The sequence below is a fragment of the Phyllobacterium sp. OV277 genome (genome assembly GCF_900104355.1).
GTDB lineage: Bacteria > Pseudomonadota > Alphaproteobacteria > Rhizobiales > Rhizobiaceae > Phyllobacterium.
On sequence record NZ_FNIY01000001.1, the window covers coordinates 1 to 55,739 of the forward strand.

The window sequence follows — 55,739 nt, forward strand, 5'->3', positions numbered from 1 at the left end:
AAATCCGCATCCCATATCTCGTTGCACTCAACAAGAAGGTGACACAGCGACGTTTCTACTTTGCAGAAACAGGACACTTTAACTTTGCGGCTACATACAAAGATCGCATAAGATAGATTATGGAACTAAGCCATAGGCCAAAAACAATCTAAATGGTCACCACAGGTCTATTTTAAGCTCGATACGAAATTTGCTGGCATCATGGAATGACGCAGGCTTAAACGGAAATTCCAATTTGGGCGCCGGCTGTGGTTTGTTATCTGGCAGCCAGACAACCGAGATCTTGACCTCTTTGGTAGCTTGGAAACCAAGACCCAATTCACGCGTGGTTTCCTTGCCGTTTGTCTTCACACTTGCCGACCCCGAATAGCGATTGTGTGTAGCAGAAAGTTGCAGTGAGCTATTGGTGGCACGAAGTTTGTTGTCGAAATCCGTGCTGGCAATCGCCTTGAAACCGCGTGCGGCAGCCTCGACGTCAAGTGAGCCTCCGGCAAATTTCAGATCTTTATCAACCGTCAGACTCGTGTGGGCCTTGATATCCGGATCAGCCAAACTCGCATTGATATGGAAATTGAGTTCCTTTTTCAGAGCGTTGAAATAGACACTGGCGTTGGGATTGGCGCCGTTCATTTTGAGGCCGATGGAACCGGGTTTGGCGTCCCATACCATGAGGTTATCGGCATTGGGCAAACGCGTTTTCAGCAGGGTCTGTTGGGCCAATGTTGGGACAATGGGCTCGCCCATGGGGTCGTAACCGCCCATCGCCGTGCAACACCGACCGCCGATCTGGCAATTCACAGCAAAAAGCACACAGCCATCACTCGTCAGTCCGGCAACACTGTGGTGCTGCGTGTTTCTAAGGGTGTACTTCCCACAGCATGATAGAGAATTGTCTATAACCGCGTCGAGAGAATGACCACCAAAAACGATGCCTGACTGCAAGCCTTCACCAAAAAGCGGACGGCTTGAAAGCGGTATCAGACGAAAATCATCGCCTAATGTTGTTGTTTTCGGGCCTGTCGGTTGCGTGCGCGGTACTAATCCCATGTTCTACCTGCCATATTAGGTCGTTTGCTCGGCAAATTCGCGAGGCAATAACACCGTGAAGTCTGGCGGCAAGTAATACATCGCTGTCCCGGTATTTCAATCTATCAAAGGTCAGAACGTGAAACTAAAATGCACTATCCGATATTGGATGACACAGAAAAAATAGCGAATTAACTAGTAATATCAGCGACTTCTGCTTTTGCCGCCTTCATCAATGCCCGTGGTTCTGCCGGAAAAACGAAGTTTGTCCCGCCTGCTGCAGCCCACACAACATCAAACTGCATCAGCGTTTCGTCCGCAAAAGCCTTGATATCGACCAGGTGGCCCAACGGCGATACGCCGCCAATGGCAAAGCCGGTTTCCTTGCGGATGTGTTTTGGATCGGCTCGATGCAATGTTTCGCCGGTCAATTTTGCTGCTTTGGCAAGATCAAGCTGTCGTGGCCCGGAAACCAGAAACAAATAAAGCTGCTGCGTATCAGTACCTTGAAAGATCAGCGATTTAACAATCTGCGCAACCGTCACACCGCATTGGATTGCCGCATCTTCGGCCGTATGGGTTGAATCGGCCATCTGGCGGATTTCGATCTCAAGACCCGCTTCGTGGGCCGCCTGACGGACGCGCTCAACACTTTTGCTCATGCCTCAACCTCAAATGACAGGCCATCAAAGGCCGGTTCCACATTATCAGGCGTGCCCTGCATGACTGTTTCATAATCCAGCGGTACGTGCATATGCGTAAGGATTGCTCGACGCGGCTTTAGCTTATCGATCCATTCCATTGATTCATCGAGAGAAAAATGGCTTGGATGTGTGCGGTATTGAAGGGCATCAATGATCAGAATATCAAGGCCATCCAGTTGCGCTGCTGTCGTCTCCGGAAAGGCGCTGACGTCGGAACAATAGGCCACATCACCAATCCGGAAAGCCAGGGACAGGATATCGCCATGCACCTGCGGTAGTGGCAGAAAACGGATGGAACCGCCCGCTCCTTCAATTTCAAAAGCTTCGTGATGCACGATCTCGTGTGGCTGAAGGATCGGTGGGTAGCTGGAACCTTCAGGCGTCTTGAAGCAGTAGCCAAACCCCTCAACGAGGCGGCGCTGCGTTGCCAGATCGGCATAGATATCCATCAGGCTGCGCCGGTCGATGACAAAGGTCCTGAGATCATCAAGTCCGTGAATATGGTCCGCATGCGCATGGGTATAGACAACCGCATCGAGCCGTCCGGAGCCGAAATCGATCATCTGCGAACGGAAGTCCGGCCCCGTGTCGATAATCACAGTGGTAACGCCACCATTATCGGCAATACGCTCCACCAGCATGGACGCACGGCGGCGACGGTTTTTGGGATTGTCAGGATCGCAATTGCCCCAGTCACCATTAATGCGCGGCACGCCCGGAGACGAACCGCAGCCGAGAATGGTAAAGCGCAAGCGATCAGGCATGAGCGGGCCTTGGCATCTTGGTGAACAAGCGGAACACATTGTCAGTGGTCAGCCTGCCAATTTCCTCCACGCTGACGCCGATGGTCTCCGCCAGAACAGCAGCGGTATGCGTGACAAAGCTCGGCTCGTTGCGCCTGCCACGATGTGGCATGGGCGCAAGATAAGGCGCGTCCGTTTCCACCAGCAACCGGTCACGCGGTACATTTCTGGCGATTTCGCGAATGTCCGGTGAATTCTTGAATGTCAGAATACCGGAGAAGGAGACATAACCGCCAAGCTCGACGCCGACGCGCGCCAATTCGGCACCGGAGGAAAAGCAGTGCAGAATGAAAGGGAAGGCCCCCTTCCCTGATTCTTCACGCAAGATCGAAATCATGTCCTCATCGGCGCTGCGGGCATGAATAACGAGCGGCAAGCCCGTTGCGCGTGCGGCAGCAATATGTGTGCGAAGCCCGTGCGCCTGCGCTTCCGGCGGTGCATAATCATAATGATAATCAAGCCCCGCCTCACCGATCGCCACGACTTTCGGGTGCTCGGCAAGTTTGATCAGGTCATCGGCAGTAATGTCGAGTTCCTCATGCGCATTGTTTGGGTGCGTACCAACCGAAGCATAGACACTGTCATATTGCTCGGCGATTTTGATGATGCCGTCAAACTTGCGAACGCGCGTACAGATGGTCACGAGCCGCACAACGCCAAGATCCAGCGCCCGCTGGACAATGGCATCGCGTTCCTCGGCAAAATCCGGGAAATCCAGATGGCAATGGCTGTCGACAAGCATGAAAGATCCGGTTCCTGATCAGGCTTCTTTGTCAGTCTCGACGTAACGCGGGAAAATCGGCTGCGGCGCAGGCAAATCCGCACCGGGCACAAGTTCGCTGCCACCAAGCAGATCGCTGAAGTTACGTTTGGCTTCAGGCACCGCCAGAACATCAAGCAGCTTCGCCGCTGAGCCCGGAATAAACGGCTGACACAGGATACCCACGCGCCGGATCACTTCCGCCGTCACATAGAGAACAGTTTCCATCCGCGCCGGATCGGTCTTTTTCAGCGCCCAAGGCTCTTGCGAAGCGAAATACCTGTTGGCTTCGGCCACAACGGCAAAGATCGCTCCAAGCGCCAGATGCATGGCTTGACTTCCAACAGCCTTGCGCGCGGTTTCCAGCGCCGCCACGGCCTGATCGAGGATAGCCTTGTCGACATCCGTCAATGCGCCGGGCTGCGGAACCTTGGCTTCACAGTTCTTGTTAATCATCGACAGCGAGCGCTGCGCCAGATTACCCAGATCATTGGCAAGATCGGCATTGGTGCGATTGACAATGGCTTCATGGCTGTAATTGCCGTCCTGACCGAAAGGCACTTCACGCAAAAGGAAATAGCGCACCTGATCAAGGCCGTAATGCTCAACCAATGTGAAGGGATCGATGACATTGCCGACCGACTTTGACATTTTCTCGCCGCGGTTGAATACAAAACCATGGCCGAAAACGCGCTTTGGCAGCTCAATGCCTGCGGACAACAGGAATGCAGGCCAATAGACCGCATGGAAGCGAATAATGTCCTTGCCGATAATGTGTACATCGGCTGGCCAGTAACGCCACTTTTCAGCAGTCTCGTCGGGATAGCCTATGGCGGTAAGATAGTTGGTCAGCGCATCGACCCAGACATACATGACATGCTTTTCATCGCCGGGAACAGGAATGCCCCAGTCGAATGTCGTGCGCGATATGGACAGGTCTTTGAGACCTGATTTGACGAAGGACACAACTTCGTTGCGCCGCTCATCTGGCCCGATAAAGCTTGGCTTATCCGCATAAAGCTTGAGCAGGCGATCTTGATAGGCAGAAAGGCGGAAGAAATAGCTTTCCTCTTCCAGCCATTCGACCGGTGAGCCCTGCGGACCATAGCGCACGCCATCGGCGCGCACTTCCGTTTCATCTTCCTGATAATAGGCTTCATCGCGCACGGAATACCAACCGGCATAGGAATCCTTGTAGATATCCCCCGCTTCCACCATTTTCTGCCAAATCGCCTGCGATGACTTGTAATGCCGCTCCTCTGTGGTGCGGATGAAATCATCATAGGACGCATTCAAAGCATAGCCCATGTCACGGAAAAGCTTGGCATTTCTGTCAGCCAGCTCTCGCGGCGTGATGCCTTCCTTGCGTGCCGTCTGATGCATCTTGATGCCATGTTCGTCAGTGCCACTGAGGAAGAACACATCCTTACCGTCATGACGGTTGAAACGAGCAATCGCATCCGTCGCGATCAGCTCGTAAGCGTGACCGATATGCGGACTGCCGTTCGGATAGGAAATGGCTGTTGTGATGTAAAATGTTTCGCGGCTCATACGTAACCTGATTTGCTTCGGAATTGGCATCTTGGGAAGGCGTCAGGCTGACATAACCCATGTCTGGCCTGATTGCTATACCGGTCATAAACTCATGATCTGATTGAAATAATATTCCGCTTCTATCCGTTCAGGCGATCAACCGGCAAGCAGTGCGCGGTGCATCCTGTCTAGAAAGATAAGAACAGACTGCTTGCGATCAAGATTGAAAGCATCGGCTTCCCGTGCTTCGCTCTGCATCTCCTGCCAGAGTGTCGACCATTGATTGGCCTCGGCGACAGCGCCTTTTGCGGCGGCCGCCCTCGCCTTTGCCGCCAAACGCGAGAATATGTCTTCAAGAAAGAGATCAAACTGGATCTCGGAATCACGGCCTGACAAGGCCGTTCCTAGCGCCTGAGCCTTCGGCACATCAAAGACCGGCTTGGTCAGGATGGATTCAATGGTCTGCGATATTTCAAGGCCGCCAAACGCCACCAGCAGCGCTGCCTTGCGCACACTGCCATCCGCATGGGCGACAAGCGCTTCAGTGTCAGGCACCTGATCTGCTCCAAGACCGATTGTTTCAAGTGCCGACAACAGGTCCTGCCGGTCCAGTCCTTCAAAGCGAATGGATTGGCAGCGCGACCGGATTGTCGGCAGCAAACGCCCGGAGGAATGTGAGATCAAAATGAACAACGTACGCTGTGGTGGCTCTTCAAGAGTCTTCAGCAAAGCATTGGCAGCATTGCGATTCATGTCATCTGCCGGATCGACAATCACGATGCGCCACGCACCATCATGCGCTGTGCGATTGAGAAAGTGCGTGACACGGCGGATCTCGTCGACGGTGATCCCGGTCTTGAATTTTCCGGTTTTCGCATCGAGTGGGCGACTGATGTGCAGGATGGCCAGATGCGTGCCCGTGGCAATCTGCCGGTATGGCGCAACAGAATAGTCGGGGGTGGCCAGTTCCAGCGGCGCATCATGCTGGATCGGATGTTTGAGCATATGGCCGGCAAGATGGAACGCCAGTGTGGTCTTACCTACACCCTGTGGCCCTTCGAGCAGCAATGCATGGTGCATATGGCCGGATTGATAGGCCTGTGCCAGAAACGAGCGCACAGCCATATGGCCGAACAAGGCGGGATTGGCCGAAGGCGCCGGAATGCCATCAATGGAATCATGCGTGGCTGGAACATCAAGAACAGCATCGCTCATTGTGCCGCCCCCGCCTTGGGCTTGGCCTTGATGGACCGACTTGCCTTCAACCGGTCGACAAGTTCGGCAATATCGGCAGCAATGTCGTCAACCGGTCTATCGGCCGCAACAACCTTGCATCTGCCCGGTTCCGCCTCGGCGATGGCCAGATAGGCGTCCCGCCGCTTGCGATGCATTTCGATTGTCTCTTTCTCAAAACGATCAGCAGTCTCTGCGCCGCGCCGTGCATTTGCGCGTTGCAATCCGGTTTCCGCGGGCAGATCGAGAATAATAGTCAGATCGGGCATCAATCCATTGATTGCTGCACGTTCAATTGCACGCATGAGACCAGCATCCAGATCGCCGGTGACACCCTGATAGACACGGCTGGAATCGATATACCGGTCGCAGAGCACCATGCTGCCGGTATTCAGTGCCCGGCGCATCACCTGCTCGACGTGATCGTTGCGCGCGGCGGCAAACAGCATGGCTTCCATGGCTGGACCAAATGGCTCGGCCGCTCCGCTCAAGATGACGTGGCGCACGGCCTCTGCACCCGGCGAGCCGCCCGGTTCGCGTGTCACCAATACATCGTCACCGCCCGCGCGCATGTGTTCTGCCAGACGGGTGATCTGGGTAGATTTGCCCGCGCCCTCGCCGCCTTCAAAGGTAATGAATAGTCCCTGTTGCACGCCGTCAGCCGTCTTTCGCTAAAGAGTCACTCTTTACAGCTGGTTCTAATGCCCGAGGAAGAAAAGGTCGAGCGGTGAAAGCACTAAAGCTTAAGGTGGCGTGTCCAGCCTGTGGTCAGTTCCAGCACGGCATCCATTGTTCGCTTCTGCAAATCGCCTGTTTCAACGGCTTCTCCCGTATAAACAGGTGTTTCCTGAGCTAAGGCATCGCCAATCCAGATTCGCAGCACGCCAACCTGTTCATCCGCCTTCACTGGTGCAATGAGCGGCCCCTTATACTCCACATGGGCCCTGAGACGGTCCTTATTGGCGGTTGGAATCAAAAGGCTGATCTTTTCATGCGCTTTCAGGGGAACGCTCGACTTCACACCGCCAAACACGCTGGCCTCGCCCACAGTCTCGCCTTCGGTAAAAATGCTTATCTCTTCAAAAGCGTTGTAAGCCCATTCAAACACCTTCTTGGCCTCTTCCGCCCGTTCCTTGTCTGAAGCCAGACCACTCAGAGCAACAATATAACGGCGCCCATTATGTTCGGCAGAACCAACAAGACCATAGCCCGACTGTTCCGTATAGCCTGTCCCCATGCCATCGGCGCCGATATCCAGCCGCAATAGCGGATTGCGATTGCGCTGGAAAATATTGTTCCAGGTAAAGCTCTCCTGCGTATAGGTGCGGTAATACTCAGGATATTCGTGTTTGATGTAGCGAGCCAGTGTAACGAGATCGGTCAGGGATACTTTTTGCTGCGGATCGGGTAAGCCGGTCGAATTACGGAATGTCGAGTTCTTCAGGCCAATTTCCTTCGCCCGTTCATTCATCATCTCGGCAAATTTCTGCTCAGAACCCGCAATGCCTTCCGCCAGAATGATGCAGCCATCATTGGCCGACTGCACAATGACACCCTGAATGAGATCGCCGACGCTGATCGATGATTTGAGCTTGGCAAACATGGTCGAACCGCCAGAGGGCGCCCCACCTGTCCGCCAGGCATTTTCACTGACCGTATATTGTGTATCGATCTTGATGTTACCGGTTTTAAGCTCATGAAAAACCAGTTCCATGGTCATCAGCTTGGCCAGCGCCGCCGGTTCAATCAGTGTGTCCGGGGCTTTGGCATAAAGGATGGTGCCGGTCTGGTCTTCCAGCATCAAAGCCTGCTTGGCCTTGGTATCGAACAGCGCCTCTTGCGCTTGGGCTGAGCCATAGCCTGACAGTGCCACAAGAAGGCCAGCGGCAAGCATGCGGAATGGCTGTTTCAGGGATATTTTACGGTGTGGGAGATCAGTTTCCATCATCGCGTACGACAAACGCGTCGCCTGCCCCGGCCTTCCATGCGGCCTGCAGCAAGGCATCGGTGTTTTTCCCGGCATTGGCGCGCGCCACCAAGGCAATGCGCGGACCATCGGGGCTGGCGACCTCGGACAGATCGACCTTACCCAGCGGCGAAAGCGCTCGCATGACACGGCCAGCAGCGGCCTTGTCAGCAAAAAGACCGATATCCACATATTCGCCCGTAGGCGCAGCGACATCATCCAGCTTGTTCTGGTTTTTCCAAGCGCCGGAAATAGCCTGCGGCGAAATAAGGCTGTTCATCGCCACGGCTGTACCATTGGCACTCGCCACGCGCTCGCTGGCATAGGAGCTGACGAACGGTGATGGCCGCTTGGAGCCGCCCTTGAGCGACCCCAGCAGCACAGCAGGCTTGTCATCGATATAGGGCCCGATCAACGGCAGAACGGGTTGAATATCATAACCGAAAGGCATAGTGCCTCCAGACATTGCGGCCATATCCGCCGTCTGCGGCTGCATTGGCGCACCAAGATTAGCAGCCTGATCATTAAACGATACCGGCTGCATGCTAAGGCTTGCGACCTGAACGCCTGCGGGACGCGATGGCTGCATCCCCGGAATTTCAACCGTATTGCGCCGCGTGGGTGTCGAACCATTCATGGCGATCATCGTGCCTGAATCTGGCTGACCCAATGGATTGCGCACGCCTGGACCACGATAGGAAGCCATAAGGAACCCATCATCACGCCCTTCAAGCGGCGCACGTCCGACATATTCAACCTTCACATCAGCCGTACCCGTATGCTGATAGTCCAGCATGGTTGCTGCCTTTTGCGATAGGTCAATGACGCGATTGCTATGATAGGGTCCACGATCATTGACGCGCACGATTACCGAACTGCCATTGGCAAGATTGGTGACACGCGCATAACTGGGCAAAGGCATGGTGGGATGCGCCGCAGACAGATGGTTCATATCGTAGACTTCACCATTGGCAGTCAGACGACCATGAAATGCCGAGCCGTACCATGAGGCAAGACCCTGGCGTTTATAACCGGGTTCTTCCTTGGGGTAATACCACTTGCCACGAACCTGATAGGGCCGTCCGAGCTGATCGCGACCACCGCCGCGGGGCATGTTACGAAAATCCGTAACCACGCGTGGGCTGGCTTTGACGCCATATTCGGATTCTGCGAAATATTCCTTACCGTGGGTACGCTTGCCGACTTTCACCTTAGGTGACGATGCACAGGCAGCCATCAAGGCGCCCATCGCAACAACTCCAGCAATTCGAAAAGCTTTGGCTTTTGACAATGCAAACCACCGGCTGGACGCCGTCCCCACACTTTTTACGCATCGATAAACAGACAAGAATGTCAGCGCAACCCCAGAACCCATCATGGACGATTGCACCAAGTCTATAACTCGCACCGATAGGTTGACAGCACCTTAACAGAATAGGTTGATATCGCTGACATCAGGTGACTTTGGTTAACGGGCAATGATCTGGCGATCACTTTTTATGTGTCGTCGATTCAATGGCTCTATTCAGGTGGATTGCGCGCTCCGCCCATCTCATCTCTGAACTTCCCGTTCTATGCTTTTACCTGTGATGGCTGAACGGGCTAAAAACAGGCGCATTCGGTTTGCAGATATCATCCTGCCAGGAAATACGTAAGAAGAGCAGCCACAATCACGCCGCAGATAAATATAATCAGATACCAACCATAGGAATTATGGGTCGGCCAGGCATCTTCATCATCGTCGTCAAAATCGTCAATCATTGCACTGCCCTTTTGGGTGGGCCCGGCCAATCGGAAGCTACACGCTTCTTGTCGACCGGGCCCTGCCAACGGGGTTTCGCCAGCTTTCTTGAACCCCGGCCAGCGAAGAAAGTTCCAATTGGAGGGAAGAACCAATCTGGAAACGCCGCCATAGAACGTTTATAGGCATCCCATGATCGATTTGTCTGGCCATATCCTGATTCTAACCGGTCCTCCGGGTTCTGGAAAAAGCACAACTGCTGCATCTCTGGTTGCGAATTCAGAGGTCCCCGCAGTGCATCTGCATTCAGACGATTTTTGGCATTATATCAAGAATGGCCTGATTCAACCCTACCTGCCGGAAGCTCATGCGCAGAACAAGACTGTCATCGATGTTCTGGCCGGTGCCGCAGAACGATATGCCAAGGGTAATTTTTTTGTCGTGGTGGACGGCATCATTGGTCCCTGGTTTCTCGATCCTTTCCGCTCCCTTTCTCTGCCACTCCATTACATCATATTGCGGCCAATACTCAGCGAGGCCATTGCAAGGTGCCAACGTCGTGGCGGCAATACGCTCAGCGATCAGGGACCTATCAGCGAGTTGCACCGGCAATTTTCCGCGCTTGACGGGCTTAAGCGCCATGTCATTGAAACGGCAGGACAAAGCCGTGAGGAAACCCTCGAAGCTGTTCAGACTGTATTGGCTGACGGCACGCACCGCCTGAACCCTGTTGATTAAATGCCTCCCGCTTCCGTCCTTTGCCATCGCATGCTTTAATGCTGGCGGAACATAAAACGACATCGGGAGGAAAATGAATGTCACTATCTGGGATCACCCGGCGCGCTAGTCTCGCCCTCGGCCTTTCAATTCTATCAGCAGTAACGTTTGGCGGGCTGGCACAAGCCCAAACCTTTCCGGACCGCGTTGTGACGATGGTCGTGCCTTTTGCCGCCGGTGGATCAACCGACGTTGTGGCGCGCGTGATCGCCAACAAAATGTCTGATCTGCTCGGCCAGCAGGTGATTGTCCAGAATATTGGCGGCGGGGGTGGCAGCCTTGGTGCAGGCAATGTGGTACGGGCCGATCCTGATGGTTACACGATCCTCATGGGCACGGTGGCAACGCACGCGCTTAACCCGCTTATCCTGAAATCCAAACCATATGATGCTGAAAAGGATTTCGCGCCGATTTCATTGCTCGTGATCGTTCCCAATGTCCTGGTGGTCAATCCGGAACTGCCGGCAAAGAATGTCAAGGAACTGGTCGATTTGCTGAAGGCCAATCCGGAGAAGTACAGTTACGCATCTTCGGGCAATGGCACGCCGCTGCATCTCTCCGGCGAGTTGTTCAAGAAGATGGCTGGCGTCTCGATGCAGCACATTCCATATAAGGGCGCAGGCCCTGCGCTGAATGATGTCATCGGCAATCAGGTGCCGATCATGTTCGACAACCTCCCCTCATCATCGTCGCATATGAAGGGCGGCACATTACGGGCACTTGGCGTGACCACCAAGGAAAGGGCCGCGTCCTTCCCTGACGTGCCCACAATTGGCGAAACAATCCCCGGTTATGAAACCTATACCTGGAACGCGCTGTTCGCACCGGCAGGTACACCGCCTGAGGTTATCGCCAAGCTGAATGAAGCTGCCAACAAGGCGATGAAAGATCCCGCGGTAATCGAACGCATGAAAGAATTCAGCGCCACCATCGTCGGCTCTACGCCTGAAGAACTCGCTGCGCATGTGAAGGCGGAAATCGCCAAGTGGACACCTGTCGTCAAGGACGCCAACGTCCAGATGGATTAATCCAGACGACACAACAGGCGGGCGCGGATTGGCGCCCGTCTTCCGTCAATCCTAAAGACTATCCCCACATTCCTCTCATTCGCCCGGCGATGTCGACACGGACATTGCGCGCTTCCGCCTGCCTTGGAGATTCCTGCCGAATTTTTGGCCAAGTGGTGCATTCGAAATACTGCAGAAGCGTTGCCGGAACGAACCGCGTGCGCGAAGCATAGACATGCCTGTCACCTTGCGCGTTCTGGCCATACGTGAAAAAGCGTTGCGGAACGACCAGATGCAAATCATCTTTTGCCCGGGTCATGGCGACATAGAGCAGCCGCCTTTCCTCCTCAATTTCGGGTTTTGACCCTACCCCAAGATCAGACGGCATACAGCCATCAACAACATTCAATACATAGACTGACTTCCATTCCTGCCCCTTGGCGGAGTGGATTGTGGAGAGGATCAGATAATCTTCATCCAGCAGAGGAACGCCAGACTGGTCGCTCGTTGCATCGGGTGGATCAAGGGTAAGCTCGGTCAGAAACCGTTCACGCGATGGATAGCCGCTGGCGATTTGCTGAAGTTGCAGAAGATCAGCCTGCCGCATGGATGCATCATCGTGAAGCCGCTCCAGATGCGGCTCATACCAGGCGCGAATGTTCTCCAGATCGCCTGGCCACTCGCTCTTGCGGCCATGCACGCCTTGAAGCATTTCAACAAATGTCGCCCAGTCCTCGCCTGCCCGCGGCGGTGCGGGAATCTCGGACAGCGCCGCAACCGGGTCTGCATGCAGGGCCATCTTGTCGAGGACATTTTGAGCAGAGGCCGGGCCTACACCGGGCAAAAGCTGCATAAGGCGAAAACCCGCCACACGGTCCCGGGGATTCTGGATGAAACGCAAAGTTGCCAGCAAATCCTTGACATGGCTACTGTCCAGAAACTTCAGGCCGCCAAATTTGACAAACGGAATGTTTCGCCGCGTCAACTCGACTTCCAGCGCACCACTATGACTAGATGTCCGGAAAAGCACGGCCTGCTGTTTTAGCAAGGCGCCGTTTTCCCGCCTGTCGAGAACCTGTTCGACGATATAGCGCGCCTGTTCACTTTCATCGCGCACAGTGACCAGTTGCGGTCTGTCGGCAGATTGCCGTTCTGTCCAGAGGTTCTTGGTAAAACGCTCGGATGCCAAATCGATAACGGCGTTGGCAGCGGTGAGGATTGGCTGTGTGGAACGGTAATTTCGGTCCAGCGTGATGACATCAGCCGCTGGCGTAAAGGATGCCGGAAAGTCGAGAATGTTGCGGACGGTCGCCGACCTGAAAGAATAGATTGATTGCGCATCGTCACCGACGACAGTCAACCCCGTACCCATGGGTTTCAGCGCCAAAAGGATCGAGGATTGTAGCCGGTTGGTGTCCTGATACTCGTCGACCATAACGTGATCAAACCGCGACCCGATATCCTCAGCCAAAAGTGGGTCCGTTACCGTCTGGCACCAATAAAGCAGCAGGTCGTCGTAATCGAGAATGTTCTGGGATTGCTTGGCTTCCACATATCCCGCAAACAATTGGCGCAATTGCGCACCCCACGCGGCACACCATGGAAAATGCTCCTTCAGAACGTCTTCAAGCGGGCGTTCGGAATTGATTGTCCGCGAATAAATGGCAAGGCATGTGCCCTTGGTCGGAAACCTGTTCTCCATCTTGGAGAAGCCAAGTTCATGGCGGACGAGGTTCATCAAATCCGCCGAGTCCTCCCGGTCGTGGATCGTGAAATTCCTGTCGAGTGATATCTGGTCGCAATATTCGCGCAGAAGGCGTGCGCCTATGCCGTGAAATGTGCCAGACCATTCAAGGGCATTGCTGTAGGCAGCGCCATTCGCACCGAGAACCTGATTGCAGATGCGCTCCACGCGCCGAGCCATTTCAGCGGCTGCCCGCCGGGAAAACGTCATCAGAAGAATACGCCGGGGGTCCGTACCATTGACAATCAGATGAGCGACGCGATGGGCAAGCGTGTTGGTCTTGCCCGAGCCCGCACCGGCAATAATGAGCAACGGTCCCGCACTGCCCCCGGTGCCAACTCCATATTCAACAGCGCGCCGCTGTGCATCATTCAGTTTTTCGAGATAGGCAGCCATAGACTCTCCGAACGCGCGAATCCAGAAAAGAATCGCTTGGAACAGAGAGAGAACGTACTACCAACGCCCTACCGATGGAAAGCGCACAATTTTCGGCTGTAAAAATGTCTGATTACCAACCCATCAAAGCAGACGATCCCGATCGGCAGCCTCCGGAAGCCAGCATGTCTCATAGCGTCCAAAAAGAAAGTTTCTGTGGCGCGCAATGAAGCGGTAGATTGGATCACGGATAAAACGCGGCACAGCTTTAAAAAGGCTGGCAATCCGCCATGGCCATCCAAGACCGGCATAGATCGCCAGAACTGCATCCGAATTCCTGAAAACGCCCTGCTGTTCAACGACGATCATTGTTTCCGGGTCAGCGGGATCAATGCCATTGAGCCGGTAGAGCGCCATCCCAACAGGTTCCTGCATGGATGCGAGGCGAAAGCGATGTTGATGATCATGACGAAGGACGAACTGGGCATTGGCAGAGCACATCACACAAAGCGCATCAAACACAATGATTGGGCCCTTTGAGATTATATCCTCAAGCTCAGCCGAGGAAGGAGTGGTGCCGGGGTTTTTCGCGTCCATAGTCAATCACATAGTTAAGAAACGTCCGATAGCAATGGTCTCTCCAGGACCAATCAATGCTTTCGCACTGGATAGACCTGTGTCTAAAATTGCAAAAGCGACAACCAACAGCTGTGAAGGTCATCATGCTTATTATTATGAGTGGCTTGCCCGGAACTGGTAAGACCACAATCGCTCGTGAGCTTGCTCGCCCTCTAAAGGCAATGCATTTGCGGGTCGACACAATCGCGCAGGCGTTAATTTCATCCGAAATGTTGAGGGATGAGGTGGGTCCGGCAGACTATATCGTTGCCTATGCTCTGGCGGAAGAAAACTTGCGAAACGGAGGAACAGTTATCGCCGACTCCGTTAATGCCATCACGATCACGCGCCAAGCATGGCGCAACGTGGCGTCTCGAGCCAATGTCGAAGCATTCGAAATTCACGTTACGTGTTCGGATGCCGAAGAACACAGGCGCCGCGTCGAAACAAGAGTCTCCGACATCGAAGACATGATACTGCCCACATGGAAAGAAGTCGCAGAGAGAGTCTACGAGAAATGGGACAGAGATACGACGGTCATTGATACCTTCACAACCGGTCCAGATGAAGCTGTCAGGCTCATCTTGAGCAAGATCGAAAAAAGATCCCGAAATCGTTGACAGCACAAACCGCAGACATCAGAAAATCGATTGGTGCCCCGCAATGGCTACCGCCTTTTGAGGAACGCAAACTTCGCATTAAGCTGGCCGGTAGCAATGAGCCTGTTGAGGTCGGTCTGATCGATGCGCCCACTTGCAACACCATCTGCCAATCGACTGCAAAGCGTGTCTGAAAGGTGCTCACGCGATACGCCTATATAGGTCATGGCGTGCTGCTTGAATTCAGGTCTCGACATTTCAACCTGCCGTACACAGCTTGCAATCGTTGCTGTCCGATTGTTCTTCACATCGTCTTGAATTGTGGAACAACCCGCTAGCGCGACCAATATTGCAGGCAATACAATGTGCGTAATGTTCATGTGACCCCCGTCCCCATTTTTAGCCAAGGCTAGGGTAAGATATATATTCTTGCAATGGCCCAACTCCTCATCGAAAAGATGTGGAAGCATCCTCTCATTTCATTCCTGATCGTAAAGTCATTCAGTAATGTGGTTATGACGGGGTCACTGGGCTACCGCAGGTGTCACACGCCAAATCGTATTTCCCACGTCATCAGCAACCAGCAACGCACCTGACTTGTCGATTGCAACACCCACTGGACGGCCAAGGGCTTTATCCTGATCATTGATGAAGCCGGTCAGTATATCCTTCGGCGGACCGCTGGGCTTACCGTTTTCAAAGGGAACGAAAATAACTTTGTAGCCGCTGCGCGGTTTGCGGTTCCATGATCCATGCTGGCCGACGAATGCACCATTTTGATAGTCGGCGCCCAAAAGCGTTCCGGTGTTGAACGTAAGGCCGAGCGATGCTGTATGCGGTCCAAGCGCGTAATCTGGCTTAATCGCCTTCGCCACAAGCTCAGGATTTTGCGGTTTGACACGCACATCAACATTCTGGCCGTAATAGCTGTAAGGCCATCCATAGAATGCACCATCCTTGACCGAAGTCATATAATCCGGAACGAGATCGCTGCCGATTTCATCGCGCTCATTCACGGCAACCCACAATTCACCGCTATCTGGATTCCACGAAAGCCCGTTGGGATTGCGAAGGCCGGATGCGAACACGCGCTCCTGTCCCGTTGCCAGATCGATCTCAAGAACGGCTGCTCTGTTCTTCTCGGCATCAAGGCCATTTTCTCCGACATTGCTGTTGGAGCCCACGGTCGCAAAGAGCTTCTTGCCATCCGGGCTTGCTATAACATCCTTCGTCCAGTGATGGTTGATAGGACCGCCCGGCAGGTCGGCGATCTTCTCGGGCGCTGTGGTGATCTTGGCGTCACCATCCTTATAGGGAAACGCGACAATGCCGTCGGTGTTGGCAACGTAAAGTTTCCCATTGGCCAGTGTCATGCCAAAAGGCGAATTCAGACCTTCGATGAACGGCTCCTTTACTTCGGCCACGCCATCCTTGTCCGCATCCCTCAGCAGTGTAATACGGTTGGCATTGACAGCTTTGGCGCCAGCCCGGTTCATCAGGACACCCATAACCCAGCCTCGAATACTGAAACCGGTTTGCTCCTCTGCAGGACCATTGGTTTCCGCAACAAGAATGTCCCCGTTTGGGAGGACATGCAGCCAGCGCGGGTGTGCCAAATCCTTCGCATAAACATTGACCTTCAGCCCTGAAGCCACAACGGGGGTTACACCATCAGGCCATTTGGTGGCTTGTGCGACATTCACGGTTGGAATCGGTCGAGGGTTGGGCGCCGGCAAAGTGGGATTAGGTCCATACCCTTCGCTGACAGGCACTGTCGCTGACTCTTGCGAATAGAAGTAGACGCCACCTGCCCCCAGGCAAGCGAGGATGATCAAACCCAAGATACCAAAGGTCAGTTTTTTCATGGCGAATATCCCCGTTGAAGAATTTCTGAGGCTGACACGGTGATCGCGTCAGTTTGCGACACGTTCGGGCGAAACGCAGACGGGCGCAAATAGTTCCATACTATTCGCTCAAATTCTCATCAGGGAATCAGGCAGATCCTTGAGGCGTGGAGAATGGGAGAGATTTGCAAAATTTTAAAATGAATATCGAACAACCAGAATAAATGAGACGAGGTATTATTCGTCACTTGGTTGAAGCGGCGACCATTTCCATTCCCAATATTCCATCAGCTCATCTTCAAATTTATCGTTCTGTGCGTGATAGTAGTGTGAGTGCGGCACGGGAATGCTAACCGAATCTTCTTTGAATCCAATCTGCTTTAAAAATTCAATATATCTGGCTGTATCGCCATAGGCATAGATAACGTTGTGCTGATCATAAACCAAAGTACCATTACCATTGGCAGAACCAATCCAGAAATGATGCCGCCCATCGGTTTCAAGAAACGGTTTGAAAGCAGTGCAAAAGTCCTCTGCCTCCTTGAAAGATAAAGGCCCAGAACTTTGATATCTGCCTTGCTCGCGCTTAGAAAGGCGAGGAACCAGCAGTATATATAAAAGGAAATAACCTTCGTCCCACAACCCGGCGAGCAATAAGAGAATATCAATCTGGTTCTCATTAGGTGCGATTACCAAACGGTCAGGCCCGGTCGTTTTCTCTATCTGAAAAATATTGCCGTAAGAGAAGCGTTTTACCGCCTCATAAGCGCCTTGACCAAACTTCGTTAGCGGTCCGAACATTTTATTGCCTATAGATCAATAAGTTGTTTTCGGAGAATGGCGGAGGGGGTGGGATTCGAACCCACGGTAGGCTCTCACCTACGCCGGTTTTCAAGACCGGTGCCTTAAACCGCTCGGCCACCCCTCCATCCTGCACGGATATTCATCATGGCGGATCGGTTATTCCGCCACATCTATCCGAGCTGATCGGAGGCCTTTATATCTATTCGCATTGCTGCGTCAACCGGCTCCGCAGCACTGATGCACATTCTATGTACGATAATGACACCTTGCGCATTTCCGCGCGAACAACACGGTTGAATGCCATTCCAAAAGGCCGTCGGTGGCGCTGGATGAAGGTCAGCGCCACCGACGAAGCAAGCCCTGGTCAGGAGCCCGCTTTTGGGAATTCATTTTTCCAATTTCCAAGGATGGCCGTTAACAGCCTGATTCATCGACAAAAGATCGAAGAACTTGCTCTCCAGCAACGCTCCACAAGCGCCCGTTTGAACCGGACTTGGCGTCGAACAGCACGTATTGCCCGTTACGGCTATCGGATTTCTGTTCTGAAATGCGCCACGACGTTTCTGACTATTGGGCCTGGCAGCGTTTGAAATCCACCCAGTTAATTCATCTCCACCATTTCACACCGACTCCTGCGGCATTTCAGGCAGAGTTACCCAATATTTACAGTGTGTCAGCCCCGTCTGCTCAGGTGCGAGCTTTAACTGTCGCAGTTTTGCGACAAACCATGGCAAAAAAATCAAAATCGCTCAGGAAAGGCCAAGACGCTTCAATTTGCGGTGCAATGTGGCGCGGCTGATACCCATATCGGCGGCTGCAGCAGACACATTGCCGCCGCTTCGCGCCAGTGCCCGTTGAATAGCACCGCGTTCAGCGGTGGCAAAATCACGCGACGTTGGTTGATGCTGCCCCAGAAGATCGGCAGCCGGCAATGGAGCACTAAGCACCTCATCGGTCAGACCGAGCATTTGGCGTGCGGATCGCGAAGCGCCAACCACCAGATCATCCTCATCAACAGCAATGAGTGCGTTCAACGCCCGCTCGCTCATCACATTATCGCCGGGAGGAGCCAGAAGAATTCGTGCCTTGGGAAACGCAAGACGGAAGTTTTCCGCTTCTACACGCCGCGCAGCATCAGCCACGGCAATGGAAATCAGCTTGACGAAATCATCGGTCAGATCGTGTCGTGCCGAGGACACGTCAATGACAGCAGCCAGACGGCCACGATGATCAAAAATTGGTGCAACAGTGCATGATAATGCCGTGTTTTTACTGCGAAAATGCTGATCACGATGAATGGTTAGCGCGCGTTGCTCAACAATAGCGGTACCAATTCCATTCGTTCCCTCGGTTTCCTCGCTCCATACGGCGCCTGTCCAAAGACCCATTCTGTAGAAGGTTTCGTCGTCGCCGATATAGCCCCGCCGGTCCACCGGAACGCTGTCTTTGTCCGCGAGCAGGATGCAGCAACCTGCCCCGCCCACCGCCGCATAAAGCCGGTCCAGACTGGTTTGAGCGGTGAGTATCAACGAGCCCATGCGCTCGCGTGCCTGATTGAGTTCATATTCTGTCAGAATGTTTGGTCCGCGGCCTTCAATTGGATTGAGGCCATAGAGACGCATCGACCGCCGCCAGGAAGCAATCAGAGCCGATTGCGCAGCAGCATTGCCCGACGAGAGCGCTGATTCAATGTATTCAGCGTGCAAACCGCTTTGCAGCGTTACCATGGTCCCCTCCGAGGCCGCGTAGTGAAACCAGACTATGGTTGAGTGATCACCACGGTCAAGCCCACACTTTACGCTATATTAAGGAGTCCATTCGGGCGATGACGGGCAGAAAGCGACACCGTAAACGACAATAAATAGTCATATCAGGTCAAAATCAAACATCAGACCTGCTGGGTGCTAGGCATTGGCCGCGTGCAGAACCTTGGGTCTGCTCTGTTCGTGTTCGCCAATATAGGTTCGCGTCAAAGGGATAACGTTGTTTCTTTTTGCAATCTGGAACTGGAAAACCACGAGATCCTCGTACCGAAATGCAGACTCGGCAGCGGCGAGATAGAATTCCCACATCCGGCAGAAACGTTCATCATAGAGCGCCGCTGCGTCCTGCCACCGCGCCATGAAGCGTTCGCGCCAAGCGGATAAGGTCGACGCATAATGGAGACGCAGAATTTCCACATCAGTGACCATCAATCCGGCTTTCTCGATTTCCGGAATGATTTCCGACATGGACGGGATATAGCCACCCGGAAAAATATACTTGTCGAGCCACGGTGTGGTGAAGCCCGGCACTGCCGAACAACCGATCGTATGCAGGACCATCACGCCATCCTCGTCGAGCAGTTCCGCGCACTTCCTGAAAAACTGTCCATAGGATGCAGCGCCGACATGCTCGAACATGCCGACCGAAACGATACGGTCAAATGTTCCATTCAGGCTGCGATAATCCTGCAGGGCAAAGTTCACACGGTTGGAGTGGCTTTTCGTCCCCGGTCTGTTTCTGGCAAACTCAAGCTGTTCTTCTGATAGGGTAACCCCAAGCACCTCACCCGACGGTGCCTCATCAGCCAGATGCAGCGCCAAGCCGCCCCACCCGCAGCCAATATCGAGGACCCGGCTATCCGGTTGCACCAGAAGCTTGGCAGCCAGATGCCTTTTCTTGGCAAGTTGTGCCTCTTCCAGGCTCTGTTCGGGATGTTCGAAATAGGCGCAGGAATATTGCCGGTCTGTATCGAGAAACAGACCATATAGCCTGCCGTCCAGATCATAATGATGGGCGACGTTGCGCTTCGAGCGTGCTGGCAGATTGCGCTGGCGAAAGCCTCTGAAACGAGCCCGCAAACTGTCGATCAGGCGGGCGGGAAGCGGGTGTGTTTCGTTCTGCGCCTCACGCAACACCAGACAGAGAAAATCATAGATCGTACCCTGCTCGACGATGAAACGCTCGTCCATGAACAACTCACCGAGTTGCATGTCGGCATCCATGAGAAACAGCAGTTGCGCCGACCGGTCGGCAAAACGCACGACTACCGGATCGCCGGTTTCATCGCCAAAAACAAGGCGGACACCGCTTGCCGTTAGGACAGTCAGCGAGCCTTTGGTCACAATGCGGGAAAAAGCGAAACGAAGAATCCGGTCCACGAACGAAAGAGGCATGCAGACACTCCTGAGGCGATACGTGTCAGGCTCCTATCATGCGGCGATGATCACAAGATTACGCGAACCTGATGCCAAAATGAAATGATCGCTGCTTATATCGTCAGAACATGGCGGAGCCGGTCGCCCATAGCCTTTATATCGCCAAGCGATTCGTGGCCGATCAGCATGAAGGCATGGGTGTCGCTGGACCAATATATGACATTCATGCCATGACGCCGTTCGCTATCAGGAGCTTTTGCGCCCTTGGAGGACTGAACGATACAAAGAGCCATTGGTGCCTGCGCCGCATCCAGATAGGTAATCTGTCCGAGCGCCTTGCCATCATAGGTGAGCATCTGGGCACGTTTCAACGTGGTTCCCGGCAACTGCACCAACTCAGGTGTGAGATTGAGACCAAGTTTGACGCCAACACCACGCAATTGTTCGGTTTGCACTGCCACGTCAGCGGGAGCGTTACCCAATGTGTCGCTGGTATAGAGCGACATATATTGCGCGACGACCGAGCGCCAGTCACTGCCATCCTGATCGCCGTGAAGGCTTGATTGAACACCAAGGAAAGTCCGGTCCACTGCAATACCAATAGCGATGAAACCAATTGCAGCGGCCAGAAAACCGCGACGATTCCAGCCATTTGCCTGTTTCCTGACCTGCTCTGGCGGCAAAATCTCAGCAAGCATCGCATCGAGCTTGGCCTTTGGTGCACTGTCGAGCAACGGAATAAAGGCATCGCGGAACGGCAAGTTGCTGGAAGACAGGAAACGCAGCCGATCAGCAACGGCTTCGTCTCGTTCGAGCAGGTTTTCGACTTGCTTGCGTGTATCTGGATCGAGTTCTCCGTCCAGAAACGCCACCAGCATCTCATCGCTTCCGATTGTCTCTCGGTTGGGATCGGTCATGGCGCGCTCCCTTCCATTCTGTCTGATCCGGCGGAGGCCAGCTTCGCACGTGCCGCAGCAAGCCGGCTCATGACAGTGCCAATGGGTATTTCAAGCAGATCGGCAACCTCGCGATAGGAAAGCTCTTCGACATAGGCAAGGAAAACCACAGTTCTCTGCGCTTCAGGCAACGCCTGAACCTGCCGGAGCACCTGATTGGCAAAAATGTGAGTCTCGGTATCGCGTGCCCCATCAAAAACAAGGGTCTCATCGGCATCAACGAAGCCCTGCCCCATGCGCACGCGCCGGGAGCGGACCTCGTTGAGCCAGATGGAATACAGGATTGAAAACAACCATCGGTCGAGCCGGGTGCCGGGAGTAAACTGGCCTGCCCGCTCCAATGCACGCACACAGGTTGCCTGCACCAGATCATCGGCAACGTCACGCTGATGCGATAACACCACAGCGTAACGCCAGAGCCTCGTAAGGTGTTGGGAAAGTCCCGCCCTGATTTCCTGCTCGTTTGCGATGGTCGCCTCCGCATCGGACCGGGAAACACGGTCCGATGACTCTCTGCTACGCTTTGCCTGACTATAAGCAGGAACCGCTGGATATGCGACAGACATGATGCATCCGGTTTGAATTGTCATGGTCATCCGCCGATCTCGCTTCAATCAGGCGCTTCCTTCCTCACATCTTTGTCGGGTTTTCGATCGCTTCGGCCAAATCGCGATATTCCTCGCAGTCTGTGCCGCAAATACCCCTGATCTTGGCGAGTTGATCCTTGGCAAGGTCGAGATGACCTTTGATGACATAGGCCTCCCCAAGATATTCACGCACCTTGGCATATTGCGGATCAAGCTGAACCGATTTCATATAATAGCCGATGCCCTCGTCGGTGCGCCCAAGCTTGCGCGTCGCATAGCCGCGATAATTGAGGGCAATAGCGGTATTCGGATTCTTCAGCGTATCAAGGATAGCCAGCGCTTCTTCGTAACGCCCGGCTTCTGCAAGCGCATAAGCGTAGGTTGTCAGGTCAGAATCGGGAAGCAAGCTGCCTTCCTGCTTGACACATTTCTTGGTTTTTGGGTTCCAGACCTCCCCTTTCGGACAGGTTGGGGTCGCGCTGTTATCCTCGCCCGCCGCATAGACCGGGCTCGATAATGCAGCAACCGCAAGGCATGCGCCAAACAGGGCTGCGGTAACGGATAGTGAATTGGCTTTGTTCATGATGACGTTCTCTCCTGCATCAAAACGACTGCAATGAGAGAACACGCCAACTATTCATTTTATTCGGCCTGTCCGCAGAATTTTGATCAGGACGGGAACAAAATTTCCGCAAAGCAAAAAATCCCACCAAAATTGTCCATCACATTGGTGTCAGGACTTAAAATTGCCCGCCACGCTCTCTATATGCATCTCGCGTGCTCAAATTGGCCGGGTGCGTAACAGGAGAAACTTATGTCTGGCACTGCTTCCCGCATTATTCGCATCGCTGTGTTGCTCGTTCTGGCCCTGGCGGTGACGCTGAGCGCTTTTGATATCGCCGACGCGCGGCGGGCAGGTGGCGGATTTGGCAGTCGTGGTACACGCACTTTCGATGCGCCCGCAACCACACGGACCGCGCCCTCTCCTGCTGCCCCAATTGAACGCTCTATGACGCCGCGCCCGCAGACAAACCAGCCTTCTGCCATGCAGCCGCAGATGAACACACAACGTCCGGGCTTCTTTGGCGGTTTCGGCCGTTCCATGATCGGTGGCTTGCTGGTTGGCGGCCTGATCGGCACGTTGCTCGGCCACGGTTTTGGTGGCGGCTTCGGCTTCCTCGGCATGCTCTTGCAGATCGGCCTTGTTATCGGCGCGGTCATGCTGGCCATGCGCTTCTTTGCCCAGCGCCGGCAATCATCTGCAACGGCATCAGGTCCCTCGTTCAATCAGGCATTCGGCCGCCCGGCTGATCCGTCTGCATCGCCTTCGTTCCGTATTCCAAGCATTGGTGCGGCGATGGGTTCGGGCTCTGCGGCTCCAAAGCCAGCACCGGCCCAGTCTTCGCAGGCATCGGATGAGCTTGGCATTTCGCAGCAGGATCTGGACAAGTTTGAACAGCTTCTGACCGAAGTGCAGACAGCTTACGGCACGGAAAATTATGCGGTTCTGCGGACGCTGACCACACCAGAGGCCATGTCCTACCTTGCCGAAGAACTCGGTGAGAACGCAACGAAGGGCGTGCGCAACAGCGTTTCCGACGTCAAACTGCTTCAGGGTGACATCGCTGAGTCTTGGCGCGAGGACAATGCCGAATACGCAACACTGGCAATGCGCTATTCAAGCGTTGATGCGATGCTCGACCGCACAACAGGCAAGCTTGTTGATGGTGATAACACGAGGGCAAGTGAAAGCACTGAGGTCTGGACATTTGTCCGCAAAAATGGCGACGACTGGAAGCTGTCAGCTATTCAGGCCGCATAAGCTCAATCTAGCCGGCCCATACTTATAATTCCGGCGCAGGAGCCTTGCTTCTGCGCCGGATTGATTCTGCGGGATTGGTTTGCAGTTATTTCACAACGTGCCAGACACCACCGACGCCATCACCCGTTGTCTCGCCTTCTTTTGTGTCCTTGGCAAAGGTGTAAAGCGGCTTGCCATCATAGGCCCACATATCTTTGCCATCAGAAGCTTTGACAAGGGACCATTTGCCTTCGGCCTTCGCCTTGGCATCCGCATGGAAGGCCGGCCACTTCTTCAGGCAATCCGCATCGCAATTGGATTTGCCTTTTGCATCCTTGTCGAACGTATAGAGCGTCAGGCCCTTTTCCGTGGCAAGCACCTTACCGAGTTTGGTTTCCACCGTCTTTGCTGGCTCTGCAGCATAGGCGGACAGGGTCGTGGCGGCCAGAAGACTCATTGCAATCACAAGTGTTTTCATTGTTTTCACTCCCTTATCGGTTTGACCGGTGAGACACCGGCATTGCCGTTTTACGCGAACGACGTTCGCTATTCATGACGATGCGACCCATTCTGATCCGAATTGAGGCACGGTTGAGCAAAAAACAAACAACTATTGAGACGATTGGTAACAAGACGAAAACAGCGTATTGGTTACTGCAATCAGTTGTGAGCTGAAGATGGACTGCCCGCAAAAAACCGAGATTTGATCTTATCTGCCCCGCCATACCGCACCGCATTGTGATGCGGCGTCTCGAACATTCAAAGTAATGATCTGAAAAATGCGACTGCTGCTGGTTGAAGATGACATGATGCTTGGCTCTTCGTTAAAGAAGGCGCTGGAGAAGCATGCCTATGGTGTGGACTGGATGCAGGACGGTGAATCCGGACTGGCCGCAATACAGGATTCCAGTTTTGCCGTTGTTATTCTCGACGTCAATCTCCCCAAGATGAGCGGACTTGAAGTACTCCGGGCGGCGCGCCGTGACAAAAACCTCGTTCCCATTCTCCTTTTGACTGCACGCGATACCCCGCTTCATAAGGTTGAAGGCCTCGACAACGGGGCGGATGATTATCTGGTCAAGCCGTTTGATCTTGATGAACTGCTGGCGCGATTGCGCGCGCTCGTGCGTCGCAGTGAAGGTCGGGTCGATACTGTTCTGCGATGCGCTGATGTGGAAGTGGACCCAGCTGCCAAGGTAGTGCGCAAAGCATCCACGCAGGTCATGATGACCGCCAAGGAGTTTCAACTCCTGAAGCTCCTGATGGAGCGATCCGGCAAATACGTCACAAAAAGCGATATTGAATATGCACTCTACAGCGCGGAAAGTGCCGTCGAGAGCAATACGACCGAGGTGACAATCTATAATCTGCGCAAAAAGCTGGGCAGCGATTTCATCAAATCCATCCGCGGTGTGGGCTATATGGTGGATGCATGAGCCGTCCCACCCTCACCCGGAAGCTCTTTTTCCGGATTACGCCGACGATTCTCATCACCATGGCAATCATCGGCGGATTTGCCTTCAACAGCGCCACCCGCGAAATCAACAATGTCTATGACGCCCAGCTGATCAACGACGCCAATGTGTTGTGGATGCTGCTGCACAATCAATTTGACGAAGAACCCGGAGACGCTCCACCGAAGCAGATCGCCGACATCGATTTCAACATGGGCAACCAGCTCGCGCTGAATGAAGATGCGGATGATTATGCCGATGCGCATATGTTCCGCGCATGGAAGGAGAATAAGATCGTTCTCTTTTCGGGCTCAACCTTTCCGGCGGAAATTTCGATGCAACGGGCGGGTTTTACCAATGTTCGTTATGATAGCGAGCAATGGCGGATTTACTCGCTACCCATCCCCGAAACAAAGGTCGTGATCGAGGTGGCTGAAAAGATCGCCATGCGCCAGACGCTGGTGTCAAACATTCTGCTCAACCTCATTTTCCCGCTGCTCATTCTCATCCCGCTGATTGCTATGCTGATCTGGTTTGGCATCAATAGCGGCCTTAGCACCATCCGTATGCTGGTGCAGCAAATCCGAAGTCGCTCACCGGATGACTTGTCAGCAATTCCAGTTGATACGCTGCCAAGGGATCTTTCACCGCTTGGCCGGTCGATCAATCAGCTTCTTGAGGATCTGGACGATTCGCTGAAAGCCGAACGGCGTTTTGCCGATCATGCGGCGCACCAGCTGCGCACACCACAGGCGGCGCTGAAATTGTTGCTACAGATGTTATCGCAGGCAGACAGCGAGAAAGAACGTCAGTCGATTCTTGCCGACCTCGTCATCAGCAATGAAAAAGCCACCTATCTCATCGAGCAATTGCTGCGCGCTGCGCGTGTTGGCCATCAACCGATCCAACTTCAGCCTGTCGCACTTTACAGCACCGTGGCATCAATCGTCGCTGAAATGGGAAATTTGATAACGGCCAAAACATTGGACATGTCGCTCGACGGTGACGAAAAAGCATTGGTCAGGGCAGATGATCCTCTGTTGCGACTGATGGTCAGCAACCTGATTGAGAACGCCGTGAAATATACGCCTGCAGGTGGCCGCATTCGCGTGGGCGTTACGCTTGCCAACAATTTCTGGCGTCTGTCCATTTCCGACAGTGGTCCCGGTATCGCCGAGCACCACCGGGAAGCCGTTTTCCAGCGATTCTATCGCATCGATACACCGCAGATCGAAGGAACCGGTCTCGGATTGACGATTGTTGCTGATATTATCAAGCGGTTGTCAGGCACGATCGCTTTGAAGTCTCCGGCCTCGGGCAAGGGTCTGCTCGTGGAAGTGCTTCTACCAAAAGCTTAATTTTGCTGTTTCCAAGTAAGCATGAAGGCCTTTGCTGATTTCAGTTTGGCATCATCTTGGCATAATTTAGCAATCAGTCCTGAATGCTAGAAGCTCCTCACATTGCACGAGGAGTGTCTGCATGCATGTATTTTGTGATTTCGACGGGACCATTTCCCTCGAAGACGCCACAGATTTCATTCTGGAACGATTGGCCAGCCCGAAATGGGAGGAAATCGAACAGGAATGGAAGCAGGGTCTTATTGGTTCCGCGGAATGCATGGCACGTCAAATCGCTCTGATCCAGGCTACGAATCAGGAGCTGGACCGCGCACTTGACGACATTGCCATTGATCCCACCTTCCCCGCTTTCGTCGATTTTTGCTGGGCACAGGCCATCCCTGTCACCATCATCAGCGATGGCGTTGACTATTTCATCAAACGCATTCTTGCCCGCTACAATCTCGATTACCTGCCTGTTATCGCCAACAAACTGACGATATCGGGCATCAACGGCCACACGCGCTATCAGTTGAGCTCGCCTTACAGCGATGCCGATTGTTCATCGGCTGCCGGCGTCTGCAAATGCCGCTCGGTCGAAGCTTTCGATACACGCGTCTATATCGGTGACGGCCGTTCCGATTTCTGCGTCTCTGACAAGCCGGAACTGGTGTTTGCCAAAGACAAACTTGCCGAATTTTGCACCGAAAGGGCCATTCCTTTCGTTGGCTATCAGAATTTTTCCGACCTTACCCAGAGCCTGAAGAATGCACTCCCCGGCTTTACCAGCCGTCCAGTGAGCGTCCCACGTTACGCCACGGCGTAAATCTACAACAGAAGAGAATCTTCATGAACATCAACCTTGCTATCAAGCAGACTGACAATGCTGCGTCGCAGCAGACATCCGAAGCTGAACTTCGTGCCCTCGAACAGGAATATTGCTCCCATGGTGATACGGTCCATTACACCGACCACCCCATGTTCTTCGAACGCTGCGAAGGCTCATATGTCTACGATGCGACGGACACGCCGTTCCTTGATCTGCAGATGTGGTATTCGGCTGTCAATTTCGGCTACCGCAATCCGCGTTTGAACGCCGCTGCACACCGCCAATTGGATACACTGCCCCAGGTTGCGTCGCAGTATCTACATCGCGAAAAGGTTGAGCTGGCCGCCATGATCGCCAAGGATGCCGAGCGTAAGTTCGGCGCCAAGGGTCGTGTCCACTTCAACGTCGGCGGCTCGCAGGCCGTTGAAGATTCACTTAAGCTGGTGCGCAACTATACCGGCGGCAAAAGCCTGATGTTCGCCTTTGAAGGCGGCTATCATGGCCGAACCCTCGGTGCATCGGCGATTACCTCAAGCTATCGCTATCGCCGCCGTTATGGCCATTTCGGTGACCGCGCTCAGTTTATCGAATTCCCCTACCACTTCCGTGGCCCGAAAGGCATGACCAAAGAAGAGTACGGCCATTACTGCGTGCAGAAATTCGCGCGCCTGTTTGAAACTGAATATAATGGCGTATGGGACCCGAAGACCGGCAAGGCAGAATACGCTGCATTCTATGTCGAACCAATTCAGGGCACGGGCGGCTATGTCATCCCGCCAATGAATTTCTTCAAGGAACTGAAGAAGGTTCTTGATGATCACGGCATCCTGCTTGTCGTCGACGAAATCCAGATGGGCGTCTACCGGACCGGCAAATTGTGGTCGATCGAACATTTCGGCGTAACACCCGATGCGCTCGTATTCGGCAAAGCAATCACCAATGGCCTGAACCCGCTTTCCGGTGTCTGGGCCAAGGAAGAAATGATCAATCCAGGCATTTTCCCGCCCGGCTCGACCCATTCGACCTTCGCCAGCAATCCGATGGGCACTGCCATTGCCCTCGAAACCATGAAAATGCTCGAAGAAGAAGATTTTGGCGCGGCGATCATGGAAAAGGGTGCCTATTTCCTTGATGGCCTCAAGGAGTTGCAGAAGCGTCATCCGACCATCGGCGACGTTGACGGGCTTGGCCTCGCGCTGCGCGTCGAGATTTGCAAGGAAGACGGCTTTACGCCTGACAAGGCAACCCTCGACTGGATGTCCGATGAAGGCATGAAAGGCGATCTGCTTGTCGGCGGCAAGAAGTACGGTCTCGTGCTGGATGTCGGCGGTTACTACAAGAACGTTATCACGCTGGCGCCAAACCTTCTGATCACACGCGAAGAAATCGATCTGGCTCTGAACCTGCTTGATCAGCTTTTCGTGCGCGCCGCCAAGAGATAATCGCATGCAACTCCTCCTTCTTCACCTCGATGATGCGCTGGAGTTGCAACCAGACTTCGTGCGCGCCTGTATGCGAACAGGCGCGCGCCAGATACATGCGGAAGATCATGGCCGCGTGGTTCGTCTGTGGGGGCATCAGCCCGCAATAGACGCCCTCAGCGGCAACATCTCCCGCTACATCGTTGGTGATCAGAAGAAACCGCATCTCTGCTTCATGGGTTCGGGTGACTTCCATCACGTCACCGCGCTTCTCGTTGCCGCGGCACTTGAAAACAACCCCGGCCCGGCAACGCTCATCCATTTCGATAACCACCCCGACTGGGTGCACTTCGGCAATGGCATGCATTGCGGATCATGGATCAATCGTGCCCTGCAGCATCCTGATCTCGAAAAAATCGTGACCGTCGGCGTCTGCAGCGATGATCTGACAAGCCCTGAGCGTAAAGGGGCAAACCTGTCATTGCTCGCGCAGGGACAGCTGGAATTATACCCCTATAGCCATGCGCCAAGCCGCGTCCGTAAGGACTATGGCAGCGGTGCGAGCTATGAGCAGAAGAATGGCGTTTTGAGTTGGAAAACCATCGCGGAGATCGGCGAAGAAAACTTCATTGATCAGTTGCTGTCGCGCATCAAAACCGAGGCTGTGTATTTTACGATCGACAAGGATGTTCTTGTCCGTGACGATGCGATCACCAACTGGGATCAGGGGCGAATGCGCCTGCCCTACGTCCTGTCACTGATCACGGAAATCAGCAGGCATCACCGGATCGTTGGTGCCGATGTGACCGGTGACTATTCGACACCATCCTATTCCGGCAATCTGTGGACCCAGTTTACAAAACGTGCCGAGATTTTCATCGATCAGCCGCACGCAACGCCGGACCCTACGATAACAACAAACATCAACAGTGCCGCCAATCATGCATTGCTCGAAGTCCTGTCGGAGGCGATGGGATGACCGGCACGCTTACACTTCATATGCTGGCTTTGATCGCTTTCTGCGTTCTCACGGAAACCGCGCGGGAAGTCTGCTTCAAATATTCAGCCGATAACGAAGCGTTGGCTGCTGCACTGGTCAAACCTGTGACCTGGCTCGGCGTGATCTTCTGGGCGCTGGAACTCGTTGGCTGGACCATCGTGCTGGAGCATGTGCCGCTGTCGATCGCCTTCCCGCTCATGGCTCTCAGCTATGTCATCATCGTGCTCGCAGGAGCATGGATATTCAAAGAACAAATCAACCTTCGCCACGCAGCCGGTGTGCTGTTCATCACAGCCGGTGTGGCATGTGTAGGAGCAACAGGATTATGAAACTCTTCGCTCATACAAGGTGGGATATCGCGCCCATACTCGCAGCTATTGCTCACCTTCTCTTCAATATCTATCTGGTCGTCGGCTTCGAAAGCCGACCTTTGTGGCTCTCGCTTGTGCTTGGTGGGCTCTACGCGGTCTCGATCTCGTGGAACATCAACAGCATTTCGCATAACTTCATCCACACCCCCTACTTCAAGTCCCGTGCGATGAACTACGCATTCAGCCTGCTGGAATCAGTGACAATCGGGTTCTCCCAGACCTATTACCAATGGATTCATATGCGCCATCACTCGGGCAACAGCGACCGCCCGAACGAGAAGGGCGAAACCATCGACTGGTTGTCGATCTATCGCCACGGCAAGAATGGTGAGCCTGAGAATGTCTGGAGCTATACGTTTCTAAGCTTCTTCCGCGATAGCCTCGGCGATATTCACAAGGCCATCTCGAAGAACCGGCCATTTGATGCCAAATGGGGTCGCTTCGAGCTTTATGCGTTTCTGGGTCTGGCTGCGATCGGTTTTCTTTGGGACTGGAAGGCGATGCTCTTCTTCGCGCCCTTCTATTATCTGGGAAACTGCCTCTCTTCGCTCAACGGCTATTATGAGCACCTGCACGGCGATCCGGATGAGCCTATCGCATGGGGCGTGAGCAGCCATAACACCTTCTATAATTGGTTATGGTTCGGCAACGGTTACCATGCCGAACATCACTATCGCCCGAAGACCCATTGGACTGAACTGCGCAACTTCCACGAGAAAATCAAGGAAGAGCAGGACAAGGCCGGTGTACACGTCATCAGCACCTGCCACGCACTTGGGTTCATGGCCCCGGAAAACAGAAACCCGGATATGATCGATGCAGATGTCTGATGGATTGAGCTATTTCCTTGAAGGCTCGAATGGCAAAGGCGTGTTGCTCGTTCATGGTTTGACGGGCGCGCCTGCGGAAATGAAAATGCTGGCCCGGCAGCTGAACCGGAAAGGCTACAGCGTCTACGCCCCGCTTCTGGCGGGGCATGGCGTTGACATGGCAACATTGACGCGATCACGCTGGCAGGACTGGCTGGAAAGCGTGCATGAGGCGACGGAGAAATTTGCCCCCTATACCGATGAAACATTTGCGGCTGGCATCTGTATCGGTGGCAAATTGTCGATGATGGCTGCCCATCAAAGGCCGAACAGCATCAAGGCCGTGGCGATCTATTCGCCCTGCTTCCATTATGATGGCTGGAATGTTCCACACCATTACTGGCTGCTTTCTCCGTTTATCGAGCTGTTGTCGCATATTCCGTCTATCGCCAAGCTGAATTTCAGCGAGACATCCGCACTTGGTATCAAGGATGAGCGGATCAGGCGTATGATGGTAAGCATGGAAGCAGAGGGCGTTATCGACAAATTCCCGGGAAAGGGCATCGCCGAGATGTATCGCCTTGGCAAGGAGTTGAAGCGAAACTTGCCACAAATGCGCACGCCGACACTCATCCTGCATGCCAAGGAAGATGATCTGAGCAGCCCAAAACACGCCCGTTATATCAGCCGCCACATTGGTGGACCGCATCAACTGACGTGGATCGAAGACAGCTACCATATGATCCATGTCGACCGGCAGCGCCAGAAAGTTGGCGACTACACAGCGGCATTCTTCGAGGCCAATAATGCCCCAGCCTATGCATGATCATGTTTTACAGCACGCGCCCGTTTCAGCGAAGATCGCTGTGGTGGCACAAACACGCATATTTGAATCGATCCGCGATATCGGCCGGGACGCATGGGACAAGTGTTTTGCCGACGAAGTAGAGAACTACGGTTGCCTGCTTGCCATTGAGGAAGCTGGAATTGCCGGCTTTGCCTTCCGCTATGTCACTGTCATCGAAAATGGCCAATTGCTCGCTGCCATGCCTGCATTCCTGACAGATTACCAGTTGGATACAACGCTCGAAGAAGGCCGGTTGCGTCAAATTCTGCGCCGCATAAGGCAGACGTTTTCACGTTTTCTGACGCTCAAGCTGGCTTGCCTCGGTTCGCCATGCACTGAAAATGGCATTGTTGGGTTTCATCCTGATGTACTTGAGCGGCGCAAGGCCGATCTGTACTCACAATTGCTATCGGGCTTTGAACATTATGCCAAGGCAAACGGCTGCTCGCTCATCGGTATCAAGGATGTGCCGGAGCCAGCGACAAATGCCTTTGCGGCGGTGTTTTCGGGTCATGAATTTGCAGGTATCCCCGGTCTGCCAACGGCTTGGCTCGATATCGATTTTGACTCCATCGAAACCTATATGCTCAGGCTTTCATCCGGAACGCGCAAAGACATGCGCCGGAAAATGAAATCGTTCGACAAAATCAGAGTGGAAAAACGCACTGATTTCGCGAACCTGCTACCGCAGGTCATGGCGCTTTATCACGACACGCGCAACCGCAGCGAATGGCAGTTTGAAGAACTGACGTCTGACTATTTCAGCGGCATTCTCAACCAGATGCAGGGACGTTCGTTCTGCACCTTTTACTATGCAGGTGACCAGTTACTGGCTGCCAATCTAATGGTTCACAATGGTAATACGCTGATCGACAAGTTCTTCTGCATGAACAGCGCCGAAGGCCGTGCCTATAATCTGTACTATCTGAGCTGGTTCACCAATCTGCGCCATTGTCTTGATCATGGCATGAAGCGCTATCAGAGCGGACAAGCCTACTACGAAAACAAGATACGCCTTGGCAGTCAGCTGACGCGCAACACCATGTATTTCAAACACCGCAATCCAGTCATTCAATGGGCATTGCGCCTCGCCTCCCCGCTGTTTGCGGCAGACGAAACATTGAAGGATGGCGCATGAAGCCGATTAATCTCGTCTGGTTTGCCATTCCAGTTCTCAACACGCTGTTTCAGGTCTTCATCAAGCTCGCCGCCGAACAGATGACCGGACTTGGCTTCGATATGGCCTGGCTCATCCATGCAGTCACATCACCATGGATGCTGGCCGCTATCGCTGCTGAAGTGATCTGCTTTGTGTTCTGGCTGCAGGCATTGGCCCAGCTTGATCTGAGCAAGGCATTTCCCCTGACCGGGATCAGCTATGTGATGATCCTTGCAACGAGTTGGCTCATTTTCCGGGAAGATATCAGCGCACTCCAGATTATCGGAAGTACGCTGATTCTTATCGGTGTCTGGCTCATCGGCACGGCCTCCGGTGAGCAAAAAAGCACTCAACCGTCGCTCTCAGGTGTCATACCTCACAAAATGCATTAGGTTGAGTATTGCCCCGAAGGCATTTGCCAATCGGTCAACGCAATTTGACTGTCCGTCTTTATTTCGATGTAATCTGCCATGAAAACACAGCAGGCCCGACTAGGAACGCAGCCCATGGATCGCTACGAAACATTCGCAACCTGGATCTTCATCGCATTCGGCGTGCTGATACTGGCAGGATTGATGGCGTTCTCGATAACCACTGGCGACAAGCAGGCGTTTTTGTTCACGATTGCTGCGTCTTGTGCCACATTTTTTCTGGGCGTTGCCGTGGTCTTCAATCAACCCAAGCTATATGGCCTCATTTTGCTGGCCACGATCGTTCTCGTCGGCTGTTCGATAACCGCGATCGTGACTTAGTTCATCACTCAACCGGCGGCGTAATGTGCCTGTAAGCACCGTGCCAGTAGAGCAAGGGTTCAGCATTCTTGCGCACAGTGACCGCGCGCACCCTTCCAATGAGAATGCCATGCGAATGCCGTTCAATGGCGTCATCAAGTTCGCAATCAAGAACCGTCAAGGCATTCTTTAAAGCAAGCGTTCCTGTTGCAAGCTCATGCCATTCGCTATCCAGATAACGATCAATGCCCTTGCGCCCGCCCCGTCCGGCAAAACTGTCTGCAACATGGCGCTGATCATGCGCCAACACATTGACACAGAAACTGCCGTGACGCTGCAGCACGGGCCAGGATGACGAATCCCTGTTGAGGCTGACAATCACCGATGGCGGATCAATGGCCAGCGACGAAACCGAGGTTGCAGTAAAGCCTGTCCGGTCGTTGCCGCGCCCTACCGTGATAACACTCACCGCGCCCGCGAGGTGACGCATGGAATCCTTGAACAAATCAGCTTCCACAGTCAATTCGTGCTGGGCGGCACGCGCCCCTGTCTGAAAGACGGACATTTTTTCCTCATTCATTGGATCACTCTGGCAGGTGGGACCGTCAAAGTCCGGGCTTTCGGCTACGGAAGGATCACTTCGCTCGGTGTGCAAGAGGTCTTCGTCATTCGACTTTCGATGAATAGACTAGTGACCGGTTTCAGATGAGCATCCATCCGTTCGATTTCAATCTCCTCGAGATCAAAGGCACATAGCTGCTCACGACTGCATTGCAGCACATTCGTATAGCGCGAAACCAGATTGTGCTTTGCTCAACCTGCGACCTTTCGGCAATTTTGTTTTGCCTTTCGCGGCAATTTCGAGAAACCAAATCTAAAACGGGCCGTATAGCGACTTCACCGCGCCAGATCCATCGAACAATTGCCAACCCGAAACAACCGGCGATGAGTCTATTGATCGGTCATTAATCTCTCGCTCATACGGACATTGATAACGGCGCACTTTTGAACGTGCATGCCACACCAAACTCACACGCAGGATTTATTTCCACAACAAGGCCGCTGCGCGCAAAATCGTGCTCTTCCTTTCGGGAAAATTGTAATCTCTATCGTGTTAATCGTCTATCGGATGCCTGATGATGGTCCGTACCAGCAGAGAGAGAATAATCCCGATGGCGTCCACTGACTATACGACCACGCACAGCGCACGCGCTTCGGCATTCCAACGTATTTTCAAAGACAAAGACCGGGCCACCGTCGCCCTGGTTTTCACAGGCGCTTTTGCGTTCCATCTGGCCGTGCTGTTCAATCTCCTGCCTGCATAAGCTGTTACCCGGTATTATCCTGATCGCTCTGCATTCGTCGAAGTTCAGAGTCTGAACGGCGCCTCTGTGGCGCACAAAATATTTTCAATTGCCATGGAACCAATCCTCCGCTGACGCATTCTGTGGGTACTGGTACCCCAACCAGCCTTGGCTTTCCCCCCACAAGCCAACCCAGCCCAATCCTCATACCCCTTGAGGATTGGGCTTTTTTCATTGCGCTACCTCTGCCCGAACAGAACTGGTTCAATTTCGGCAGGAAAGGCTCTAGCATTGCAGAATAAGAAAACCTGGAACGGAGGAAGCAATGTCCATTGATAGTGCCAAACAAGCCATCGAGACTGCAATCCATCGCGGCGATTTCAAAAGCATGGGTGTTGCCGTATTCAAGGCAATCAATGCTTTGGAAGATCGAATCCGGCAGATGGAAGAGGAAATCGCCCAGTTGAAAGCAAAAGTGAACTGACGCCAAGCCATTCGTTCTTTGAAATGAAAGTTGGCTATGTTAAGGTTCTGGCAAGTTGAGTGTAGCGGTACCTTGAGCCTGCGCCGCACTGAAACGATGCGTGATATTCTTATCCAGAGTCCAGTTTGTTAGAGCCAAATCAAGCCTCAACCCGTGAAACCCCTACCGTTTCGGCAGGGGTTTTGCTTGTGAGAACGGGCACGCCATGAAAATCATTCTGTCGATTGTTGCGGTACTTCTGATCATTATGGGCGGGGTATGGGCTTTGCAGGGCCTTAGCCTTATTGGCGGTAGTTTCATGGTTGGGCAAACCCGCTGGCTCTATATCGGGTTGGTGACGATTGTCGCCGGTGCTGTTTTGCTGGCTTTTGCCGCTTCGCAAAAATAACACGTCAGCACGCGCCAGTCCCTCATATTTCCAACGCCAAGTTCGCTTTGATCCCTCAGCGGTGTATTCCAGCACGAATGATTTGATCACGTGCGCAGCTGTCATTTTCCAGAAGGAATCGAGATTTTACAAGGCTTTGACCTGCCCTGTCAGCAGCTTACGTCTGGATTTGTCAGGAGCTCGCTGATAGAACCGTGAGAGAAAAGCGGGAGGCTTGAATTTTTATGACTGAACTGACGATTATTGTTGAATTCGAAACACATGAGGGCCGGGAGGAAGAGTTTACGGCGCTCATTCGCGAGCATGCACGCAAAACACTTGACGAAGAACCGGGCTGCCTGCGCTTCGAAGTCATCAAACCAATCGAGCGTGACGGTACGCCTATTCCCAACAAGGTTATGGTCAACGAGCTTTATGCCAATGAAGCGGCCGTTACAGCCCATGAAAACAATCCGCGCCTGGTCAAAGTCCGTGCAGCCAATGCACCATTGCTCAAATCCAGCCGGTTAATCTGGGCCAAATCCCTGAGCGCCAAACCGGCCGAAGGCATGACCACGATGGAACTGAATGCGAGCAATGACGATTGAGGGGCTTTGCCTAACGTCGAATGTCGTTGGGCATTGAAATGTGCAATGAATAAGTTTGAAATACCGGCTGCGACAGCAAGAAGGTTTCCTGTGAAAAGCAAATTGGCTCTCGCTATTCTCCTGCCATGCATTTTGGCCGTCAGCAATTGCGGCGCGATGCGTTGGATGGATGAAACCTCCAAATCGACAGGATCTTCCAAATGCGCAGGCTGGAACAAAATCCGCATCAAGCCGGAAACTGCCGTTTATCTGGCCCGGAATGATTTTTCTGCCGGAATAGACATCGACTCCCACAATCTCAATGGACAATCGCACGGCTGCTGGAATTGATTTCTCTCCAGAATCCTTTCCGGCCAATACCGTCGGAAAGGTTCTGGGTTTTCTGGAACCAAACGCTGCCTCTACCGTTATTCCTTCGCTTATGATGAAAGGAATTCTCGAAATGGCAACGAACGTATCGAAAGCGCGTGACGCAGTTGAGGGTGATCTGGAAAGCCAGATTGCGGCCCTGCGAAAGGAACTTTCAGGAATTACCCAGTCCCTTTCCGATCAGGGTTATGATCTGCTTGATCAGGCAAATTCGACCTACGACACCGTGAAACGGCATGGTCGCAAAGCAGCACGCTTCGTGGGAGATGAAGCACAGGTTGTCGCCGATAAAGCGAAGGAAAACCCGCTGATCACTGTTGCCGTCATTTCTGCAATTGCGGGTATTGGCTTGCTTGCAGGCCTTAGTGCCTATCGCCGGTAAACCGGACGGGTCTTGAAACGGGCGATATGGTTGCCTATATCAGTGCAGAAATTCGGTTCCGTCTTTGACCACGGATGTACTGGCGCTGGTGTTGAGCTGAGTTTGGAAAGGTCGGGATTTCCCGACCTTTTTTATTGCCTTTTTGCACCAACGCGGCGTTTATCAGCCAGACTTGAACCGGTCTTCTGTTGCACCAGCGAGGCGGAACATCTATGAAAGACGGGAATATAGCCTTGATCATGTTGGATCGGGTTTTACAGTGAGAGTGAGCCCCTTGATTCCGTGCCGGGGTGTTTAGAGCGAGCTGCCTGAATGGACAATTTTGAGAAATACGCACTGGCTTTGATGGTCGTATTCGGTGCCCTTATTATTGGCGGCCTGATGGCAGTCCATATTGCCTGGGTGCACAAAGCCGGATTTCTCTACGCCTTGAGCGCAGCCGTCGTTGTCTGGGCTGCCGGATTCGCCGTTCTCTTCGACAAGCCTCGGGTCTATGGTTTCCTGCTGCTTGTCGCTGCCGGTTTTATCACGGCGTCTATTGTCGTTCTCGTTCGCTGATCCCAAAAATTTTGGCGATGTCTCCCGAGCGAAAATATGAAACTTTCGCTCATAATATTATTTACTTTATCAAGAATAATTCTAAACTAGAGTCTCGTTTCCAAGGCATGCCCTGATTTCAGGTTGAGAGAGATATTCCCATGCGCCTAACCAGACAGACAAATTATGCCATTCGCATTCTGATGTATTGCGCCGCCAATGATGGCAATCTGAGCCGGATTGCCGAAATTGCGCAGGCTTACACGGTCTCCGAGCTTTTCCTGTTCAAGATTCTGCAGCCGCTCGTTGAGAACGGTTTCGTTGAAACCGTACGTGGACGCAATGGCGGTGTGAAGCTTGGCAAACCTGCCAAGGACATCACGCTTTTTGACGTTGTGCGTGTGACCGAAGAGAACTTTGCCATGGCGGAGTGCTTTGAGAACGATGCTGCCGAATGTCCGCTGATCGACAGCTGCGGCCTGAATGCTGCCCTGCGCAAGGCATTGAATGCATTCTTCGAAGTTCTGGCTCAATATTCCATCGACGATATCGTCAAGACCAGAGATGTTCGCGCCCTCCTCGGCATCGACAATCTGGCGCCACGCCTCGCAACTGCGAGCTGATGTAGTCCCAACTCTGCGCGGTGACCGGTTTCGGAATCGACCATCAATCACATCTGCCCAAATGGAGTTTGCGCCGTGTACATAGCTATGAATCGTTTCAAAGTTCAGTCGGGCTCTGAAGAAGCCTTTGAAACCGTGTGGAAATCACGTGACTCCCGCTTGGCGTCAGTCCCCGGTTTTGTCGAGTTCCACCTATTGCGCGGCTCCAAGAACGAGGAAGAGAACTATACCCTTTACGCCTCGCATACCATCTGGCGCACGCAGGCGGATTTTACCGCATGGACTCAGTCGGAACATTTCCGTGCCGCGCATCGCAATGCGGGCGATACCAAACCGAGCTACATCGGACATCCCCAATTTGAAGGATTCTCGGTGGTCGAAGGCGCCTGATTTAGTCTTTTTACGACAAATGAGACGTTTTGACACACTTAAAACCGGCAATTAATTTTGCCGGGTTTTGTATTGAAATACGCCAAACATGATTGAATTGGTTATATTATTTTCCTAGTTTAGAACTATTCTAACTTATTGATATCACGACATATTCAGCGTTGGCCATTTGACAGAATTCCGACAAACCGGTCTTATATAATCAGTATTGCGAATAACGCATGACCTTTAATGTTAGGGCCTTGAACCCTTGCGATTGGAGGAACCTTTGTCTGGTTCGAAAGTATTATCAGGCCACAGGACAATATTCCTTGGCCATTTTCAGCGAAGCGCCACCCACCCTGCCATCAGGGGAAGTTTTGACGATGTAATTACGTCAAGATTTGTAGGTATTTATTCTTCCAGATACGGCGCGTAGACAATATGCTTGTATGTCATTGCAATATCATTACCCAAAAAGAGATCGAGAATACTATTGTTGAACTTCTCGATATTGACCCGTGGCAACTGATTGTCCCGGCAAAAGTCTATCATGCCATGCAGAAGCGCGGCCGCTGCTGCGGCTGCTTCCCAAACGTCGTTGAAACCATCATAAAGGTGACGGAAGAATATCACCTCCGCAACGGTTCCAACGATTCTGATGCAGTGTCGTTTATTGATCGTGTGCGGGCATTGCGTCACGAATACGGGAGTTCACGGCATGAAAGGCGACAAAAAGGTCATCGAGCGGCTTAACGAAGCGCTGTTCCTCGAATTGGGAGCAGTCAATCAGTATTGGTTGCACTATCGCCTTCTGGACGATTGGGGTTACAAGCTGCTCGCCAAGAAAGAGCGTGCTGAATCCATTGAAGAAATGCAGCACGCTGATCGTATTATCGAGCGCATTATTTTCCTCGAAGGCCATCCAAATCTGCAGTCGATCGGCGCTCTGCGCATTGGTCAGAACATCAAGGAAGTGCTGGAAGCCGACCTTGCTGGTGAGTATGACGCTGTAAAATCCTACAAGACGTCACGCGAAATCTGCGCCGAAGTCGGCGACTACGTCACCAAGGAACTCTTCGATGAGCTTCTCAAAGACGAAGAAGGCCACATCGACTTCCTGGAAACACAGCTTGATCTGCTGGGCCGCATTGGCGTTGAGAACTACGGTCAGCTCAATGCTGCACCAGCTGACGCCGCTGAATAAGCCAATCATTTTGCATGCATAAAAAAGGGCGCCATTGGCGCCCTTTCCTTTGTCGCAAGACAAACCTTATTGCGGCAGCTTGTCATCTACACCGGCTACGTAGAAGTTCATGCTGAGAATGGTCTTGTCATCGGCCGTTTCGCCAGCTTTCAACCACTCCGAACCATCCTGCTTCTTGACTGGGCCCGTGAAAGGCTTCAGCGCGCCAGAAGCGATCTTGGCCTGCGTTTCCTCGGCCAGCTTCTTCACATCGTCAGGCATGTTGGTGTACGGCGCCATCACAACAAGATTTTCATGCATGCCATGGAAAACATTGTGGGTTTTCCACGTGCCGTCAATCACAGCCTTGGCCCGTTCAATGTAATAAGGGCCCCAATTATCAACGATAGAGGTCAACTGGGTTTCCGGACCGAACTTGATCATGTCAGAAGCCTGACCGAATGCCTTGATTTTGCGCTCGGCAGCCACCTGCATCGGTGCAGTCGAATCCGTGTGCTGTGTGATGATATCAACGCCCTGATCGACCAGAGCCTTGGCAGCATCCGCTTCCTTGCCCGGATCAAACCAGGAGTTGGCCCAGATCACCTTGACCTTGAAGTTTGGATTGACCGACTGCGCACCCAGCATGAAGGAGTTGATGCCCTGCACCACTTCCGGGATCGGGAAGGAACCGATGTAACCAGCAACGCCAACCTTGGACATCTTGGCCGCGATCACGCCTTGCACATAGCGGCCTTCATAGAAGCGCGAGTTGTAGACGGCAACATTGTCGGCAGTCTTGTAACCGGTTGCGTGTTCGAACTTCACATTCGGGAATTTCTGCGCAACCTTGATCGTCGCATCCATATATCCGAACGATGTTGTGAAAATCAGCTTGTTGCCTGCACGGGCCAGACGCTCGATGGAGCGTTCTGCATCGGCACCCTCAGGTACACTTTCCAGGAACGTGGTTTCAACCTTGTCACCAAGCGCCTTTTCCATTTCCTTGCGGCCCTGATCATGCTGGTAGGTCCAGCCGAAATCACCGGGTGGTCCGATATAGATGAAGCCAACTTTCAGCTTCTCCTCGGCATGCGCCGCTCCCGTCACAGCAAAGCTGGCGGCCATGGACAGCGCCATAAGCAGTTTTTTCATTCGTGTTCACCTCTCTGTTAAACCAAATGCATTGTCTTTTTATTCTCGTCCGGCCCCTAGCGGTCGGGCACGAAGGGTTTGCCGAGGGATGTCGGCGTATTCATAAGGGTCAGCCGTTTGTTGCGCGAAATCAGCACAAGAACGACAATTGTTGCCAGATATGGCAAGGAAGACATGAACTGCGAGGGTATGCCGATACCGAGCGCCTGCGCATGCAATTGGCCGATGGTCACAGCACCGAAGAGATAGGCACCAGCGAGAATGCGCCATGGTCGCCATGAAGCGAACACCACCAGCGCAAGCGCAATCCATCCCCGGCCCGACGTCATGTTTTCCACCCATTGCGGCACATAGACGAGCGATAGTTGCGCACCGGCGAGCCCGGCGCAAGCACCCCCAAACATGACAGCGAGATAGCGCACCCGGACAACAGGCACACCAAGCGCATGGGCCGATGTGTGATTGTCACCGACCGCACGCAGTGTCAGTCCGGCGCGGGTGCGGAACAGGAACCACGTAACCCCGATGGTGAGAAGGATCGAGATATAGAAAATCGGGTCTTGTCCGAACAGGAATTTGCCGACCACGGGAAGATCAGTGAGGACGGGAATGTACAGGGATTGCATCCGCACGCCGGGCAACCCGACAAAACTTTCCCCGATCATCGCCGACGCGCCGAGCCCGAGCAGTGTCAAAGCCAGACCCGTTGCCACCTGATTGGTGACGAGCGTAAGTGTCAGAAAACCGAATAACAGGGAAAAGGCCGCACCCGCAAGAATGGCTGCGAACATTCCAAGCCATGCCGATCCCGTGACTTGCGCCACACCAAAACCGGCAACGGCACCCATGATCATCATGCCTTCAACGCCGAGATTGAGGACGCCGGATCGCTCCACCACCAATTCGCCCATCGCGGCGATCAGCAAAGGCGTAGCAGCCGTGGCAACAGTCAAAAGAATGGCTTCAAACATGCCCATATCACGCGCCCTTTGCTGCGGTTTCGCTGTGACGGGTCACGAAGCGGATGCGGTAATAGATGAGCGTGTCACTTGCCAGCACGAAAAACAGGATGATGCCTTGAAAGATGCGCGCCGATTTCTCCGAAATACCAAGGGAAACCTGTGCCGCTTCACCACCAAGATAGGACAGCGCCAGAACCAGCCCTGCAGCAACAATGCCGAGCGGATTGAGACGACCAAGAAAGGCAACGATGATCGCGGTAAAGCCGTAGCCCGGTGTGATCGTCGTGCGTAATTGCCCGACAGCGCCCGAAACCTCGGCAATGCCTGCCAGTCCAGCAAGCGCACCAGAGACAAGAAACGCAAAGAATGTCAGGCGTCCGGCGCTGAAACCGGCAAAACGCCCTGCCCGTGCGCTGCGTCCGAGCACCTTGATTTCAAAGCCGTTCAACGTGCGCGACAGCATGAACCAGACGAGCAGCGCAGCAACAACCGCCAAGATGAAACCCCAATGCGCCCGGCCCGATTCAGCCCATATCTCCGGGAGTATGGCGCTCGAATTGAACTGCACGGTCTCAGGGAAATTGAAGCCCTGCGGATTACGCCAGGGACCACGCACAATCCAGTCGAGGAACAGCTGTGCCACATAAACCAGCATCAGACTGGTCAGAATTTCATTGGTGTTGAACCGCACCTTCAGAAAGGCCGGAATGGTGGCATAGGCCATACCACCCGCCATGCCGAGCAAAAGCATGATCGGCAGGACGTACCAGCCCTGAAAATCTGGGAAAACAACGGGCAGGATCGATCCGGCAATACCGCCCATGATCAACTGCCCTTCCGCACCAATATTCCAGTTGTTGGACAGAAAACAGACGGAAAGCCCTACAGCGATCAGGATCAGTGGCGCCGCTTTCACCAGCAACTCATGCCACGACCAGATTTCGGTCAAAGGCTCGACGAAATAGGAATAGAGCGCCGAAACCGGGTTCTTGCCCAATAGCGAGAACAGGATAGCTCCGGCAATCAGCGTCAGGAACAGTGCAATGAAGGGTGAAAGCGCACTGAACAGCGCCGAATGTTGCGGACGTTTGACCAGTTCAATGCGCATCAGACCGCCCCTGCATTTACATGTGCCGAAGCAGTATCTGCGCCGCCCATCATCAGGCCGACACGCTCCATGTTCATTGCTTCAATCGGCACTGACTCCGAAAGACGACCATGCACCATAGCGGCAATGCGGTCAGATATTTCAAAGAGTTCATCGAGATCCTGGCTGATGACAATGACAGCCGAGCCACTGCGAGCAAGATCGACAAGCGCTTGCCTGATATGCGCTGCTGCTCCCGCATCGACGCCCCATGTGGGCTGATTAACGACCAGAACAGAAGGATTTCTATCCAACTCACGACCGATGAGAAACTTCTGCAGGTTTCCGCCAGAAAGCGCTGATGCATCTGGGTTTTCTGCACTTTTACGGACATCCATCTGCGCGACAATACGCTTTGCAGCAAGGGCGAGACTCGATTGTTGTAACAATCTTAAAAGTCCGCCGCCGAGAAAGACTTTTCCATCCGTCGAATAACGCGACAGCAGCAGATTGTTCGTCAATGACATATCAGGAACCGCCCCATGGCCAAGGCGCTCTTCAGGAACAAAAGCGGCGCCAAGCCTGCGCCGTGCAGAAATACCCGAGCGCCCTGCATCCTTGCCCCGAATGCGGACAATATCCGCCCGTTCCTGCAAGGCTTCTCCCGATATGGCTTCGAAGAGTTCACCTTGCCCGTTGCCAGCAACGCCCGCAATACCAAGAATTTCACCCGGTTTGACGGACAGTCGGACATCATGCAGCGATACAGAAAACGGGCCTCGCGGTTTTTGCGACAGGCCATTGACCTCAATCAAGGCCGCTTGGGTGGCAGGCGCATCATTCGGGCGCCGCTCAATAACATGAATATCGCTGCCCACCATCATGCGGGCAAGCGAGGCTGATGTTTCCTTGCGTGGATCACACTGGCCAACAACCTTGCCATGACGCAGCACCGTCGCCCGGTCGCAAAGACGGCGCACCTCTTCAAGCCTGTGGCTGATGTAGAGGATGGACTTCCCTTCCGATCGCAACCGTTCGAGCGTCACAAACAAAAGGTCGGCTTCCTGCGGTGTCAGCACCGACGTCGGCTCGTCGAGAATGATCAGATCAGGATTTTGCAGCAGGCAGCGAATAATCTCAATGCGTTGGCGTTCGCCTACAGAAAGATCGCCGACCAGTGCGTCCGGATCAACAGGCAAACCATAGGTCTGGCCAATTTCCCGGGCTCTGGTTGCAATGGTGTTCAGGTCGGTTTTGACATCAAGTGACAGGGCGATGTTTTCAGCGGCTGTAAGAGCATCGAACAGGGAAAAATGCTGGAAAACCATACCGATACCCAGCGATCTTGCGAAAGCCGGATTGGCCATTGCAACGGTGTCGCCCTTCCAGTCGATGTCACCGGAACTCGGCTGCAAGGCGCCAAACAGCATCTTCACCAGTGTCGATTTACCGGCGCCGTTTTCGCCCAGAAGTGCGTGGATTTCGCCGGTGCCGATTGTCAGATCGATCCCGTCACAGGCTTTCAGAGAGCCAAAAATTTTTGTGAGAGCGCTTGCTTCCAGAAGTGGACGCCCGGCCCCGCCTTTATCACTTATGCTTGTCATAGTACCCCACGGCCCGGGACGATTATTATAAGGTGTCCCCTAACCGTTTTCGATCCTATGTCGGGCAGCATCGATTTGGGAAGTGCAAAACCTGAGGTTGCGGCCATTTGCGCACATTATTCGAGCATTATTTTCAGTGGCTTAAGGAATAAGCACCGTTGTTCCGGTGGTTTTGCGTGCTTCAAGATCACGATGGGCCGTCGAAGCATCTTTGAGTGCGTATTTTTGGCCGATATCAATGCGCACGACGCCGCTTTCCACCTGAGCAAAAAGCTCGCGTGCAGCATTTTCGAGAGCGGCCCGCGCGGCGACATAGACAAACAAGGTTGGCCGCGTCAGATAAAGCGAGCCCTTGCGTGACAGAATACCAAGATCGAACGGTGGGACCGGACCCGAGGATTGGCCGAAACAAACGATCATCCCACGCGGACGCAGACAATCCAGTGATCCATCAAACGTGTCCTTGCCGACAGAGTCGTAGACAACATCCACACCTTTGCCGCCCGTAATTTCCTTCACCCGCTCGACAAAATTCTCGGTGCGATAGTTGATGACGTGATCAAACCCATTTTGAAGCGCGAGCTTTACCTTCTCATCTGAACCGGCAGTGCCGATAACCGTTGCTCCCAGATGTTTGGCCCATTGTCCGGCGATAAGCCCGACACCACCAGCCGCCGCATGAAACAGGATCGTATCGCCCTTCTTCACGGGATATGTCTCCCGCAACAGATAATAGGCGGTCATGCCTTTCAGCATCATCGAGCCCGCTTGCTCCGATGAGATGGCATCAGGAACTTTCACCAGACGATCCGCCGGCATGAGGCGTTCTTCCGCATAGGCACCGATCGGATTGACATAGGCGACGCGATCTCCCGCCTTAAAATCCGTAACACCTGCACCAACGGACAGGACAATGCCTGCACCTTCATTGCCGGGAATCAGCGGCAAACCGCCGGGCGATGGATAAAGGCCGGTACGGAAATAAACATCGATGAAATTCAGCCCGATGGCCTCATTGCGCATGCGCACTTCACCGGGGCCAGGCTCGCCTACCTCGACGTCTTCATAAACAAGAGCTTCCGGACCGCCCGTTTGATGAATGCGGATTGCTTTGACCATCATGCCTTCTCCGTCCGTCCAAGATTGGGAAATGCCTGCATTACTGCGCCGATAAGAAACAGATAAATACCCGTCACCGAAATGCCAATACGTACCCAAAGGGGCGAATCCAGATGCTGGTACAGCGACAGCACGCCGAATGCACACCACAGGAAGAATATCGTCAGATTGAGTGGCCGCAGACGCTGTACGCGTACCGGATGCAGGAAATAGATCGGCAGGAAGGAAACAATCGCAGCGCCGAGAACGATGGCAAATGCCACCCATTCACCCGGCTTGACGATAAACAGTGTGAAAACCAGCATATTCCAGACAACAGGAAAGCCTTTAAAGAAGTTTTCCTTCGTCTTCATACCCGTATCGGCATAGTAGATCGCGCTCGATACCACGATAATTGCCGCTGCCAGAAATGACAGTCCCTCGCCCATGAAGCCGCGCTGATAGAGCGCAAAGGCCGGAATGAGCACGTAGGTCATGTAATCAATGATATTGTCGAGGAGTTCTCCCGACCAGTTCGGCAGGACATATTTGACTTCAAGCTTGCGCGCGATCGGGCCATCAATGCCATCGACGAAAAGTGCGAGGCCCAGCCACCAGAACATGGCCGTCCAGCTTTGTTCGCTGGCGGCGACAACCGACAGGAATGCAAGAAATGAACCGGAAGCGGTCAACAAGTGGACTGAGAACGCTTTGGCCTGTGGTGCCGTTACTTTTTTGGGCTTAACGCCTTTGGGCAAAGTTGGTTTTTTCACGGTCCGCGCCAATCTGCTGCATGATACTCATCCGCGTGTCCCTATATGTTATCAAGGACAAACGATTTGCGAGCAGCTTTTCTTGAAAATGGCTCAAAGCGCAAGCAAAGTTCTTGATATAAACTGTTGAAAGCCTAAATGGCTTGGAAGCGGAGAGAGATGATGACCAGCACCAGAACAGATCCGATCATTGTGGCCGGAACCGGTCATGTGGGGTTGATTGCAGCCATCGCCCTTGGCCGGAGTTTCGAGAACGTCATCAGTCTTGGGGTAATTCCCAATGGTACAGATAAACGCACCACTGCCCTTATGATGCCTGCCATTCGCTTTCTCCAGCGTATTGAGCTGTGGGATAGCATTGCGCCGCACGCCGCCCCCATCGGCTCCATGCGCATTCTTGATGGCACAAACCGGCTGGTCCGCAGCCCGGCAGTGACATTTGAAGCCAGCGAGATCGATGAAGAAGCATTTGGTTACAATATCCCCAACACCACATTGACCAAAACGCTCAATGCCGCGCTAAAGCAGGTACCGGTTCGTCATGTGGCAGCATCGGCCACCCGCTACCATCCCGTCGAGAACGCCATGGCGGTCGAAGCCAGCGACGGCTCGATGTTCTCCGCCAATATTGTTATCGCTGCCGATGGCCGGTCATCTCTGGCACGCGAAGCGGCGGGCATTTCTGCGCGCACATGGCAGTACAACCAGACCGCACTTGTGCTCAGCTTTAGCCACACCCGTGAACATCATGATATTTCTACGGAATTTCACACGGAGCATGGCCCTTTCACACAAGTGCCGCTGGCCGGAAAGCGCTCGAGCCTCGTGTGGGTAACGACACCTGCGCACGCCGTTGAACTGCTTGATCTGACCGCAGAGCAATTGGCAATGCGCGTTGAGGAACGCATGCAGTCCATGCTGGGGGCTGTTACGATCGACGTTGAACCACAGGCCTGGCCACTGTCAGGGCTTGTTCCAACCGCCTTCGCCCGCAATCGCGTGTTTCTGGCGGGTGAATCAGCCCACGTCTTTCCACCAATCGGCGCACAGGGCCTTAATCTTGGCGTCAGGGATGTCGAAACACTGCTCGACACATTACCGGCGGATGGTAGCGACCTTGGCGTCGCAACGATCGTTTCTGCTTATAACCGCAAGCGCAGTCCTGACATCATTGCGCGCACCGGTGCTGTTGACGCGCTGAACAGGTCATTGCTCTCTGATTTCCTGCCCGTACAGATGGTTCGTAGCGGCGGATTGGAGCTGCTACGCACCTTCTCGCCCTTGCGCAGCTTTCTTATGCGAGAAGGCCTGCGCCCCGGCAGCGGCTTTCGCTGGCCGCGCCGGGAGGCAGATCGCGTCTAGACGAGCACGAAATCCATCAACAGTTTGACGTTCAGCACGGCGATCACCACAGCAATGAACATGGCAAGAGCCGTGAGCCATTTGGGGGAAACCAGAGCGCCCATTTTCGTCTTGCTGGCCGTGAAGATAACCAATGGGAACACCGCGAAGGAAAGCTGAAGGCTGAGGACGACCTGCGTCAGGATCAGAAGCTTGGCTGTTCCGCTATCGCCATACCAGACGGTGACGATTGCCGCCGGAATGATGGCGATGGCACGGGTGATCAACCGGCGCAGCCAGGGTGCCAGCCTGATCTTGAGAAAGCCTTCCATGACGATCTGACCGGCCAATGTAGCCGTGACAGTCGAGTTGATACCGCAGCACAGCAGCGCGATACCGAACAGCGTCGGCGCAAAGGCCCAGCCCAGCAGCGGCGCGAGCAGGGAATGCGCTTCACCGAGTTCCGCAACTTCAGTCTGCCCTGTCTTGTTGAAAGTCGCCGCAGCAAGGATCAGGATCGCCGCGTTGATCAGCAAGGCAAACATCAGCGCGATGGTCGAGTCCCATGTGGCATATTTCAAAGCCTGACGCTTCTCCGGCATTGTGTGGCCATAGTCGCGCGTCTGGATGATGCCGGAGTGCAGATAGAGATTGTGCGGCATGACCGTCGCGCCGAGAATACCAAGTGCGAGGTAAAGCATCTCCGGATTGGTAACAATCTGCGTGGTTGGCGCGAATCCCTTGATCACCGCAGCCCAATCGGGATCGGCCAAGAAAATCTGGATGCCAAAACAGAGAGCAATCACACCCAGCAGCGTGATGATCAATGCCTCCACCCAGCGGAAGCCAAGCTTTTGCAGATAAAGAATCAGGAATACGTCAAGTGCCGTGATCAGAACACCGATCTCAAGCGGCACACCGAAAATCAGGTTGAGGCCAATCGCTGTACCGATCACCTCCGCGATATCCGTTGCGATAATCGCGATTTCCGCCATGAGCCAGAGCGTGTAGGCCACGGGCCTTGGAAAGGCATCGCGGCAGGCCTGGGCAAGGTCCCTGCCCGAACCGATAGCCAAACGGGCGCAAAGCGCCTGCAGCACGATTGCCATGATATTGGAGATCAGCGCGACAACAAGCAGCGTGTAACCGAACTTCGACCCACCCGCGAGCGATGTCGCCCAATTTCCCGGGTCCATATAGCCAACAGCAACGAGATAACCCGGCCCCACAAAGGCTGCGGCCCTGCGCCAACCCGGTCCCGTTGTTCTGACTGCTATTGAGCGATGCACATCTGAAAGCGATGCATCGCCCCGTTCGCGCCGCCAGCCATCGTCCGTATCGGCTGCCTGCCGCAAGGAGTCCATGAAATACCTCTAATCCTAGTCGCAATTGCAAATCATTCGCAATAGTACACACAAAGATCGCAACCACAAGTACGGGTTTGCTGCGACGAAACAGCCCATATTGCAGCGTGGAGCAGCTTTTCGGGGAAAGACAGGGTTGGGGCTGTGATCAGCGGGGGCGAAGCCGGAAGACGCTCGATTTCACAGGGGACGTTTTCACTTGCCCGACATCGGGAACGAAATATTCGGCAATCAGCTCAAGCCGATCAACCGGAAGATGCGCCCTCTCCGGATCGCCGATCAGTACGTTGATTCCCGCGTCAAGGCATCGGTCAAGAAACGCAATCACTCGGCTGGCCAATTCAGGCCCGTAGAAAAGATCGCCGACAAGGACCAGATCGACCGGCGGTGGCGATCCAGAGGTCAGATCGTCCCCTATGAGGGTCAGAGCGACATTGTTGACCGCTGCATTCAGCTGCAAAGCGACAATCGCATTCTGATCAATTTCTGCTGCAAGGACATGACTTGCGCCTGATTTGGCTGCAGCAATGGCGATAATCCCGGAACCGGCACCAAGGTCGAGAACCTTTAAGCCTTGCACGCTCTGCGGCTGTTCAAGGATATAGCGCGCAAGCGCAGCACCACCTGCCCAGAGATAGGCCCAATAGGGTGGCTCGGGATCGCCGCCATCTATGGATTCAGCCAGGCGCCAAAGCCCACTTGCCGGATGAGATGTATGCAGCAGGATTTCCGGAAGCGATGGTACTTCCGCAACTGGCATGTTCGCCTGAATGAATTTCACTCGATCTATCGCCAACAAAGCTCCGGAAACACAATAGCAGTCCAGCCAATCGCCGGGTGCGCAATATCAATATCAGGGAATAAACCCATGCGTCATCACATATAGCCACAGCGTCAGCGTTACGACCGAAAATAGTGTCGTTGCCAGAATGCTGCTCGATGCGCGCTCAACCCACACGCCATATTGCTGGGCAATGACAAAGACATTCGTCGCCGTAGGCAATGCCGCCAGCAGCATGGCCGTATAAACCCACACAGGCGGAAAATCACCGGCAAGGTGAAGCATGCCGTAGATGAGCAGCGGCTGGAAAATCAGCTTGATCGGCACGATCATGTAGAGTTCCTGCGGCACTCGCTTCAAAGGCCGTAAGGCGAGCGTCACACCCATGGCAAACAATGCACATGGCGCAGCGGCTTTTGCCAGGAGATCAATCAATTTGTCGATGGAGGATGGTGGCTCAAACCCGACAATAGCCGCAGCAACACCAAGAATTGTCGCTATGATGAAGGGATGCAGCAATATCTTTTTGAGAACGCTGATCACGAGTTCATGCGGCTGGCGCTTCTCCTTACCTGATAGTGCCATCATCAGCGGTGCCATGATGAAATGCAGCGTATTGTCGAAACAGAATATCAGGGCGACAGGAACGGCAGCCGGGGCGCCGAAAGCCATGATCGCCAGTCCCGGCCCCATATAGCCGATATTGCCATAGGCAGCCGCCAACCCTTGAATGGTGCTCTCGTCGATTTTGCGCGTTCTGTAGAAAGCCACACCGAACATCACCAGAAAAACACAAAGTGTTGATGCCGTACAACCAATGATGAAAGCCCATTGAGTCAGCTCAGCGACAGGTGTCTTTGAAAGGATCTGGAAAAACAGTGCCGGTAACGCCACATAGACAATGAAAACATTCATCCATCCCATGGCCTCCAGCGGCTGACGACTGACGCGGGCAACCACAAATCCAAGAAAGATCAGGCCGAAAAATGGAAGAACAAGATTGAAAACGCTGAGCATGACGAGCTTTGACCATTGGAACGCGACCGGAAATGGCAAGACGCCATAGATGCTCGCACGATTTGATGGAGACAGGTATGTCTCTGATATCTATAATGAATGATGATGATGAAACAAATACGCCACGCAAAATTTCAGATTGGCCAGGTCGTGAGCCACCGGATATTCGCTTTTCGCGGCGTAATCTTCGATGTCGATCCGGAATTCAACAATACGGAGGAATGGTATCAATCCATTCCCGAGGATATCCGGCCACGTCGTGACCAGCCATTCTACCATCTCTTCGCCGAGAATGCGGATAGCGAATATGTAGCCTATGTTTCGGAACAGAACCTTGTTCCCGACACAACAGGCGTGCCCTTACGGCACCCGCAGATCAAGGACATGTTCGAAAATCCGCAAAATGGCATCTATCGCGTCAAGAGTCCGCACATCAACTGAAATCAGTGCAATAAAAAAGGGACGCAAAGCGTCCCTTTTTCACGGAAATAGCGATTATTTGCCGGACTTGGATTTTTCCTGTTCGGCTTTCATCTTGTCTTCGAATTCCTTCTGACGCTTCTGGACTTCTTCCTGAAGTGTCTTCTGGCGATCTTCGATTTCCGACTGCTGCAGACCGGGGCCGTCAAAAGCCTGGCTGAAGCCAGTCAGCGCAACATTGATCGGGTTTGGCTTGTTCTGGAAATTAACTGATGTCAGCGTGAGCTGGTTGCCCTTCTTGAAGGAAGCCACCAATTCGTCCGACATGGCAACTTCAGAGATACAACGATCCGGGAAGCAGATGGCGAAATCGATCTTCTGTGTCTTGCCGCCATTGATCTGAAGTCCGACGCCCGGAGCAATCAGACGGCCCGTTGGTACGGAGACCTGGAAAATCTTGCGATTGACCTTGCCTTTAATCTCAATGAGGTTGACGGCAGTCAAAAGCTGACCGCTATCGGCCGTTACGATGTTCTGCGTGTTGCAGATATCGTTCTCTTCCTGCTTGGAGCAAACCTTGAACCAACCCTGCGGCGTTCTCTGCTGCTGCTGGGCTGATGCTGGTACTGCCGCGGCGGCAAGTAATGCAATTGCACCCGCAATGGATGCGGTTGCAGCGAATGTCTTCGGGTTGGACATGGTCAACTGGTTCCTTTCAGCGCACTTATCCGAAGTGTAACTTGATCACTAAGAATTGCTTTCTCTGGCTTGGTTACCAAATAAGGCAACAGAGTGACCCTCCGTCTCGAACGTCGTGTTACACTGCATGTTCGTGCAAATCCAGACTACTTTTAACACTGTTGTCATTTCGCGAAGATGATTACACCCGTTTGGCCGCAGAATCGTCACGAGATGGTAATCTTGTGGGCGAATCAAAGGGAAATCCCGCCGAGGGGACACAAGGTTGAGACGATGTTGAAGAGAAGTTTCCAGATTTTGGCGCTGCTGGCCGTGGCTTATTCGGCAACAAGTGCAGCTTTTGCCGAGCCAAAACATGGAATCGCCATGCGCGGTGAGCCCGCCCTGCCTGCCGATTACCAATATTTTCCCTATGTGAACCCCAACGCGCCCAAGGGCGGCTCGATCACCTATGGCGTCGTCGGTACATTCGACAGCCTGAACCCGTTTCTCGTAAAAAGCCTGCGCACGACAGCGCGCGGCATCTTCAATGACCTCCAATTCGGCAATCTCGTTTTCGAAACGCTTATGCAGCGCAGCGCCGATGAACCCTTCACCATGTATGGTCTGCTTGCCGAGACTGTTGAAACCAATGACGAGCGGACATGGGTTGAATTCACACTGAATCCGAAGGCAAAATGGTCGGATGGTGAGCCCGTCACACCTGAGGACGTTATTTTTACGTTCAATCTTTTGGCCGAAAAGGGTCTACCTCAATACAAACAGCGCATGGACCGCATCTCGAATATCGAGAAAGTCGGCAAACGCGGCATTCGTTTTACCTTCAACGACAAGGCTGACCGCGAGTTTCCGCTCGTTCTGGCTTTGATGCCGATTCTTCCCAAACACGCCATTGATCCGGAAAAATTTGACAGTTCACCACTGACACCGCCTATTGGCAGCGGCCCTTACACCATTGCAAAAATTCAGCCCGGTCAACGTATCGTCTACAAACGCAACCCCGCTTATTGGGCAGCCGATATTCCAAGCCGTCGCGGTTTCAATAATTTCGATACAGTCACCATCGAATATTTCCGTACCGAGCAGTCACAGTTTGAGGCGTTCAAAAAGGGTGTCTTTGACATCTTCATGGAGGGCGATCCAAACAAATGGGCCTCATCCTATAATTTTCCAGCCTTCAAAGACGGCCGCGTCGTTCAGGAAACGTTTGAAACGAAATCACCATCGAATGTGTTTGGCTTTGCATTCAATACGCGGCGGGAAAAGTTTGCTGACAGGGACGTGCGCGGCGCCCTTTCGATGATGTTTGATTTCGAATGGACCAATCGTAATCTCTATGCAGGCCGATATCAGCGGCTTGGCAGTTATTGGCAGGGTTCCGACCTGTCTGCCCTCGGCAAACCGGCTGATCCTACCGAACGCGCTCTTCTGGCACCCTATCCAAATGCCGTTTCACCGGATGTGATGGATGGGACATACGTGCCAGCCCAGACCGACGGTTCCGGACGCGACCGCAAGGAAATGAAGCGCGCCTACGACACTCTGGTCAGCAAGGGATATTCAATCAAAGACGAAGTGATGCTGGACCCCACGGGTATTCCGCTGACGTTTGAAATTCTCACCCGTTCCGTGGCCGAAGAACGGCTGGGCCTTGCCTATAAACGTACGCTGGAGCGCCTTGGTATCGGTGCTACAATTCGCACTGTCGATGATGCGCAATATCAAAAGCGTCTGGAAACCTTTGACTACGACATCATTCTCGGTGCCTATTCTGGCTCCCTTTCGCCCGGCTTTGAACAGACGCGCCGCTGGAGCAGCGTATCCCGGGACGTGAATGGCAGCTTCAATTATGCCGGCGTGGCTGATCCCGCTGTCGATGCTTTGATCGGCGAAATGCTGGCTGTTCGCACCCAGACGGAGTTCGAGAGCACCGTGCGGGCACTCGACAGGGTGTTGATTTCAGGAAATTATTTCGTACCTATTTACTACCAGCCCGCGCAATGGGTTGCCCGGTGGTCCTATATCAAGCATCCGGACAAGACATCTCTCATTGGCTATCAGCTCCCGACCTGGTGGTCCGACAAACGATAGGTTGAAATCATGAGCGAAAAGAAATTCACGATCGACGTTGTATCGGATGTCGTCTGCCCTTGGTGTTTTGTCGGTCGCAAGCGGCTTGAAAGTGCGCTCGCCCTCAATCCTGAACTGGATGCGACCATCAACTGGCGGCCATTTCAACTCGATCCCACTCTTCCCAAACAGGGCAAGGATCGCAATCGCTACATGACCGAAAAATTCGGCAGCAGCGATAAAATCTTCGAAGTGCATCAGCAATTGATCGAACTTGGCAAGGAAGAAGGCATTGAGTTCGACTTCGAGGCGATCGAAATCGCTCCAAATACGCTTGACGCGCATCGTCTGATCCGTTGGGCGTCGCAAGCCGGCCCTGATGTTCAGGACAGGATCGTTGGCATTCTGTTTTCCTACTATTTTGAACAGGGAAAGAATATTGGCGACCATCAGGTGTTGATTGAAGCGGCTGAAGAGGCAGGTATGGACAGCGCCATCGTGGCGAGCCTTTTGCCGACCGATGCGGACAGCGTTGGCGTGCGTCAGGAGATTGACACCGCTAACCAGATTGGCGTTCGCGGCGTTCCCTGCTTCATTCTCGACCAGAAATACGCGGTTATGGGCGCGCAATCTGCTGATGCGCTGGCCGATGCCATTCGCCAGACAGCCGATGGGTTCGAGCCTCGACCAGTCTGACAATCAAAACTGGCCGCTTATGCGGCGGCCAGTTTTGCCAATTGGGTCATCACTACAGCTGCGCCATTCAGTCGCTTTTCCGCAGTTGGCCAATCCCGCACGAATACAATGCTCTGGTCCGGGCGAATTTTAGCCATCGAGCCCTGCTCGCCGATCATTTTCACCAATGCTGCCGGATTGTTGAACGTCTTGTTGCGGAATTGGATGACAATGCCCTTCGGCCCCGCATCAAGTTTGTCGACATTGGCGCGGCGGCAAAGCGCCTTGATATAAACAATCTTGAGCAGGTGCTGCACTTCATCAGGCAAAGGCCCGAACCGGTCGATAAGCTCCGCACCAAATCCGTCAATGTCCTGCAACTCTTCCAGATCGGCCAAGCGCCGATAGAGACCAAGACGCAATTGCAGGTCAGGCACATAGGTTTCCGGGATCATCACGGCTGTTCCCACAGCAATCTGCGGCGACCA

At 53.5% G+C, this 55,739-nt stretch carries 64 protein-coding genes and 1 tRNA gene (1 of these 65 running past the window's edge); 31 read left to right on the top strand and 34 right to left on the bottom strand.

The annotated features are described in order from the left end of the window. Positions 1-156: 156 nt before the first annotated feature. From BLU05_RS00005 to BLU05_RS26535, 10 genes are all read right to left on the bottom strand, one after another. Positions 157-942 (bottom strand): hypothetical protein, encoded by a 786-nt coding sequence (locus tag BLU05_RS00005; protein WP_139210347.1) that lies wholly within the window; start codon positions 940-942, stop codon positions 157-159. Between the two features lie 275 nt (positions 943-1,217). Then, entirely contained in the window at positions 1,218-1,688 is a 471-nt protein-coding gene (locus tag BLU05_RS00010) for a YbaK/EbsC family protein (protein ID WP_091876795.1), read from the bottom strand. Then, on the bottom strand, positions 1,685-2,494 hold the full coding sequence (locus BLU05_RS00015) for an MBL fold metallo-hydrolase (protein ID WP_091876796.1): 810 nt from the start codon (positions 2,492-2,494) through the stop codon (positions 1,685-1,687). The genes BLU05_RS00010 and BLU05_RS00015 overlap by 4 nt, the downstream gene beginning before the upstream one ends. Next, positions 2,487-3,275, bottom strand: coding sequence for a TatD family hydrolase (locus BLU05_RS00020; RefSeq protein ID WP_091876797.1), 789 nt, complete (start codon positions 3,273-3,275; stop codon positions 2,487-2,489). Before BLU05_RS00020 ends, BLU05_RS00015 begins: the two co-directional genes overlap by 8 nt. 18 nt (positions 3,276-3,293) lie before the next feature. Then, on the bottom strand, positions 3,294-4,844 hold the full coding sequence (gene metG, locus BLU05_RS00025; RefSeq protein ID WP_091876798.1) for a methionine--tRNA ligase: 1,551 nt from the start codon (positions 4,842-4,844) through the stop codon (positions 3,294-3,296). 138 nt (positions 4,845-4,982) lie between these two features. After that, on the bottom strand, positions 4,983-6,041 hold the full coding sequence (locus BLU05_RS00030; protein WP_091876799.1) for a DNA polymerase III subunit delta': 1,059 nt from the start codon (positions 6,039-6,041) through the stop codon (positions 4,983-4,985). Continuing rightward, on the bottom strand, positions 6,038-6,712 hold the full coding sequence (gene tmk, locus BLU05_RS00035; protein ID WP_091876801.1) for a dTMP kinase: 675 nt from the start codon (positions 6,710-6,712) through the stop codon (positions 6,038-6,040). Before tmk ends, BLU05_RS00030 begins: the two co-directional genes overlap by 4 nt. Before the next feature lie 83 nt (positions 6,713-6,795). Further along, entirely contained in the window at positions 6,796-8,007 is a 1,212-nt protein-coding gene (locus BLU05_RS00040) for a D-alanyl-D-alanine carboxypeptidase family protein (protein WP_091876803.1), read from the bottom strand. Next, on the bottom strand, positions 7,994-9,274 hold the full coding sequence (locus tag BLU05_RS26530) for a septal ring lytic transglycosylase RlpA family protein (protein WP_091876805.1): 1,281 nt from the start codon (positions 9,272-9,274) through the stop codon (positions 7,994-7,996). Before BLU05_RS26530 ends, BLU05_RS00040 begins: the two co-directional genes overlap by 14 nt. A 383-nt stretch (positions 9,275-9,657) precedes the next feature. Continuing rightward, a complete protein-coding gene (locus BLU05_RS26535; RefSeq protein WP_280139021.1) occupies positions 9,658-9,786 on the bottom strand; it encodes a hypothetical protein in 129 nt (42 codons plus the stop codon). Between the two features lie 175 nt (positions 9,787-9,961). On the opposite strand from BLU05_RS26535, the gene BLU05_RS00050 reads away from it, so the two are divergent. Together BLU05_RS00050 and BLU05_RS00055 are read left to right on the top strand one after the other, a co-directional pair. Continuing rightward, a complete protein-coding gene (locus BLU05_RS00050) occupies positions 9,962-10,504 on the top strand; it encodes an AAA family ATPase (protein WP_091878338.1) in 543 nt (180 codons plus the stop codon). 77 nt (positions 10,505-10,581) lie between these two features. Beyond that, positions 10,582-11,571, top strand: coding sequence for a Bug family tripartite tricarboxylate transporter substrate binding protein (locus BLU05_RS00055; protein WP_091876807.1), 990 nt, complete (start codon positions 10,582-10,584; stop codon positions 11,569-11,571). 58 nt (positions 11,572-11,629) lie between these two features. Here the strand turns inward: BLU05_RS00055 and BLU05_RS00060 are convergent, their stop codons facing one another. Together BLU05_RS00060 and BLU05_RS00065 are read right to left on the bottom strand one after the other, a co-directional pair. Then, positions 11,630-13,690 carry an ATP-dependent helicase gene (locus BLU05_RS00060; RefSeq protein WP_091876808.1) on the bottom strand — a complete coding sequence of 687 codons (2,061 nt, stop codon included), beginning with the start codon at positions 13,688-13,690 and terminating at the stop codon, positions 11,630-11,632. Positions 13,691-13,813: 123 nt separating this feature from the next. After that, positions 13,814-14,266, bottom strand: a complete 453-nt coding sequence (locus BLU05_RS00065) for a thiol-disulfide oxidoreductase DCC family protein (protein WP_091876810.1) — start codon at positions 14,264-14,266, stop codon at positions 13,814-13,816. A 125-nt stretch (positions 14,267-14,391) separates the two neighbouring features. Between BLU05_RS00065 and BLU05_RS00070 the strand changes: the two genes are divergently transcribed. Next, the gene (locus BLU05_RS00070) at positions 14,392-14,907 is read left to right on the top strand and encodes a P-loop nucleotide/nucleoside kinase family protein (RefSeq protein ID WP_091876811.1); all 516 of its coding nucleotides are present in this window, start codon (positions 14,392-14,394) and stop codon (positions 14,905-14,907) included. Positions 14,908-14,954: 47 nt separating this feature from the next. Here BLU05_RS00070 and BLU05_RS25825 read toward each other — a convergent pair whose 3' ends face one another. From BLU05_RS25825 to BLU05_RS00090, 4 genes are all read right to left on the bottom strand, one after another. Beyond that, a complete protein-coding gene (locus tag BLU05_RS25825; RefSeq protein ID WP_139210349.1) occupies positions 14,955-15,143 on the bottom strand; it encodes a hypothetical protein in 189 nt (62 codons plus the stop codon). Positions 15,144-15,410: 267 nt separating this feature from the next. Further along, a complete protein-coding gene (locus BLU05_RS00080) occupies positions 15,411-16,751 on the bottom strand; it encodes a PQQ-dependent sugar dehydrogenase (RefSeq protein WP_091876815.1) in 1,341 nt (446 codons plus the stop codon). 216 nt (positions 16,752-16,967) lie between these two features. Continuing rightward, positions 16,968-17,531, bottom strand: a complete 564-nt coding sequence (locus BLU05_RS00085; RefSeq protein WP_091876817.1) for a hypothetical protein — start codon at positions 17,529-17,531, stop codon at positions 16,968-16,970. Between the two features lie 37 nt (positions 17,532-17,568). After that, a tRNA-Ser gene (locus BLU05_RS00090) sits at positions 17,569-17,658 on the bottom strand. A 124-nt stretch (positions 17,659-17,782) separates the two neighbouring features. On the opposite strand from BLU05_RS00090, the gene BLU05_RS00095 reads away from it, so the two are divergent. After that, entirely contained in the window at positions 17,783-18,124 is a 342-nt protein-coding gene (locus BLU05_RS00095) for a hypothetical protein (protein WP_091876819.1), read from the top strand. A gap of 159 nt (positions 18,125-18,283) precedes the next feature. On the opposite strand, the gene BLU05_RS00100 is transcribed toward BLU05_RS00095, so the two are convergent. From BLU05_RS00100 to BLU05_RS00120, 5 genes are all read right to left on the bottom strand, one after another. Further along, positions 18,284-19,261, bottom strand: coding sequence for a GAF domain-containing protein (locus BLU05_RS00100; RefSeq protein ID WP_091876821.1), 978 nt, complete (start codon positions 19,259-19,261; stop codon positions 18,284-18,286). A 177-nt stretch (positions 19,262-19,438) separates the two neighbouring features. Then, complete coding sequence (locus BLU05_RS00105; RefSeq protein WP_091876823.1) at positions 19,439-20,692, bottom strand: SAM-dependent methyltransferase; 1,254 nt, start codon at positions 20,690-20,692, stop codon at positions 19,439-19,441. Positions 20,693-20,787: 95 nt separating this feature from the next. Then, on the bottom strand, positions 20,788-21,591 hold the full coding sequence (locus tag BLU05_RS00110) for an anti-sigma factor family protein (protein ID WP_175540488.1): 804 nt from the start codon (positions 21,589-21,591) through the stop codon (positions 20,788-20,790). Further along, positions 21,588-22,196: an RNA polymerase sigma factor gene (locus tag BLU05_RS00115; RefSeq protein WP_091878341.1), complete on the bottom strand. Its 609-nt coding sequence runs from the start codon at positions 22,194-22,196 to the stop codon at positions 21,588-21,590. Before BLU05_RS00115 ends, BLU05_RS00110 begins: the two co-directional genes overlap by 4 nt. Before the next feature lie 64 nt (positions 22,197-22,260). Next, positions 22,261-22,800: a tetratricopeptide repeat protein gene (locus tag BLU05_RS00120; RefSeq protein ID WP_091876825.1), complete on the bottom strand. Its 540-nt coding sequence runs from the start codon at positions 22,798-22,800 to the stop codon at positions 22,261-22,263. A 231-nt stretch (positions 22,801-23,031) separates the two neighbouring features. Between BLU05_RS00120 and BLU05_RS00125 the strand changes: the two genes are divergently transcribed. Further along, positions 23,032-24,039: a TIM44-like domain-containing protein gene (locus BLU05_RS00125; protein ID WP_091876826.1), complete on the top strand. Its 1,008-nt coding sequence runs from the start codon at positions 23,032-23,034 to the stop codon at positions 24,037-24,039. 85 nt (positions 24,040-24,124) lie between these two features. On the opposite strand, the gene BLU05_RS00130 is transcribed toward BLU05_RS00125, so the two are convergent. Continuing rightward, a complete protein-coding gene (locus BLU05_RS00130; RefSeq protein ID WP_091876830.1) occupies positions 24,125-24,496 on the bottom strand; it encodes a COG4315 family predicted lipoprotein in 372 nt (123 codons plus the stop codon). Positions 24,497-24,797: 301 nt separating this feature from the next. On the opposite strand from BLU05_RS00130, the gene BLU05_RS00135 reads away from it, so the two are divergent. The 11 genes from BLU05_RS00135 (at position 24,798) to BLU05_RS00185 (ending at position 33,997) form a co-directional block, all read left to right on the top strand. Next, positions 24,798-25,454 (top strand): response regulator transcription factor, encoded by a 657-nt coding sequence (locus BLU05_RS00135; protein ID WP_091876832.1) that lies wholly within the window; start codon positions 24,798-24,800, stop codon positions 25,452-25,454. Further along, positions 25,451-26,830: a sensor histidine kinase gene (locus tag BLU05_RS00140; protein ID WP_091876834.1), complete on the top strand. Its 1,380-nt coding sequence runs from the start codon at positions 25,451-25,453 to the stop codon at positions 26,828-26,830. Before BLU05_RS00135 ends, BLU05_RS00140 begins: the two co-directional genes overlap by 4 nt. Before the next feature lie 121 nt (positions 26,831-26,951). Continuing rightward, positions 26,952-27,635: an MtnX-like HAD-IB family phosphatase gene (locus tag BLU05_RS00145; protein ID WP_091876837.1), complete on the top strand. Its 684-nt coding sequence runs from the start codon at positions 26,952-26,954 to the stop codon at positions 27,633-27,635. A gap of 23 nt (positions 27,636-27,658) precedes the next feature. Then, positions 27,659-29,080, top strand: coding sequence for an aspartate aminotransferase family protein (locus BLU05_RS00150; protein WP_091876839.1), 1,422 nt, complete (start codon positions 27,659-27,661; stop codon positions 29,078-29,080). A gap of 4 nt (positions 29,081-29,084) precedes the next feature. Further along, a complete protein-coding gene (locus BLU05_RS00155) occupies positions 29,085-30,038 on the top strand; it encodes an arginase family protein (protein WP_091876841.1) in 954 nt (317 codons plus the stop codon). Further along, positions 30,035-30,388, top strand: a complete 354-nt coding sequence (locus tag BLU05_RS00160) for a DMT family transporter (protein ID WP_091876843.1) — start codon at positions 30,035-30,037, stop codon at positions 30,386-30,388. Before BLU05_RS00155 ends, BLU05_RS00160 begins: the two co-directional genes overlap by 4 nt. Continuing rightward, entirely contained in the window at positions 30,385-31,260 is an 876-nt protein-coding gene (locus tag BLU05_RS00165; RefSeq protein ID WP_091876845.1) for a fatty acid desaturase family protein, read from the top strand. Before BLU05_RS00160 ends, BLU05_RS00165 begins: the two co-directional genes overlap by 4 nt. Continuing rightward, on the top strand, positions 31,247-32,065 hold the full coding sequence (locus tag BLU05_RS00170) for an alpha/beta hydrolase (RefSeq protein ID WP_244518087.1): 819 nt from the start codon (positions 31,247-31,249) through the stop codon (positions 32,063-32,065). The genes BLU05_RS00165 and BLU05_RS00170 overlap by 14 nt, the downstream gene beginning before the upstream one ends. Then, positions 32,046-33,224 (top strand): GNAT family N-acetyltransferase, encoded by a 1,179-nt coding sequence (locus BLU05_RS00175; protein WP_244518088.1) that lies wholly within the window; start codon positions 32,046-32,048, stop codon positions 33,222-33,224. The genes BLU05_RS00170 and BLU05_RS00175 overlap by 20 nt, the downstream gene beginning before the upstream one ends. Beyond that, a complete protein-coding gene (locus tag BLU05_RS00180) occupies positions 33,221-33,637 on the top strand; it encodes an SMR family transporter (RefSeq protein WP_091876850.1) in 417 nt (138 codons plus the stop codon). Before BLU05_RS00175 ends, BLU05_RS00180 begins: the two co-directional genes overlap by 4 nt. A gap of 114 nt (positions 33,638-33,751) precedes the next feature. Next, the gene (locus tag BLU05_RS00185; protein ID WP_091876852.1) at positions 33,752-33,997 is read left to right on the top strand and encodes a hypothetical protein; all 246 of its coding nucleotides are present in this window, start codon (positions 33,752-33,754) and stop codon (positions 33,995-33,997) included. 4 nt (positions 33,998-34,001) lie between these two features. Here BLU05_RS00185 and BLU05_RS00190 read toward each other — a convergent pair whose 3' ends face one another. Next, a complete protein-coding gene (locus BLU05_RS00190; protein WP_091876854.1) occupies positions 34,002-34,541 on the bottom strand; it encodes a flavin reductase family protein in 540 nt (179 codons plus the stop codon). Between the two features lie 607 nt (positions 34,542-35,148). Between BLU05_RS00190 and BLU05_RS26070 the strand changes: the two genes are divergently transcribed. The 11 genes from BLU05_RS26070 (at position 35,149) to bfr (ending at position 40,226) form a co-directional block, all read left to right on the top strand. Beyond that, positions 35,149-35,301: a hypothetical protein gene (locus BLU05_RS26070; RefSeq protein WP_175540489.1), complete on the top strand. Its 153-nt coding sequence runs from the start codon at positions 35,149-35,151 to the stop codon at positions 35,299-35,301. A 304-nt stretch (positions 35,302-35,605) separates the two neighbouring features. Then, positions 35,606-35,764 carry a hypothetical protein gene (locus tag BLU05_RS26075; protein ID WP_162700303.1) on the top strand — a complete coding sequence of 53 codons (159 nt, stop codon included), beginning with the start codon at positions 35,606-35,608 and terminating at the stop codon, positions 35,762-35,764. A gap of 205 nt (positions 35,765-35,969) precedes the next feature. After that, on the top strand, positions 35,970-36,152 hold the full coding sequence (locus BLU05_RS00195) for a hypothetical protein (RefSeq protein WP_091876856.1): 183 nt from the start codon (positions 35,970-35,972) through the stop codon (positions 36,150-36,152). A 224-nt stretch (positions 36,153-36,376) separates the two neighbouring features. Continuing rightward, a complete protein-coding gene (locus tag BLU05_RS00200) occupies positions 36,377-36,739 on the top strand; it encodes a putative quinol monooxygenase (protein WP_091876858.1) in 363 nt (120 codons plus the stop codon). Between the two features lie 6 nt (positions 36,740-36,745). Continuing rightward, on the top strand, positions 36,746-37,069 hold the full coding sequence (locus BLU05_RS00205) for a hypothetical protein (protein WP_139210350.1): 324 nt from the start codon (positions 36,746-36,748) through the stop codon (positions 37,067-37,069). A gap of 112 nt (positions 37,070-37,181) precedes the next feature. After that, the gene (locus BLU05_RS00210) at positions 37,182-37,490 is read left to right on the top strand and encodes a hypothetical protein (protein ID WP_139210352.1); all 309 of its coding nucleotides are present in this window, start codon (positions 37,182-37,184) and stop codon (positions 37,488-37,490) included. A 312-nt stretch (positions 37,491-37,802) separates the two neighbouring features. Continuing rightward, entirely contained in the window at positions 37,803-38,048 is a 246-nt protein-coding gene (locus tag BLU05_RS00215; protein WP_091876864.1) for a hypothetical protein, read from the top strand. A 140-nt stretch (positions 38,049-38,188) separates the two neighbouring features. After that, positions 38,189-38,650, top strand: a complete 462-nt coding sequence (gene rirA / locus BLU05_RS00220; RefSeq protein ID WP_091876866.1) for an iron-responsive transcriptional regulator RirA — start codon at positions 38,189-38,191, stop codon at positions 38,648-38,650. Positions 38,651-38,725: 75 nt separating this feature from the next. Beyond that, complete coding sequence (locus BLU05_RS00225) at positions 38,726-39,040, top strand: antibiotic biosynthesis monooxygenase family protein (protein ID WP_091876868.1); 315 nt, start codon at positions 38,726-38,728, stop codon at positions 39,038-39,040. A 423-nt stretch (positions 39,041-39,463) separates the two neighbouring features. Then, on the top strand, positions 39,464-39,775 hold the full coding sequence (locus BLU05_RS00230; RefSeq protein WP_091876870.1) for a (2Fe-2S)-binding protein: 312 nt from the start codon (positions 39,464-39,466) through the stop codon (positions 39,773-39,775). Next, positions 39,741-40,226 (top strand): bacterioferritin, encoded by a 486-nt coding sequence (bfr, locus tag BLU05_RS00235; RefSeq protein WP_091876871.1) that lies wholly within the window; start codon positions 39,741-39,743, stop codon positions 40,224-40,226. The genes BLU05_RS00230 and bfr overlap by 35 nt, the downstream gene beginning before the upstream one ends. A 66-nt stretch (positions 40,227-40,292) precedes the next feature. On the opposite strand, the gene BLU05_RS00240 is transcribed toward bfr, so the two are convergent. From BLU05_RS00240 to pcsA, 6 genes are all read right to left on the bottom strand, one after another. Then, positions 40,293-41,360, bottom strand: coding sequence for a BMP family ABC transporter substrate-binding protein (locus BLU05_RS00240; protein ID WP_091876873.1), 1,068 nt, complete (start codon positions 41,358-41,360; stop codon positions 40,293-40,295). 56 nt (positions 41,361-41,416) lie between these two features. Further along, complete coding sequence (locus tag BLU05_RS00245) at positions 41,417-42,337, bottom strand: ABC transporter permease (RefSeq protein ID WP_175540490.1); 921 nt, start codon at positions 42,335-42,337, stop codon at positions 41,417-41,419. Position 42,338: 1 nt separating this feature from the next. Then, positions 42,339-43,430 (bottom strand): ABC transporter permease, encoded by a 1,092-nt coding sequence (locus BLU05_RS00250; protein ID WP_091876876.1) that lies wholly within the window; start codon positions 43,428-43,430, stop codon positions 42,339-42,341. Beyond that, positions 43,430-45,013 (bottom strand): ABC transporter ATP-binding protein, encoded by a 1,584-nt coding sequence (locus BLU05_RS00255; RefSeq protein ID WP_091876878.1) that lies wholly within the window; start codon positions 45,011-45,013, stop codon positions 43,430-43,432. Before BLU05_RS00255 ends, BLU05_RS00250 begins: the two co-directional genes overlap by 1 nt. A gap of 141 nt (positions 45,014-45,154) precedes the next feature. Next, a complete protein-coding gene (locus BLU05_RS00260; RefSeq protein ID WP_091876880.1) occupies positions 45,155-46,132 on the bottom strand; it encodes a quinone oxidoreductase family protein in 978 nt (325 codons plus the stop codon). Continuing rightward, a complete protein-coding gene (gene pcsA / locus BLU05_RS00265) occupies positions 46,132-46,884 on the bottom strand; it encodes a phosphatidylcholine synthase (protein WP_091878347.1) in 753 nt (250 codons plus the stop codon). Before pcsA ends, BLU05_RS00260 begins: the two co-directional genes overlap by 1 nt. A gap of 162 nt (positions 46,885-47,046) precedes the next feature. On the opposite strand from pcsA, the gene BLU05_RS00270 reads away from it, so the two are divergent. Next, a complete protein-coding gene (locus BLU05_RS00270) occupies positions 47,047-48,246 on the top strand; it encodes a UbiH/UbiF family hydroxylase (RefSeq protein ID WP_091876882.1) in 1,200 nt (399 codons plus the stop codon). Here the strand turns inward: BLU05_RS00270 and BLU05_RS00275 are convergent. The 3 genes from BLU05_RS00275 to BLU05_RS00285 form a co-directional block, all read right to left on the bottom strand. After that, positions 48,243-49,589 carry an Nramp family divalent metal transporter gene (locus BLU05_RS00275; protein WP_091876884.1) on the bottom strand — a complete coding sequence of 449 codons (1,347 nt, stop codon included), beginning with the start codon at positions 49,587-49,589 and terminating at the stop codon, positions 48,243-48,245. The genes BLU05_RS00270 and BLU05_RS00275 overlap by 4 nt on opposite strands. 148 nt (positions 49,590-49,737) lie before the next feature. Then, positions 49,738-50,349 (bottom strand): class I SAM-dependent methyltransferase, encoded by a 612-nt coding sequence (locus BLU05_RS00280; RefSeq protein ID WP_091876886.1) that lies wholly within the window; start codon positions 50,347-50,349, stop codon positions 49,738-49,740. A 93-nt stretch (positions 50,350-50,442) separates the two neighbouring features. Continuing rightward, positions 50,443-51,387 carry an AEC family transporter gene (locus BLU05_RS00285; RefSeq protein ID WP_091876888.1) on the bottom strand — a complete coding sequence of 315 codons (945 nt, stop codon included), beginning with the start codon at positions 51,385-51,387 and terminating at the stop codon, positions 50,443-50,445. 102 nt (positions 51,388-51,489) lie between these two features. Between BLU05_RS00285 and hspQ the strand changes: the two genes are divergently transcribed. After that, positions 51,490-51,828, top strand: a complete 339-nt coding sequence (gene hspQ, locus BLU05_RS00290; RefSeq protein ID WP_175540525.1) for a heat shock protein HspQ — start codon at positions 51,490-51,492, stop codon at positions 51,826-51,828. Positions 51,829-51,882: 54 nt separating this feature from the next. Here the strand turns inward: hspQ and BLU05_RS00295 are convergent, their stop codons facing one another. After that, entirely contained in the window at positions 51,883-52,506 is a 624-nt protein-coding gene (locus BLU05_RS00295; protein ID WP_091876890.1) for an invasion associated locus B family protein, read from the bottom strand. Positions 52,507-52,779: 273 nt separating this feature from the next. On the opposite strand from BLU05_RS00295, the gene BLU05_RS00300 reads away from it, so the two are divergent. Beyond that, positions 52,780-54,597 carry an extracellular solute-binding protein gene (locus BLU05_RS00300; protein ID WP_091876892.1) on the top strand — a complete coding sequence of 606 codons (1,818 nt, stop codon included), beginning with the start codon at positions 52,780-52,782 and terminating at the stop codon, positions 54,595-54,597. 9 nt (positions 54,598-54,606) lie between these two features. Then, on the top strand, positions 54,607-55,272 hold the full coding sequence (locus BLU05_RS00305; protein ID WP_091876894.1) for a DsbA family oxidoreductase: 666 nt from the start codon (positions 54,607-54,609) through the stop codon (positions 55,270-55,272). Between the two features lie 17 nt (positions 55,273-55,289). Here the strand turns inward: BLU05_RS00305 and mfd are convergent, their stop codons facing one another. After that, a protein-coding gene (gene mfd / locus BLU05_RS00310) for a transcription-repair coupling factor (RefSeq protein ID WP_091876896.1) crosses the window boundary here: on the bottom strand, positions 55,290-55,739 show its end. The gene runs 3,048 nt beyond the window's last position; 450 of the gene's 3,498 nt are visible here — the last part of the coding sequence; its start codon lies beyond the right edge, outside the window; the stop codon is at positions 55,290-55,292.

Bases quoted from the DNA above. Each gene is read 5' to 3' on its own strand.
- BLU05_RS00240 (WP_091876873.1), bottom strand. From the start codon at position 41,360: ATGAAAAAACTGCTTATGGCGCTGTCCATGGCCGCCAGCTTTGCTGTG.
- BLU05_RS00115 (WP_091878341.1), bottom strand. From the start codon at position 22,196: ATGTCTGTCGCATATCCAGCGGTTCCTGCTTATAGTCAGGCAAAGCGT.
- BLU05_RS00015 (WP_091876796.1), bottom strand. From the start codon at position 2,494: ATGCCTGATCGCTTGCGCTTTACCATTCTCGGCTGCGGTTCGTCTCCG.
- BLU05_RS00095 (WP_091876819.1), top strand. From the start codon at position 17,783: ATGTACGATAATGACACCTTGCGCATTTCCGCGCGAACAACACGGTTG.
- BLU05_RS00150 (WP_091876839.1), top strand. From the start codon at position 27,659: ATGAACATCAACCTTGCTATCAAGCAGACTGACAATGCTGCGTCGCAG.
- hspQ (WP_175540525.1), top strand. From the start codon at position 51,490: ATGATGATGAAACAAATACGCCACGCAAAATTTCAGATTGGCCAGGTC.
- BLU05_RS00055 (WP_091876807.1), top strand. From the start codon at position 10,582: ATGTCACTATCTGGGATCACCCGGCGCGCTAGTCTCGCCCTCGGCCTT.
- BLU05_RS00300 (WP_091876892.1), top strand. From the start codon at position 52,780: ATGTTGAAGAGAAGTTTCCAGATTTTGGCGCTGCTGGCCGTGGCTTAT.
- metG (WP_091876798.1), bottom strand. From the start codon at position 4,844: ATGAGCCGCGAAACATTTTACATCACAACAGCCATTTCCTATCCGAAC.
- BLU05_RS00255 (WP_091876878.1), bottom strand. From the start codon at position 45,013: ATGACAAGCATAAGTGATAAAGGCGGGGCCGGGCGTCCACTTCTGGAA.
- BLU05_RS00070 (WP_091876811.1), top strand. From the start codon at position 14,392: ATGCTTATTATTATGAGTGGCTTGCCCGGAACTGGTAAGACCACAATC.
- BLU05_RS00135 (WP_091876832.1), top strand. From the start codon at position 24,798: ATGCGACTGCTGCTGGTTGAAGATGACATGATGCTTGGCTCTTCGTTA.
- BLU05_RS00140 (WP_091876834.1), top strand. From the start codon at position 25,451: ATGAGCCGTCCCACCCTCACCCGGAAGCTCTTTTTCCGGATTACGCCG.
- BLU05_RS26075 (WP_162700303.1), top strand. From the start codon at position 35,606: ATGTCCATTGATAGTGCCAAACAAGCCATCGAGACTGCAATCCATCGC.
- BLU05_RS00170 (WP_244518087.1), top strand. From the start codon at position 31,247: ATGCAGATGTCTGATGGATTGAGCTATTTCCTTGAAGGCTCGAATGGC.
- BLU05_RS00285 (WP_091876888.1), bottom strand. From the start codon at position 51,387: ATGCTCAGCGTTTTCAATCTTGTTCTTCCATTTTTCGGCCTGATCTTT.
- BLU05_RS00155 (WP_091876841.1), top strand. From the start codon at position 29,085: ATGCAACTCCTCCTTCTTCACCTCGATGATGCGCTGGAGTTGCAACCA.
- BLU05_RS00295 (WP_091876890.1), bottom strand. From the start codon at position 52,506: ATGTCCAACCCGAAGACATTCGCTGCAACCGCATCCATTGCGGGTGCA.
- BLU05_RS26530 (WP_091876805.1), bottom strand. From the start codon at position 9,274: ATGGGCGCCTTGATGGCTGCCTGTGCATCGTCACCTAAGGTGAAAGTC.
- BLU05_RS00110 (WP_175540488.1), bottom strand. From the start codon at position 21,591: ATGACCGATCCCAACCGAGAGACAATCGGAAGCGATGAGATGCTGGTG.
- BLU05_RS00130 (WP_091876830.1), bottom strand. From the start codon at position 24,496: ATGAAAACACTTGTGATTGCAATGAGTCTTCTGGCCGCCACGACCCTG.
- BLU05_RS25825 (WP_139210349.1), bottom strand. From the start codon at position 15,143: ATGTCGAGACCTGAATTCAAGCAGCACGCCATGACCTATATAGGCGTA.
- BLU05_RS00180 (WP_091876850.1), top strand. From the start codon at position 33,221: ATGAAGCCGATTAATCTCGTCTGGTTTGCCATTCCAGTTCTCAACACG.
- BLU05_RS00030 (WP_091876799.1), bottom strand. From the start codon at position 6,041: ATGAGCGATGCTGTTCTTGATGTTCCAGCCACGCATGATTCCATTGAT.
- rirA (WP_091876866.1), top strand. From the start codon at position 38,189: ATGCGCCTAACCAGACAGACAAATTATGCCATTCGCATTCTGATGTAT.
- BLU05_RS00080 (WP_091876815.1), bottom strand. From the start codon at position 16,751: ATGAAAAAACTGACCTTTGGTATCTTGGGTTTGATCATCCTCGCTTGC.
- BLU05_RS26070 (WP_175540489.1), top strand. From the start codon at position 35,149: ATGGCGTCCACTGACTATACGACCACGCACAGCGCACGCGCTTCGGCA.
- BLU05_RS00175 (WP_244518088.1), top strand. From the start codon at position 32,046: ATGCCCCAGCCTATGCATGATCATGTTTTACAGCACGCGCCCGTTTCA.
- BLU05_RS00125 (WP_091876826.1), top strand. From the start codon at position 23,032: ATGTCTGGCACTGCTTCCCGCATTATTCGCATCGCTGTGTTGCTCGTT.
- BLU05_RS00270 (WP_091876882.1), top strand. From the start codon at position 47,047: ATGACCAGCACCAGAACAGATCCGATCATTGTGGCCGGAACCGGTCAT.
- BLU05_RS00275 (WP_091876884.1), bottom strand. From the start codon at position 49,589: ATGGACTCCTTGCGGCAGGCAGCCGATACGGACGATGGCTGGCGGCGC.
- BLU05_RS00185 (WP_091876852.1), top strand. From the start codon at position 33,752: ATGGATCGCTACGAAACATTCGCAACCTGGATCTTCATCGCATTCGGC.
- BLU05_RS00010 (WP_091876795.1), bottom strand. From the start codon at position 1,688: ATGAGCAAAAGTGTTGAGCGCGTCCGTCAGGCGGCCCACGAAGCGGGT.
- BLU05_RS00305 (WP_091876894.1), top strand. From the start codon at position 54,607: ATGAGCGAAAAGAAATTCACGATCGACGTTGTATCGGATGTCGTCTGC.
- BLU05_RS00190 (WP_091876854.1), bottom strand. From the start codon at position 34,541: ATGTCCGTCTTTCAGACAGGGGCGCGTGCCGCCCAGCACGAATTGACT.
- BLU05_RS00165 (WP_091876845.1), top strand. From the start codon at position 30,385: ATGAAACTCTTCGCTCATACAAGGTGGGATATCGCGCCCATACTCGCA.
- BLU05_RS00145 (WP_091876837.1), top strand. From the start codon at position 26,952: ATGCATGTATTTTGTGATTTCGACGGGACCATTTCCCTCGAAGACGCC.
- BLU05_RS00260 (WP_091876880.1), bottom strand. From the start codon at position 46,132: ATGGTCAAAGCAATCCGCATTCATCAAACGGGCGGTCCGGAAGCTCTT.
- BLU05_RS00250 (WP_091876876.1), bottom strand. From the start codon at position 43,430: ATGCGCATTGAACTGGTCAAACGTCCGCAACATTCGGCGCTGTTCAGT.
- bfr (WP_091876871.1), top strand. From the start codon at position 39,741: ATGAAAGGCGACAAAAAGGTCATCGAGCGGCTTAACGAAGCGCTGTTC.
- BLU05_RS00020 (WP_091876797.1), bottom strand. From the start codon at position 3,275: ATGCTTGTCGACAGCCATTGCCATCTGGATTTCCCGGATTTTGCCGAG.
- BLU05_RS00105 (WP_091876823.1), bottom strand. From the start codon at position 20,692: ATGCCTCTTTCGTTCGTGGACCGGATTCTTCGTTTCGCTTTTTCCCGC.
- BLU05_RS00040 (WP_091876803.1), bottom strand. From the start codon at position 8,007: ATGATGGAAACTGATCTCCCACACCGTAAAATATCCCTGAAACAGCCA.
- BLU05_RS00120 (WP_091876825.1), bottom strand. From the start codon at position 22,800: ATGAACAAAGCCAATTCACTATCCGTTACCGCAGCCCTGTTTGGCGCA.
- BLU05_RS00230 (WP_091876870.1), top strand. From the start codon at position 39,464: ATGCTTGTATGTCATTGCAATATCATTACCCAAAAAGAGATCGAGAAT.
- BLU05_RS00245 (WP_175540490.1), bottom strand. From the start codon at position 42,337: ATGGGCATGTTTGAAGCCATTCTTTTGACTGTTGCCACGGCTGCTACG.
- BLU05_RS00215 (WP_091876864.1), top strand. From the start codon at position 37,803: ATGGACAATTTTGAGAAATACGCACTGGCTTTGATGGTCGTATTCGGT.
- BLU05_RS00200 (WP_091876858.1), top strand. From the start codon at position 36,377: ATGACTGAACTGACGATTATTGTTGAATTCGAAACACATGAGGGCCGG.
- BLU05_RS00160 (WP_091876843.1), top strand. From the start codon at position 30,035: ATGACCGGCACGCTTACACTTCATATGCTGGCTTTGATCGCTTTCTGC.
- BLU05_RS00195 (WP_091876856.1), top strand. From the start codon at position 35,970: ATGAAAATCATTCTGTCGATTGTTGCGGTACTTCTGATCATTATGGGC.
- BLU05_RS00100 (WP_091876821.1), bottom strand. From the start codon at position 19,261: ATGGTAACGCTGCAAAGCGGTTTGCACGCTGAATACATTGAATCAGCG.
- BLU05_RS00280 (WP_091876886.1), bottom strand. From the start codon at position 50,349: ATGCCAGTTGCGGAAGTACCATCGCTTCCGGAAATCCTGCTGCATACA.
- BLU05_RS00065 (WP_091876810.1), bottom strand. From the start codon at position 14,266: ATGGACGCGAAAAACCCCGGCACCACTCCTTCCTCGGCTGAGCTTGAG.
- BLU05_RS00210 (WP_139210352.1), top strand. From the start codon at position 37,182: ATGGCAACGAACGTATCGAAAGCGCGTGACGCAGTTGAGGGTGATCTG.
- BLU05_RS00085 (WP_091876817.1), bottom strand. From the start codon at position 17,531: ATGTTCGGACCGCTAACGAAGTTTGGTCAAGGCGCTTATGAGGCGGTA.
- BLU05_RS26535 (WP_280139021.1), bottom strand. From the start codon at position 9,786: ATGATTGACGATTTTGACGACGATGATGAAGATGCCTGGCCGACCCAT.
- BLU05_RS00060 (WP_091876808.1), bottom strand. From the start codon at position 13,690: ATGGCTGCCTATCTCGAAAAACTGAATGATGCACAGCGGCGCGCTGTT.